General features: G+C 67.8%; 39 protein-coding genes and 1 pseudogene (1 of these 40 running past the window's edge). 24 read left to right on the top strand and 16 right to left on the bottom strand.

Annotated elements, in window-relative coordinates:
- Positions 1-78 precede the first annotated feature (78 nt).
- From BUF17_RS16390 to BUF17_RS16420, 6 genes are all read left to right on the top strand, one after another.
- Positions 79-3,516 carry an autotransporter domain-containing protein gene (locus BUF17_RS16390; protein ID WP_210215459.1) on the top strand — a complete coding sequence of 1,146 codons (3,438 nt, stop codon included), beginning with the start codon at positions 79-81 and terminating at the stop codon, positions 3,514-3,516.
- A 417-nt stretch (positions 3,517-3,933) separates the two neighbouring features.
- Positions 3,934-4,254 carry a hypothetical protein gene (locus BUF17_RS16400; RefSeq protein ID WP_073630700.1) on the top strand — a complete coding sequence of 107 codons (321 nt, stop codon included), beginning with the start codon at positions 3,934-3,936 and terminating at the stop codon, positions 4,252-4,254.
- Between the two features lie 223 nt (positions 4,255-4,477).
- Positions 4,478-6,214 (top strand): ubiquinone-dependent pyruvate dehydrogenase, encoded by a 1,737-nt coding sequence (gene poxB / locus BUF17_RS16405; RefSeq protein WP_073630702.1) that lies wholly within the window; start codon positions 4,478-4,480, stop codon positions 6,212-6,214.
- Positions 6,215-6,279: 65 nt separating this feature from the next.
- Entirely contained in the window at positions 6,280-7,692 is a 1,413-nt protein-coding gene (locus tag BUF17_RS16410) for a cytochrome ubiquinol oxidase subunit I (RefSeq protein WP_073630704.1), read from the top strand.
- Positions 7,693-7,694: 2 nt separating this feature from the next.
- Positions 7,695-8,678 carry a cytochrome d ubiquinol oxidase subunit II gene (gene cydB, locus BUF17_RS16415; protein ID WP_073630706.1) on the top strand — a complete coding sequence of 328 codons (984 nt, stop codon included), beginning with the start codon at positions 7,695-7,697 and terminating at the stop codon, positions 8,676-8,678.
- 556 nt (positions 8,679-9,234) lie between these two features.
- Complete coding sequence (locus tag BUF17_RS16420; RefSeq protein ID WP_139282565.1) at positions 9,235-10,077, top strand: alpha/beta fold hydrolase; 843 nt, start codon at positions 9,235-9,237, stop codon at positions 10,075-10,077.
- Between the two features lie 177 nt (positions 10,078-10,254).
- On the opposite strand, the gene BUF17_RS16425 is transcribed toward BUF17_RS16420, so the two are convergent.
- A complete protein-coding gene (locus BUF17_RS16425; RefSeq protein ID WP_073630710.1) occupies positions 10,255-11,145 on the bottom strand; it encodes an AraC family transcriptional regulator in 891 nt (296 codons plus the stop codon).
- Between the two features lie 305 nt (positions 11,146-11,450).
- On the opposite strand from BUF17_RS16425, the gene BUF17_RS16435 reads away from it, so the two are divergent.
- Positions 11,451-16,532: a trifunctional serine/threonine-protein kinase/ATP-binding protein/sensor histidine kinase gene (locus BUF17_RS16435; RefSeq protein WP_084564799.1), complete on the top strand. Its 5,082-nt coding sequence runs from the start codon at positions 11,451-11,453 to the stop codon at positions 16,530-16,532.
- 40 nt (positions 16,533-16,572) lie between these two features.
- Here BUF17_RS16435 and BUF17_RS16440 read toward each other — a convergent pair whose 3' ends face one another.
- The 5 genes from BUF17_RS16440 to BUF17_RS16460 all read right to left on the bottom strand — a co-directional run bounded on the left by BUF17_RS16440 (position 16,573) and on the right by BUF17_RS16460 (position 22,854).
- Entirely contained in the window at positions 16,573-17,349 is a 777-nt protein-coding gene (locus tag BUF17_RS16440; protein WP_073630712.1) for an SDR family NAD(P)-dependent oxidoreductase, read from the bottom strand.
- Between the two features lie 292 nt (positions 17,350-17,641).
- On the bottom strand, positions 17,642-19,747 hold the full coding sequence (locus BUF17_RS16445) for a putative bifunctional diguanylate cyclase/phosphodiesterase (protein WP_084564801.1): 2,106 nt from the start codon (positions 19,745-19,747) through the stop codon (positions 17,642-17,644).
- A gap of 223 nt (positions 19,748-19,970) precedes the next feature.
- Entirely contained in the window at positions 19,971-20,981 is a 1,011-nt protein-coding gene (locus BUF17_RS22205) for a helix-turn-helix domain-containing protein (RefSeq protein ID WP_244530924.1), read from the bottom strand.
- An 86-nt stretch (positions 20,982-21,067) separates the two neighbouring features.
- Complete coding sequence (locus tag BUF17_RS16455) at positions 21,068-22,033, bottom strand: aldose 1-epimerase (RefSeq protein WP_175563722.1); 966 nt, start codon at positions 22,031-22,033, stop codon at positions 21,068-21,070.
- Positions 22,030-22,854 carry an IclR family transcriptional regulator gene (locus tag BUF17_RS16460; protein ID WP_073630717.1) on the bottom strand — a complete coding sequence of 275 codons (825 nt, stop codon included), beginning with the start codon at positions 22,852-22,854 and terminating at the stop codon, positions 22,030-22,032. The genes BUF17_RS16455 and BUF17_RS16460 overlap by 4 nt, the downstream gene beginning before the upstream one ends.
- 304 nt (positions 22,855-23,158) lie before the next feature.
- Here BUF17_RS16460 and araD point away from each other — a divergent pair, with 304 nt between their 5' ends.
- From araD to BUF17_RS16500, 8 genes are all read left to right on the top strand, one after another.
- Positions 23,159-24,889 carry an L-arabinonate dehydratase gene (gene araD, locus BUF17_RS16465; protein ID WP_073630719.1) on the top strand — a complete coding sequence of 577 codons (1,731 nt, stop codon included), beginning with the start codon at positions 23,159-23,161 and terminating at the stop codon, positions 24,887-24,889.
- A gap of 31 nt (positions 24,890-24,920) precedes the next feature.
- Positions 24,921-25,697 carry an SDR family NAD(P)-dependent oxidoreductase gene (locus tag BUF17_RS16470; protein WP_073630721.1) on the top strand — a complete coding sequence of 259 codons (777 nt, stop codon included), beginning with the start codon at positions 24,921-24,923 and terminating at the stop codon, positions 25,695-25,697.
- 24 nt (positions 25,698-25,721) lie between these two features.
- Positions 25,722-26,720 carry an AraD1 family protein gene (gene araD1, locus BUF17_RS16475; protein WP_073630723.1) on the top strand — a complete coding sequence of 333 codons (999 nt, stop codon included), beginning with the start codon at positions 25,722-25,724 and terminating at the stop codon, positions 26,718-26,720.
- Between the two features lie 209 nt (positions 26,721-26,929).
- A complete protein-coding gene (locus BUF17_RS16480; protein WP_073630725.1) occupies positions 26,930-27,949 on the top strand; it encodes an ABC transporter substrate-binding protein in 1,020 nt (339 codons plus the stop codon).
- A gap of 250 nt (positions 27,950-28,199) precedes the next feature.
- Positions 28,200-29,312, top strand: coding sequence for an ABC transporter ATP-binding protein (locus BUF17_RS16485; protein WP_073630727.1), 1,113 nt, complete (start codon positions 28,200-28,202; stop codon positions 29,310-29,312).
- Entirely contained in the window at positions 29,309-30,178 is an 870-nt protein-coding gene (locus tag BUF17_RS16490; RefSeq protein ID WP_073630729.1) for an ABC transporter permease, read from the top strand. Before BUF17_RS16485 ends, BUF17_RS16490 begins: the two co-directional genes overlap by 4 nt.
- Before the next feature lie 92 nt (positions 30,179-30,270).
- Positions 30,271-31,068 carry an ABC transporter permease gene (locus tag BUF17_RS16495; RefSeq protein ID WP_073630731.1) on the top strand — a complete coding sequence of 266 codons (798 nt, stop codon included), beginning with the start codon at positions 30,271-30,273 and terminating at the stop codon, positions 31,066-31,068.
- Positions 31,069-31,136: 68 nt separating this feature from the next.
- Positions 31,137-31,802, top strand: coding sequence for an RraA family protein (locus BUF17_RS16500; RefSeq protein ID WP_073630732.1), 666 nt, complete (start codon positions 31,137-31,139; stop codon positions 31,800-31,802).
- A gap of 131 nt (positions 31,803-31,933) precedes the next feature.
- Here BUF17_RS16500 and BUF17_RS16505 read toward each other — a convergent pair whose 3' ends face one another.
- The 10 genes from BUF17_RS16505 to BUF17_RS16550 all read right to left on the bottom strand — a co-directional run bounded on the left by BUF17_RS16505 (position 31,934) and on the right by BUF17_RS16550 (position 41,993).
- Complete coding sequence (locus tag BUF17_RS16505; protein ID WP_073630734.1) at positions 31,934-32,791, bottom strand: 4'-phosphopantetheinyl transferase family protein; 858 nt, start codon at positions 32,789-32,791, stop codon at positions 31,934-31,936.
- A 62-nt stretch (positions 32,792-32,853) separates the two neighbouring features.
- A complete protein-coding gene (locus BUF17_RS16510) occupies positions 32,854-34,344 on the bottom strand; it encodes a sensor histidine kinase (protein ID WP_139282566.1) in 1,491 nt (496 codons plus the stop codon).
- Positions 34,341-34,631 carry a circadian clock KaiB family protein gene (locus BUF17_RS16515; protein WP_073630736.1) on the bottom strand — a complete coding sequence of 97 codons (291 nt, stop codon included), beginning with the start codon at positions 34,629-34,631 and terminating at the stop codon, positions 34,341-34,343. The genes BUF17_RS16510 and BUF17_RS16515 overlap by 4 nt, the downstream gene beginning before the upstream one ends.
- A 32-nt stretch (positions 34,632-34,663) precedes the next feature.
- The gene (gene kaiC / locus BUF17_RS16520; protein ID WP_073630738.1) at positions 34,664-36,340 is read right to left on the bottom strand and encodes a circadian clock protein KaiC; all 1,677 of its coding nucleotides are present in this window, start codon (positions 36,338-36,340) and stop codon (positions 34,664-34,666) included.
- 416 nt (positions 36,341-36,756) lie between these two features.
- Complete coding sequence (locus BUF17_RS16525; RefSeq protein ID WP_073630740.1) at positions 36,757-37,650, bottom strand: SIS domain-containing protein; 894 nt, start codon at positions 37,648-37,650, stop codon at positions 36,757-36,759.
- Between the two features lie 148 nt (positions 37,651-37,798).
- A complete protein-coding gene (locus BUF17_RS16530; protein WP_073630742.1) occupies positions 37,799-38,665 on the bottom strand; it encodes an MBL fold metallo-hydrolase in 867 nt (288 codons plus the stop codon).
- Positions 38,655-39,647 (bottom strand): phosphoglycerate dehydrogenase, encoded by a 993-nt coding sequence (locus BUF17_RS16535; RefSeq protein ID WP_073630744.1) that lies wholly within the window; start codon positions 39,645-39,647, stop codon positions 38,655-38,657. Before BUF17_RS16535 ends, BUF17_RS16530 begins: the two co-directional genes overlap by 11 nt.
- A gap of 10 nt (positions 39,648-39,657) precedes the next feature.
- Positions 39,658-40,614 (bottom strand): shikimate dehydrogenase family protein, encoded by a 957-nt coding sequence (locus tag BUF17_RS16540; protein ID WP_073630746.1) that lies wholly within the window; start codon positions 40,612-40,614, stop codon positions 39,658-39,660.
- The gene (gene eda, locus BUF17_RS16545) at positions 40,611-41,267 is read right to left on the bottom strand and encodes a bifunctional 4-hydroxy-2-oxoglutarate aldolase/2-dehydro-3-deoxy-phosphogluconate aldolase (protein WP_073630953.1); all 657 of its coding nucleotides are present in this window, start codon (positions 41,265-41,267) and stop codon (positions 40,611-40,613) included. The genes BUF17_RS16540 and eda overlap by 4 nt, the downstream gene beginning before the upstream one ends.
- 105 nt (positions 41,268-41,372) lie before the next feature.
- Positions 41,373-41,993: a glucose-6-phosphate isomerase gene (locus BUF17_RS16550; RefSeq protein WP_073630748.1), complete on the bottom strand. Its 621-nt coding sequence runs from the start codon at positions 41,991-41,993 to the stop codon at positions 41,373-41,375.
- A 216-nt stretch (positions 41,994-42,209) separates the two neighbouring features.
- On the opposite strand from BUF17_RS16550, the gene BUF17_RS16555 reads away from it, so the two are divergent.
- From BUF17_RS16555 to BUF17_RS23110, 9 genes and pseudogenes are all read left to right on the top strand, one after another.
- Positions 42,210-43,193 (top strand): sugar ABC transporter substrate-binding protein, encoded by a 984-nt coding sequence (locus BUF17_RS16555; protein WP_084564805.1) that lies wholly within the window; start codon positions 42,210-42,212, stop codon positions 43,191-43,193.
- A gap of 156 nt (positions 43,194-43,349) precedes the next feature.
- Positions 43,350-44,885, top strand: coding sequence for a sugar ABC transporter ATP-binding protein (locus tag BUF17_RS16560; RefSeq protein ID WP_073630750.1), 1,536 nt, complete (start codon positions 43,350-43,352; stop codon positions 44,883-44,885).
- The gene (locus BUF17_RS16565; protein ID WP_073630752.1) at positions 44,882-45,862 is read left to right on the top strand and encodes an ABC transporter permease; all 981 of its coding nucleotides are present in this window, start codon (positions 44,882-44,884) and stop codon (positions 45,860-45,862) included. Before BUF17_RS16560 ends, BUF17_RS16565 begins: the two co-directional genes overlap by 4 nt.
- 92 nt (positions 45,863-45,954) lie before the next feature.
- Positions 45,955-47,488: pseudogene (locus BUF17_RS16570) on the top strand (xylulokinase); the annotation flags it as partial.
- A 104-nt stretch (positions 47,489-47,592) separates the two neighbouring features.
- Positions 47,593-48,366: an SDR family NAD(P)-dependent oxidoreductase gene (locus BUF17_RS16575; protein ID WP_073630756.1), complete on the top strand. Its 774-nt coding sequence runs from the start codon at positions 47,593-47,595 to the stop codon at positions 48,364-48,366.
- Entirely contained in the window at positions 48,353-49,441 is a 1,089-nt protein-coding gene (locus tag BUF17_RS16580; RefSeq protein ID WP_073630758.1) for a glycerol dehydrogenase, read from the top strand. The genes BUF17_RS16575 and BUF17_RS16580 overlap by 14 nt, the downstream gene beginning before the upstream one ends.
- A gap of 61 nt (positions 49,442-49,502) precedes the next feature.
- On the top strand, positions 49,503-50,285 hold the full coding sequence (locus BUF17_RS16585; protein ID WP_073630760.1) for an SDR family NAD(P)-dependent oxidoreductase: 783 nt from the start codon (positions 49,503-49,505) through the stop codon (positions 50,283-50,285).
- 24 nt (positions 50,286-50,309) lie between these two features.
- Positions 50,310-51,746: an FAD-binding oxidoreductase gene (locus tag BUF17_RS16590; RefSeq protein ID WP_073630762.1), complete on the top strand. Its 1,437-nt coding sequence runs from the start codon at positions 50,310-50,312 to the stop codon at positions 51,744-51,746.
- A 451-nt stretch (positions 51,747-52,197) separates the two neighbouring features.
- On the top strand, positions 52,198-57,671 hold the 5' portion of the coding sequence (locus BUF17_RS23110) for an autotransporter-associated beta strand repeat-containing protein (RefSeq protein ID WP_210215460.1). The gene runs 7,504 nt beyond the window's last position; only the first 5,474 of its 12,978 coding nucleotides appear in the window; its start codon is at positions 52,198-52,200; the stop codon falls past the right edge of the window.

Here is a 57,671-nt window from a genome sequence, read left to right on the forward strand (position 1 = left end):
CTCCTCGACAACGGGACCTTCGATATCTCCGCCACCACCGCCGGAGCGTCCGTCACCACCCTCTCCGGAACCGGCGCCGTGGCCCTCGGCAGCAAGACCCTCACCCTGTCCTCTGCCTCCGGCCTCTTCTCCGGCGTCATCTCCGGATCTGGTGGCCTCACCGTCGCGGCCGGGACCGAGACGCTGTCCGGCGTCAACACCTATACCGGCGCCACCACCATCGCCGCCGGCGGGACCCTCGCCCTCTCCGGCCAGGGCTCGGTGGCAGCCTCGGCCTCGGTCGATGCGAACGGCATCTTCAACATCGCCGCGGCCGATGCCGGCGTCACCATCACCTCGCTCGCGGGCCAGGGTAGCGTGGTCCTCGGCAGCAACACCCTGACCTTCGCGGCTGCAAACGGAACCTTCTCCGGAACCATCTCGGGTTCCGGCGGCCTTGTCCTCAAGTCCGGTTCCGAGACGCTGACAGGCGCGAACACTTATACCGGCGGCACGTCTGTCCTCGGAGGCACGCTTGGCATCGGAAACAGCAGCGCCGTCGGCACGGGGTCTGTGTCCCTCGCCAACGGCGGTGGCCTCGCCTTCACGGCTGCCAGCGTTGATTTGAGCAACGCTATCTCCGTCGCGGGCACGAACACCTTGAATGTCTCGTCCGGCGCGACGGCCACACTCTCCGGAACGATCGGCGATGGCGCCACGAGCGGCGGCCTGGTCAAGACCGGGGCCGGCACCCTTACTCTCACGGGCGCCAACACCTACACAGGCGGCACCACCATCTCCGAGGGGACGCTCGTCGGCAACACGACGAGCCTACATGGCTCGATCGCCGACAACGCGGCTCTCGTCTTCAACCAGACGGAGGACGGAACCTATGCCGACGCCATCTCCGGAACGGGGTCGGTGACCAAGACCGGGGCCGGGACCCTCACTCTCACCGGTGCGAATACCTATACCGGTGGCACGACCATCTCTGCCGGTACCCTGGTTGGCGACACGATGAGCCTCAAGGGCGACATCGCCGACAACGCGGCTCTCGTCTTCAACCAGACGGAGGATGGAACCTATGCCGGAGCCCTCTCCGGGTCGGGGTCGGTGACCAAGACCGGTGCCGGAACACTGACCTTCACCGGTGCCAACACCTATACCGGCGGCACCACCATCTCTGCCGGAACCCTTGTCGGCAACACGGACAGCCTGCATGGCGACATCACCAACGATGCCGCGCTGAAGTTTGTGCAGTTGGCTGATGGCACATTTGCCGGTGCCGTGACCGGATCGGGTTCGGTGACCAAGAGCGGGGTCGGAACGCTGACCCTCACCGGCGCCAACACCTATACCGGCGGCACCACTATCTCTGCCGGAACCTTGGTCGGCGACACGACAAGCCTGCAAGGTAATATCACCAACGATGCGTCCCTCGTCTTCAATCAGACGAGCAACGGAATATTTGCTGGCATCGTGACCGGATCCGGGTCGGTGACCAAGGACGGTGCAGGCATACTCACCATGACCGGCGCCAACAGCTATACTGGTGGAACGATCATCTCTGCAGGAACTCTGGTCGGCGATACGACGAACCTGCAGGGTGAGATCTCCAACAATGCGTCCCTCGTCTTCAATCAGACAAGCGACGGCACGTTTGCTGGTGCCGTGACAGGGTCGGGATCAATGACCAAGACAGGGACCGGCACCCTCACTCTCACGGGAACCCTCTCCAACACCGGAACCACCACCGTCTCCGAGGGAACGCTGCAGATCGGCAACGGCGGCACCGCTGGGTGGGCATATGGCCCAATCGAGATCGACAGTGCCCTCGTTTACGACCTCTCCGGGTTCTACGACCTGCCGACGTCGCTGTCCGGCTCCGGCTCCCTCACCATCACCGGGGGTGGCACCGCAACCTATGGCGGATCCGCTGCCTATAACGGCCAAATCAATGTCGAGAACGCCAATCTCGTCCTGCAAAACGGGAGTTCCGCGAACTCCGCCTTCGTGGTCGGAAGCGGCGGTGTCCTCAGTGGGACCGCAACGATCGGCTCGCTCGTCATCGACAATGGCGGCACCGCCTCTCCCGGCTACTCACCCGGAACCCTCACCGTCGCCGGCAACGTCCGCTTCGCCTCCGGATCGGTCTATCTGGTTGACGTCTATGCGGATGGATCCCACGATCTGATTACCGCTGGCGGCACGGCAAATATCTCCGGTGGCACGGTCCAGGTCGTCGCTGAAGCCGGCTACGCTGCGTCGAAAGCCACCTACACCATCCTCACCGCCGACGGCGGCGTCAGCGGACGCTTCGACGCCATTACGGCCAACTACGCCTATCTCACCCCGACCTTGTCCTACGACTCCAACAACATCTACCTCACGTTGCAGCGCAATGAGGTGAACTTCGCCGACATGACGTCCACCCCCAACGCGCACGCCGTGGCCAACGCGGCTCAATCCCTCGGTGATGGCAATGCGATCTACGATGCCCTTGTCAATCTGACCCCGGAACAGGCTGATCCCGCATTCAACAGTCTCTCCGGCGAAGCCTACGCCTCGGCCAACACGGTCTTGCTGCAACAGTCGAGCTATCTGCGTGAAGCCGTCGGAAGTCGCGTGCGCCAAAGTCTGGATCCGTCAAAGGCGCCGTTCGGCCCATATGCCGCCACCCTCGCTCCCGGCTACGACGCAACCGTCTGGTCCCAGGCGTTCGGAGCCTGGGGCAGGAATGCGGGCGACGGTAATGCCGCCAGCGTTTCGAGTTCGATCGGAGGCTTCTTCAGCGGCATTGACGGCCTGCTCGCCGACAACACGCGGGTCGGCCTCATCGCCGGATACAGCCGCTCCAACTTCAAATCCGATGGGCGCTCTTCTTCCGGCAGCGTCGACAATTACGATCTCGGCATCTATGCCGGTACGCGTTTCGACGCCTTCTCCCTGTTCGGTGGTGCGTCCTACACATGGCACGACATCTCCGTCGATCGTTCCGTGTCCTTCCCCGGGTTCGCCGGGGCAGCGAGTGCCGACTACAAGGCGGCAACCACGCAGTTGTTCGCTGAAGCCAGCTATCGCTTCGATCTCGGCAAGACCTTCGCTGGACAGGTCGTTCTCGAGCCGTTCGCGAACCTCGCGTTCGTCAAACTGGACACGCAACATATGACCGAGACGGGCTCGGCCGCCGCCCTCACCGGCGCTGGTCAATCCCAGAGCACCCTCTACTCAACCTTCGGCGCGAGAGTCTCGTCGACCTACGAACTCGCCAGCGGAGCCGTCCTTGTGCCCTACGCCGCGCTCGGCTGGCAGCACGCCTTCGGCAACCATTCCACCGGCGCGAACCTCGCGTTCGCAAGCGGCGGGACACCCTTCACCGTCGAGGGCGTTCCCATCGCGAAGGACACCATCATCGTTTCCGCAGGGTTCGACTATCGCTTCAACGATGCAGTTTCCGCTACTCTCACCTACAATGGACAGTTTGCTTCTGGCGTAGTCGATAATTCCATCAAAGCTTCCATAAATGTTAGATTCTAAGGAGTATGTTATCGTAATGAAACTGAGACCCTTCTTGCACTGGTTTAGAGCGCTTTCTGCCTGATCAGATTCAAGTAGGGATCCCAAATCACGGAGTGTCGACGTCGACGACGTCGTCAGCCTTCAGCTCCTCGGCATGGAGACGGCGTCGGTGACCGTCACCGTACGCGATCCAGAGGCCGGGGAGCGCCGCCGGGAAGAGCGGGAAGGTTCTTCGCAGCACGTGGAAGGCGGACCTCGTCGATGCTCTGACAGAGAGCTCGGCATCCACCCTGCTCAGGCCAGGATGCGGCTTGAGCCCGGGTCGCAGCTTGCCCTCGATAGCGATGCGGATCGACCTGGATCGCGATCGAGGTCGCCCGATCCGGGCCGTCCCCGCCATCATTCTGCGGTGAGCGCATTGACGGGAGCCGCCTTATGAAGACCAGATTGCCGGCCCTCGCCCTCGCCCTTGTCGCCGTTCCGCGGTGCGCCATGCCGTATGCCATCGCCGGCGACGATGTTCGGCCTGTCCAGCGCCTGGATGTCTCCGACGAGCAGGCGGCCTCCAAGGTCAGGCTGCCGGGTGAGTTCTCGACCGTCGCCCTCGACGCCTCATTGAGCTTCGCCGCCGGAACGCGGGTCAGCTACGGCATCGACGCGGTGGCCGCCATGCTCGACAGTTCCCTGCCGAACACGCCCGGAGCAAAGCCTTCGATCTCGATCACCGGCGCCTACGCCCGCGTTGCCATCCGGTGACTGGGCGGCAACCCGCGCGCCCCGAGGTGCAGCGGATTTGGGCGGGAGCCGCGCCCCGCACAGCCCCGCCCACAGCATCCACCTGATCGCAGCTTTGATTTCCGGTTATGCCGTCATCCGAACGTATGACTGGCCGACCGTCAAGTCTGACTGCGCGCTCGCGTGTCTCCACCTAGGCTTTCGGGAGCTTCATCGCCTCGCAGAGCACTAGAAGGAGACAGCCATGTCCTCACGGAACGTCGCAGAACTCATCGTCGACACGCTCGATCAGGCCGGCGTCGAACGCATCTATGGCGTTGTCGGAGACAGTCTCAACGGCCTGACGGAAGCTCTGCGCAAGACCGGAAAGCTCCGGTGGGTTCATGTCAGGCATGAAGAAGTCGCCGCGTTCGCAGCCGCCGGCGAAGCGCAGATCACCGGCAATCTCGCGGTCTGCGCCGGCTCGTGCGGTCCGGGAAACCTGCACCTCATCAACGGCCTGTTCGACGCGCAGCGGAGCCGGACGCCGGTGCTCGCCATAGCGGCGCAGATCCCCTCCGCCGAGATCGGTGGCGGCTATTTCCAGGAAACCCACCCGCAGACCCTGTTCCAGGAATGCAGCGTCTATTGCGAGCTTGTCTCCGATCCCCACCAGATGCCGTTCGTGCTGGAGAACGCCATCCGGGCCGCCGTCGGCCAGCGTGGCGTGGCGGTGGTGGTCGTGCCGGGCGATGTTGCGCTCAAGGCGGCGCCGGACCGCGGAATTTCCCCGCCCCGCGGCCTGCTGCCGCCAGCGCCCGTCTCGGTTCCGGCGGAGGGCGATCTCGATGCGCTCGCCGCCATGCTCAACGACGCCGAGCGTGTCACGTTGTTCTGCGGCAGGGGGTGCGCCGGCGCCCATGCGCCGCTGATGGAACTCGCCGAAGCCCTCAAGAGCCCCATCGTCCATGCCCTCGGCGGCAAGGAGCATGTCGAGTACGACAATCCCTACGATGTCGGAATGACCGGCTTCATCGGCTTCTCGTCGGGCTACGAGGCCATGCACGCCTGCGACGTCCTGCTGATGCTGGGCACGGATTTTCCCTACAAGCAGTTCCTGCCCACCGGCGCCAAGATCGTGCAGGTCGATATCCGGCCGGCCAATCTCGGGCGGCGCTGCAAGCTCGATCTCGGTATCGTCGGGGACGTTGGAGCGACCATCCGCGCCCTGCTCCCGCGCCTCGCGGTCAAGTCCGACCGCCTTCATCTCGACGACAGCATCACCCGCTATCACCACGCCAGAAAGGGGCTCGATGCCCTTGCCCAGGGCACGCCCGGCGCCAAGCCGATCCACCCGCAATATCTCGCCCGGCTGATCAGCGAGCGCGCGGCCATCGATGCCGCGTTCACGTTCGATGTCGGCACGCCGACCATCTGGGCGGCGCGCTATCTGGAGATGAACGGCAGGCGCCGCCTCGTCGGGTCGCTGGTGCACGGGTCGATGGCGAACGCCCTGCCCCAGGCGATCGGCATTCAGGCGGCGCAGCCCGGGCGCCAGGTCGTCTCGCTGTCCGGCGACGGCGGCTTCTCCATGCTGATGGGTGATCTGATCACGCTGACGCAGGAAAAGCTCCCGGTGAAGACGGTCATCTTCAACAACGGCGTTCTCGGCTTCGTGGCGCTGGAGATGAAGGCCGCCGGCTTCGTGGAACTCGGAACCGACCTTCAGAACCCCGATTTCGCCGCGATGGCCCGGGCGATGGGAATCCTCGGCGTCAGGGTCGAGGACCCAGGCGACCTGCCGGCCGGCCTGGACCGGGTCCTCACCCACGATGGCCCGGCGGTCCTCGATGTCGTCACGGCAACCCAGGAACTCTCGATGCCGCCGACGATTGGTGCCGAACAGGCGAAGGGCTTCGGCCTGTGGATGCTGCGCGCCGTCCTGAGCGGGCATGGCACCGAGGTCATCGATCTGGCGAGCACCAACCTCGGGCGCCGCTGAGGCGCTCCGGTCCTCCCACCCGCTCTCGGTTCGTCCGACGGTTCCCCAGAAAGCGGAGCGCTTCCATGGACATCACGCCGCTGTTGCTGTCGCGGATACAGTTCGCCTTCACCATTTCCTTCCACATCATCTTTCCGGCTTTCACCATCGGCCTCGCCGCGTGGCTGACCTTCCTTGAAGCGTGCAGCCTGATCACCGGCGAGCGCATCTATCGGCGGCTGTCGGAGTTCTGGCTGAAGATCTTCGCCGTCGCCTTCGGGCTCGGCGTGGTGTCCGGCATCGTCATGGCGTTCCAGTTCGGAACCAACTGGAGCGAGCTTGCGCGCCGGACCGGCCCGATCCAGGGACCGCTGCTCGGATATGAGAGCTTCACGGCCTTTGCCCTCGAGGCCGCCTTCTTCGGCGTGCTGATGTTCGGCCGCGAACGCCTCCCCTCCTGGGCCTACATGCTGGCGTGTCTGATGGTCTCGCTCGGCACGAGCCTCTCGGCCTTCTGGATCATGGTCAACAACAGCTGGATGCAATACCCGACCGGCTTCAGCCTGCGGCCGGACGGTGTCTTCGCTCCGACCGACTGGACGGCGATCATCTTCAACGAGGCCGTGTGGACCCGCTTCCCGCACATGATCCTGGCGGCCTATGTCACCTCCGCGTTCTGCGTCGCGGCAACCGGCGCCTGGTACGTGCTGCGCGGCAAGGCCGTGCAGGAGGGGCGCACGATGGTGGCGATGGGCCTGCGGCTCGCCGCCATTCTGGTCCCCGTCCAGCTCGTGTTCGGGCACCTCGTCGGCGACTTCGTTCATGATCGCCAGCCGGCCAAGTTCGCCGCCATCGAGGGCCGGTGGAACGACCAGCAGCCCGCGAGCGAAATCCTCGTCGCATGGCCCGATCCGAAGAACGAACGCAACCGCTTCGAAGTGGCGGTGCCCTATCTCGGCAGCGTCATCGGCTCGATGGATCTGACGTCGAAGGAACTCGGCATCAAGAGTTTCCCCGTTGAGGATCGTCCGCCGGTCGTCATTCCCTTCTTCTCGTTCCGCATCATGGTGGGTTGCGGACTGCTGATGCTGGCGATTGCCTGGTTCGGATCGTGGCTCAGCTTCAGCGACCGTCTCCTGCGCGCCCGCCTCTTTCTGACCGCGACGTCCCTGTCGTTTCCGCTCGGCTTCGTCGCGACGCTGATGGGCTGGTTTACGGCCGAGGTCGGGCGGCAGCCGTGGGTCGTCTACGGCCAGCTCCGAACCGCGGATGCGGTGACGCCTTTCCTGACCTCCCAGGAGGTCGCGACCACCTTCGTGCTGATCGCGTCGGTCTATGCGCTGATCTTCGGGTTCGGCGTGCTCTACATCTACCGGTTGCTGCGTGCCGGCCCGATCCCCGCAGCGGAGATTTCCCTCTACGGCACCAATCCCAAGCGTCCCATGTCCCTGCCGGGCGGCAGCCCGGGCGTGGCAGGCGCCATCAGCACCGGAGATTGATCATGGTCGAGTTCTGGACGTTCGTTCTCGGGCTTTCCGTCCTGCTCTATATCCTGCTCGACGGCTTCGATCTCGGCGTCGGCATGCTGTTTCCCTTCGCCCCGGGCGAAAGCGAGCGGCGCCGCATGCTCGCCTCCATCTCTCCCGTGTGGGATGGCAACGAGACCTGGCTCGTGGTCTCGGCCGCGACCCTGTTCGGCGCCTTTCCCACCGTTTTCTCGATCGTGCTGTCGGCGTTCTACCTGCCGCTTTTCCTGATGCTTGCCGGCCTGATCCTGAGGGGCGTTGCGTTCGAGTTCCGCTACAAGGCGACCTACAGCCGCCCGATCTGGGACGCCGGCTTTGTGGCGGGATCCTATATCGCGGCTTTCGTGCAGGGCGCGGCGGTGGGTGCCATCGTGCAGGGCCTGCCGGTCGAGAACGGCATCTTCACCGGCGGTCCGATGGGCTGGGCCAGCCCGTTCTCGCTGCTCTGCGGGTTGGGCCTTTGCATCGGATACGCGATGATCGGCGCCTGCTGGATCGCCGGCAAGACCGAAGGCTCGCCCCGGGCATTCGCGTTCCGGGTGCTGCCGGGATTGATGGGGGCCCTTCTGGCCTTCCTCGTCATCGTGTTCGTCTGGTCGGCGGTGATCCAGCTTCCCGTCCTCCACCGCTGGCTCGAACGCCCCCTGCTGCTGCTCTGCCCCCTGATCGGCTTCCTTGCGTTCGCAGGCCTGGTGCAGGCGGTCCGCCGCCGAAGCGACCGGTTCCTGTTCCTCGGGGCGATGACGATCTTCGCCTCTGCATTCGCGGCACTTGCCGGGTCTTTCCTGCCCTACATGCTGCCGTTCTCGCTGACGATCTGGGACGCCGCGTCGCCGCAAGCCTCGCTGGAATTCCTGTTCTGGGGCGCGGGGCTGTTCGTCCTGCCCCTGACGGTCGGCTACACGCTGGTCGTCTACTTCGTGTTTCGCGGAAAGACGCTCGACGAAGGCTATCACTGAGCTCCAAGGACGGGTCCGCCCGCGACCTTCCTGACGGCGCGAGAGGCCCCCCGCGCCGGCGCGTTCTCGCCCCGGGCGGGACGAGCGGACACGGCACCGACGGGTCGAGCCGCAGGCGGATATCAGTCGCGCCTGCGGTTCTGGCTGTTCCCGTGGGGCGCCCGGTTCCCGGACCGGCCCGGCCGCGGACGCCCGGCCGGGAGGCGTGCCGCCGGGGACTGCCTTCACAAAGACAGTCTAAACTCACGTATAGCCCGGCGATCCCTCCATACAATTCTTTCGCACCAGATCAGCGTCTAGATTCGGCCTCGTAAGAAATGGCGGCAAGGAGTTCACAGCCATGAGCATGTTCCCCAGCGTCTTCGGACGAGAAAACGGCGTCCTGAATTCTGGCGTTCGGCAAGCTGAAAGCCACCCTGCACGGTTTCAGATGTCGCGTCGCGGAATCTTCGGCGTCGTTGCCGGCGTCGCCGCGACGGCAATTCTGCCGGCGACCGCCAGTGCCGCCAGCTCGCAGATCAAGTCGGTTGCAACGGGCATGAGCGGAAAGCCCCGCATGAGCAGCGGCTTCGTGAAGACGGCCGACGGGACGGAAATCTACTTCAAGGACTGGGGGCCGAAGGATGCCCAGCCGATCCATTTCCATCACGGCTGGCCGCTTTCGGCCGACGACTGGGATACCCAGCTTCTGTTCTTCCTGGCCAATGGCTACCGTGTCGTCGCTCATGACCGCCGCGGCCACGGACGTTCGACGCAGGTCGATACCGGCAACACGATGGACCGCTACGCAGCCGACGCCTCCGCGGTCGTCGAGCATCTCGATCTGCGCAATGTCGTCCACATCGGCCATTCCACGGGCGGCGGCGAAGTCGCGCGCTATGTGGCGCGCTACGGCCAGCCCCAGGGTCGCGTCGCGAAAGCCGTTCTCGTCTCGTCGGTTCCGCCGCTGATGCTCAAGACCGCGAGCAATCCGGAGGGAACGCCGCTCTCCGTGTTCGACGGCTTCCGCGAGGCGCTCGCCGCCAACCGCTCCCAGTTCTACCTGGACGTCGCCTCCGGTCCCTTCTACGGCTTCAACCGGCCGGGCGCCAAGGTCTCGCAGGGCGTCATCCTGAACTGGTGGCGGCAGGGCATGATGGGCGGCGCCATTGCCCAGTATCAGGGCATCAAGGCCTTTTCCGAGACCGATCAGACGGATGATCTCAAGGCGATCACGGTGCCCACGCTCGTGCTGCAGGGCGACGACGACCAGGTCGTCCCCTACAAGGACGCGGCCCTTCTCCAGGCCAAGCTGATCCGCAACAGCACCCTGAAGATCTATCCGGGCTTCCCGCACGGCATGTTGACCACCCACGCCGAAGTCATCAATCCGGACCTTCTCGCCTTCGTGAAGGCCTGAGCCGGCTGCGCGACGGCGGATCACGGAGGTCTCGTGATCCGCCTCGTCCGATGGGAAAGCGTTCCAGAGCGCTTTCCGATCTGATAGAATCATCAGATCGACAAGAAATCGCTCCAAATTCAAAATCTTGAGCATATCCTTGTCGTTCAGATCGGTTCGATCTGAACGGGATATGCTCTAGCCGCCCGATCGCCGTCTGTATTCACCCGGCGATAGTCCGACTTGTCTCTGGAAGGCTCTCGTGAAGGTCGACTGCGACGAGAACCGACAGGAATAAGCGATGTCGGCGAGACTCAGCTTCGTATGCGTCAACAGTTCCTGAGCGCGCTGCAATCGAAGCGTGCTGATGAACCGGTGCGGAGGCACGCCAAGCGCGGTTCGGAAGGCGCGGGAAAAATGGTGACGGCTGAGGCAGGCGATATCGGACAGCTCGGAGAGCGATATATCGGATTCTATGTTGTCGTTGATATAGTCTATTACGCGCCTCAGCTTCGCGTGCTCGATTAAGGCGCCGGGACGTTCTTCCGTCGCATCGGTCGCATACTTTGCAACCAGGTGGGCCGCCATCGTCTGCGCCAGGCTGTCGACCAGGAAGTGGCCGACCGACGTCTCCTCCTGCAGTTCAGCTACGATCCTGTACCCGACCTGTCTTATGAAATCGTCGTCTATACCAGCTTTGTAGGCAATGTTCTGTGAGGAAACCGGTCTCGATAAAGAAGCGGAAATATCGTCAAAGACATCCTGTCCGATGTAGATATGCAGGATGTTCTCCAGATCATCGGTTATCCGGATCGATTCCTCGACGACGCCGATCGGACAAAACCAGAGCGTGCCCGGTCGCGCGGCGGTATTCTGAAGTTCGCCATTGCCGCGCCGTTCCACGCGGCCGCTCTCCGATCCGAGCAAGGCAAGCGTAACCTCCATCTGCCGGGGGACCGGCGGAGGTATCTCGCCGGCCGGATGGTTTCGGATCTCGGCGGCGATGCCCGTCCAGTTCCGTCGTGCGGAACTCAGGAGCACATCGCCTCTCGGAAACTTCCTGCGGCCGAACTCGTGCACGCCTGCCATGTCCGGCTCCTCGCTGTTCAGCGCACCCTATCGTCTGGGTGCACACAATTCTGAGCCGCGGGAGATCCCCGATCAAGTCCCGCTCCCGGCAATCAAGATGCTAATCCCGGCAAACACAATGCCAATCCCGGCAAAGACGGGGCGGTCAGGCACGACTACGTTGCCTCCCGCCTGACAGACCGCCCCCGCTCTCCCGGCATCGGGCGTCTCTCGGGTCGGAATGGGAGGCGACCTTGAACTCCAGAAGTCAGGTGCATGACGTCTCGGATCAGGGCGCCGCTTCCGCCCGGAAATCATCTTACATCATGACGAATGACCTCGCCGCCCGCCTCGGGAGGAAAGAGTCGTCGTGGTGGTCGACATTGAGGGTCCTGCATCAGACGACAGCCTCGAACGTCGATAACCGCCTCGTCGTCGACGCGCAGGATCGGCAGTGGCAGCTCAGGCTCGCCGACTGGAACACGCCCGCCGCAAGCCGGCTGCAGTTCGAGGCGAGCCTCGCCCTGGCGCTCGGCGACGAGCTTGCCGAGGTGCCGGCCTTCATTGCAGAGAACGATCGCCTCGCCCTCGTCTATCCCGTTCGATCGGCGCAGACCCTCGCCGATCTCCCGCAGCCGGCGATGGAGATCCGTGCCTTTCTCGACCTTGCGACCGCGGCCGCGGATGCGTTGATGCAGATGCACGCGGCCGGGATCGTTCACGGCCGCCTTGCCCCTACCCGGCTGCTGCTGGGCGAAGACGGACGCATCCGCTTCACGGGGTTTGCCTGCACCACGCCGACCGATGCCGGCGTGTTCGCCGACCGCCGCATTCCCGAGGCCGACCTCGCCTATGCCGCCCCGGAGCTCGTCCGTGCGGAACCTTCCCCGGCCGATGCCCGGACGGATCTCTATGCGCTGGGCGTGCTGCTCTATGAATGTCTGGTCGGGGTGCCGCCGCTGACGGCCGATACGCTTCCAGGCTGGCTTCATGCTCATGTGGCCGTGGAGGCTCCGTCCGCCCTGCTGGCGCGGCCGGATGTTCCCGCCGTGCTCGACCGCATCCTGCTCAAGCTGATCAGCAAGGACCCCGGCCAGCGCTACCAGACCGCCAGGGCCCTTCATGCGGATTTTCGCCGGGTGACCAGATCCCTCGACGCCACGGGAAAGGCGGAGCCGTTCGAACTGGCCTGCGGAGAGTTCGCCGAGCCCGCGCGCCTCTCCCGCGATCTCTTCGGCCGCCACCGCGAGCTGACGCTGCTGGCCGATCTCCACGCCGGATTCCGCCGGTCGTCGGTTCGGCGGATCGTGCTCGTCACCGGTGAGCCGGGTACCGGAAAATCCACGCTCGTCGATGCGTTCCTTGCGGACCTGGACAGCACAAGCGCCGTCTGCGCCTCCGGCAAGGGCGTGCAGATCCGCCAGGGCACGCCGTTCGCTCCGATAGCGCAGGCGCTGCGCGTGGCGCTTTCCCGGTTGCTCGGCGGGGAGGAGCGGCTGCTGGCGGCCGCCCGGGCACGGCTGGGCGCCGTGGTCGGCTGCGGACGCGTGCTGGCGGACCTCGTCCCGGACATCGCGATGCTGCCGGCGGAAACCCACTTGCTCGCCGATGTGCCGGCACACCTCGCCCAGACTCGGGTGGCGCGGATCATTGCCGAGACGTTCGGCGCACTCGCCTCGGCCGAAGCCCCGCTCGTCCTGTTCCTCGACGACCTCCAGTGGTTCGATCAGGGCAGCCTCAACGTCGTCCGGCAGCTGTGCAGTGAAACGCCGCCGAACGTCTTCCTCATCGCGAGCCACAGGGCCGACAGCCACAACCGAAAGGCGGTCAGGGACGTTCTCGATATCGCGCGGGGCGCGGACGCCTTCGCGCGTGAGCTGGTCCTTCAGCCGTTCGTCGAGCGCGAGACGAATGCGCTCGTGGCATTCATGCTGAAGAGCATGCCCGATGATGTGCGTGCCGTTTCGGCGGTGGTGCACCGTCAAACGGGCGGAAATCCGTTCTATATCGGTCAACTGCTGCAGCGATTCCTCGAAGAGGAATCGCTGCAATTCGACGCCGAGAGGCAGCGCTGGGTCTGGGCCGACGACAAGCATCGGCGGCCGCATGAGACCGCGGATCTGATGCTCGACCGCATCGCCGCATTGCCGCCGCTGCAGCGCAGCTTCCTGCAGCGGTGCGCGAGCATGGGAGGCCGCTGCCCCGCCGCCTTTGCTGCGGAACTCTCCTTCGTCACCGTCGAAGAGACGGTCCGGGCCGCGAATTCGCTCCTCGCCACCGGTCTCCTCCGGCAATCCGGACCGGATTTCCAGATCGCCCACGACCGGGTGCTGGAAGCGGCCTATGCGACGATGTCTCCGGCACAGCGTATGCGCGAGCATCTGGGCAATGCCCGGCGGCTCGCAGCATCGCACCCCTCGCCCCACCCCGACCTCGCCTTCGAGATCGCCTCCCAGATCGAACGTGCCGATCTCGACGCGCTGTCGGCCGAAGAGCGGCCGCGCTTCGCCCGGATCCTGCTCGTGGCCGCGCGGAAGAACCGGGCTGCAGGCGAGGCCCTGCGGGCGCTGCATGTCATCGAACTCATCCGCCGCATCGCGGCCGGTGCTATTCCCGGCGATCTCGCCTCTCTGGAATTCGAGGCCGAGTGGCTGTTCTGCGACTGCCTGCTCGCACTTGCCCGTGTGGACGAGGCCCTCGCGGCGGTGGAGGAACTGTCGCAGCTTGGCCGCGATGCGGTGGATATCGCCGATATCTGCCGTCTCAAGGCGATCGCGCTGACGCTGAAGGGGGCCTATGCTGCCGCTATCGACGCGGCGCGCACGGGGCTGCGGGCGCTCGATCTCGAACTTGACGACACGGGCGACCCGGATGCGCTCGAGGTGATCTACCGACGCTGCCAGCAGAAGCTCGACGCATTCAGCATCGCCGACCTGTTCTCGCTTCCCGACATGACCGACCGGCGGGCCCGCTCCGCCCTGGCGCTTCTGTCCACGCTGATCTCGTCCTTCTTCGTCAGGAGCGATCTGCGGTTCCTCCATGTGATCAAGATCATCGAGCTGACGCTGACTTACGGCTCGGCCCCGGAATCGGCCTATGGGCTGGCCTGGTTCGGGGTCCTCAGCGCCCATCATTTCGGGGCGTACGAGACGGGGGCGGCCTATGCGACGGCGGCGTGCGAACTGGCGACGCGCGACGGCTACGAAGCGCAGCGGACGGCCGCACTGATCGCGCTCGATCAGGTGAGCGCATGGACCCGCCCGATGCGAACGGCGCTCGGCTACGCCCGCGACGGTGCTCTGGTCGGCCAGACGGCGGGCGATCTCGGCATGGCCTGCTATGCCCGCAACCACATCGCATCGGACATGCTGCTGATCGGCGATCGGCTCGACCTGATCCGGGCGGAGCTGACCGACAGCATCGCCATGACCCGCGATGTCGGATACGGCGATATAGGGCTCATCCTCGATGCCCAGACCGGATTCGTCGATGCGCTCGTCTCCGGCAAGAATGCGATCCGGATCGATGTCGGAGAGCTGAATTCATCGTCGGTCGCCACCCGCTTCTGGGTCCACCACTATGCAGGTCTGCAATCCTTCCTGTTGGGCGACATCCCGGTCGGGCTGCATCATCTGGAGGAAGCGCAGGCCATGGCGTGGGCCGCGCCGGCGCACGTCGACACGGCAAACAACACCTTCTTCCTTGCCCTCGCCCATGCGCGCCTGCCCGGATCCGAACGCCAGCCGGCGGCGCGCATCGACCTGATGGCGCTGGCGCGCGAGCGCTTCAGGGCATGGGCCGCGCTCAATCCCGGGACGTTCTCCCCGAAGCATCTTCTGCTGGAGGCGGAAGCGGCCCGTCTCGCGGGGCAGCGCGTCGATGCCATGGCGCTTTACGAGCGCGCCGCCGATGCGGCCGTGACGGCCGGCTTCATCCACGATCAGGCGCTCGCCCAGGAACTGGCGGCCGACGTCTATCTCGAGGCGAACCTCGGCGCTGCCGCCCAGGGCTGCCTGCGGAGCGCGGTCCTCTGCTACCGGCAATGGGGCGCCGAGGGCAAGGCGGTCCGCCTCGGTGAGCGCTTGACGGCGTCCGCCCGCCTGGACGTTTCGGCGACGGCGTCCGGCGGATTGCAGAGCGAGCTCGACCTGACGGCCATGGCGGCGGCCTCCCAGACCCTGTCCGAAGAGGTCGGGCTGGAGCAGGTCGTTCGCACCCTGATGAAGACCATGCTCGTTCACGCCGGAGCGCAGTTCGGCCTGCTTCTTCTCCAGCGCGAAGGCCGTCCGGTCATCGAGGCGACGGCGCGCGTCAGGTCCAGGGCAATCGACATCGAGCTTCAGCCCGCGGCCGCGCCCGAGGATCTCATGCCCGCCTCGGTGCTCAAGACGGTCCTGCGGACCGCCCGGTCCGTCACGCTGGCAGATGCCGCCGTCGAGGCCGCGCAGCGGGGGCTGTCCATGGGCGGGCGCCATGTCCGCTCGCTTGCCTGTATCCCGCTGATCAAGCGGGGCGAGCTGATCGGCATTCTCTATCTGGAGAATGATCTGAGTGCGGATGTCTTTACATCCCGCCGGATGGCGATGATCGAGGTGATTGCTCCCCAGGCAGCGATATCTCTGGATGCCGCCCGCCTCTACGGCGATCTGATGGACGAGCACATGCGCCGCGCACAGGCGGAATTCCAGCTGCGCGAAGCGCGGAGCGAGCTGGCGCGCGCAAACCAGATGACGGCGATGGGCGGTTTCGCGACATCGATCGCCCACGAGATCAATCAGCCGCTCGCGACCCTCGTCGCCCATGCGGATGCCGGCCTGCGCTGGCTCAACAGGGCCGAGCCCGACCTCGCTGAAGTGGCCAGCAGCCTTCAGAACATACGCCAGGCCGGACGGCGGGCGGCCGACATCATCACGGCCTTGCGTTCGCTCGTGAAGCTGAGCCCGTCGACGCTGAGCCCGGTGCTGATCGAAGATATCGTGGACGACGTGCTGAAGATCGCCGCCCCGGATTTGAGCGCCGGCCACGTCGACCTCACGGTCGAGTTCGGCGCCGGCCGCAACAGGATCATGGCGGACAACATCCAGATTCAGCAAGTCTTCTTCAATATAATCAGAAACGCGATACAATCCATGAGCAACGTGGAGCCGTCGCTGCGTCGTCTCCGCATCACGTCGTCCGTTCTTCGCGACGAAGTCGAAGTCGCCATCGAAGATGCCGGCTGCGGCATGTCGCAACAGGTCGTGTCACGCATCTTCCAGCCGTTCTTCACCACCAAGAAGAGCGGCATGGGCGTCGGCCTTGCGATCTGCCGCTCGATCATCGAGCTTCACGGTGGCACGCTGGAAGCCCGCTCCGTCGAAGGAGAGGGCAGCATGTTCGTCGTTCGGCTTCCGATCGCCCGGGCATGAGATCGGCGCGCGAAGTCGGGGCACGCCGGTTCGCCAGCTCTCAGGTGATGAAGTCGATGGTGCCGCCGTCGACCCTCAGCGCCGCCCCCGTCGTCGCGGACGCCAGCGGCGACGCGAGATAGACCGCCATGTTCGCGACCTCGTCGACCGTCGCCGGGCGTCTGAGCAGCGACGACGGCCTGTGCTCTCTGACGAACGCGGCCCCGGCTTCCTCCAGCGACTTGCCCGCCGCCGTCTCGGACTTCAGCATCTCCGCCACACCCTCCGAAAGCGTGGGGCCGGGAAGGATCGAGTTCACGGTCACGCCGGTGCCGGCCATGCGCTTGGCAAGCCCGCGCGCCAGCGACACGTCCGCCGTCTTGCTGACGCCGTAGTGGATCATCTCGACAGGGATGTTGAAGGCGGATTCGGAGGCCAGGAACAGCATCCGCCCCCAGCCCCGCGTCGCCATGTCCGGCAGATAGGCGCGTGCGAGCCGCACGCCCGTCATCACGTTCACCTGCCAGTGGCTTTCCCACACTGCATCGTCGGCATCGAAAAAGTCCAGCGGCTGAAAGATCCCGAGATTGTTCACGACGATATCGAACGACGGCTCCCGCGCCACCAGTTCCTTCGCCCCCTCGGGTGTGCCGAGATCGATCGCGTGACCGCGTGCCGGCCCGCCGAGTTGCGCCAGCGCCGCATCGACCTTGGCCTCGGTCCGGCCATTGATGACGACGACGGCACCTGCCTCCTGAAGGCCTCGTGCGATGGCGAAGCCAATGCCCCCGGTCGAGCCGGTGACGAGCGCGCTCTTGCCGGACAGATCGATCTTCATGGCGAACTCCTAACGTCGTTGCGTGAACGGAGGGATGCAGTGACGGCACGCGCGGTGGAGGTCCGACCTAGGAGCGCCATGCCGCAGGCCTGACATTCAGCGGCGGCATGACAAGCTTCTCGCCCGGTCGAAGCCACCGCATCGGACCCGTGCTTGAAACGCGCCTTGCCTCGTTCCGAACCATAGATACGCCGGAGCGATCGGCAGCATTTCCGAGAATGCACGCCGAAACGGCCCGACCCGCTCGACTGCGCCACCGCTGGAGCCCTGCTGCGAGCAGCGCCGGCCTTGCTCAGGCGATGACGGGAGGCGAGATGAACCTTTCTTCGAAGTCGCGGGCGGGCATGGGCTTTCCGAAGAAATAGCCCTGCGCTTCCGGGCACTCGTTCGCCTTGAGAAAGGCGAGCTGGGCGGCGGTCTCGACGCCCTCCGCGATGACATCCATCCCGAAATGCCGCCCGAGATAGATGACCGCCTTCACCACGGCCGCGTCTTCCGGATTGGTATCCACGTCGCGTACGAAGGAGCGGTCGATCTTCAGGCGCGAAATCGGATACTTCTTGAGAAGGCTGAGAGAGGCGAAGCCGGTGCCGTAATCGTCGAACGCCAGACCCACCCCGAGGCCCCTGAGATCGTGCAGAAGCGCCAGCGTGGCGGCATCGTTGTGGAGCAGGATATTCTCCACGATCTCGAGTTCGACCGCATCGGCCGGCAAGGCGTTGCGTTCGAACTCCTCTGCGATGCAGGTCAGGAGCCGTCTTGATCGAAACTGCGCGTCGAACAGGTTGATGCCCATCCGGAAGCCGGGAATCCTCGCGCGCCATTCCGCCGCCTGCCGGCAGGCGGTGCGCAACGTCCACTCCCCGACCGCGGCGGCGGATGGCTTGCGGCTGAGCACCTCGATGAAGGCCGCCGGAGACAGCAGACCCCGCTCCGGGTGATTCCAGCGCATCAGCGCTTCGGCACCGGTGACACTGCCGTCGACGGTCGAAACCTGCGGCTGGTAGAACAGCTCGAACTCGCCGTTCTCGAACGCCTTGCGGAGTTCCTTCTGCAAGGCCCGGCGCGCGAACATCGCGTCGCGGAGGGCGGGGGCGAAAATCTCGTGCCGACCTTTTCCGGCGGCCTTCGCGCGGTAGAGGGCGAGATCAGCGGCGCCGAGCAGATCCTCCGACAGGGATCCGTGCTGCGGAGCAAATGCGATGCCGATGCTCGCGCCGATCTCGATGGGCTGGCCGGCGATCTCATGGTGGCCCGCTATCGCTGCGAGCAGCTTCGCGGCGGCGGCATTCGCTTCCGCCTCCCCGTTCCCCGACATCAGCGCGACGAACTCGTCGCCGCCGAGCCGGGCCACCATCGCCAACGGTCCGCACGAAGCCTGCAGCCGTGCGGCGACATCCCTCAGCACAGCGTCACCCATGGAATGGCCGTAGGTGTCGTTGACCTCCTTGAAGCCGTCGAGGTCGATCAGCAGCACCGTTCCCGCGGCGCCCGCACCCAACGTCCGCTCGACACAGTCGTGCCAGGCATTGCGGTTGGGCAATTCGGTCAGCGGGTCCAGAGAGGCGATGTGGAAAAGCCGCTCCTGACTCTGGCGGCGCTCCGTGATGTCGCGCACGATCACACCGAAGCTGATGGCGGCTCCATCCCGCCACGCCGAAAACGAGAACTCGGCCGGGAATTCGCTGCCGTCCTTGCGCAGCCCCTGCAATTCGAACGCGTGGCCGGCGGCCTTGCTGTCCTCGTCGCCGAGAAGCCGGGCTACTTCCGCTTCGAAGATGCGCCTCCAACTGTGCGGCGCGATCCGTTCGCCTGGTTGGCCGACGACTTCATTCGCGGCATAGCCGAACAGCTTTTCCGCAGCCGCATTCCAGAATGTTATCTCGCCCGTGCCGGTCAGGCAGATGATGGCGTCGGGCGAGGTTGAAGCGATGCACTCGAACCGGGCCTGGTTGGCCGCACTGACATGATGGAGCCGGAAAATCTCCATCTGGTCGAGGACAAGGGCCGCCAGATCGGACAAGTGCGCGCGATCCTGATCCGTGAACGCATCCCGTGGCTTGCTGTCGATCAGGCAGATGGTGCCGATGTTTTCGCCGTTGGGTGCGATCAGCGGCTTGCCGGCATAAAAGCGGATCGAGGGCGGCCCGAGAACCAGTGGATTGGCCGAAAACCGGTCGTCCTTCGTCGCATCGTGGACGACCATGATGTCGGCCTGCATGATCGCATGGGCGCAGAACGAGACCTCGCGGCTCGTCCCGCTCTCGTCGAAACCGGTGCGAGACTTGAAAAACTGCCGATCACTTCCGACGAGAGAGACGAGAACCGTTGGAACACCGAACATCCGCGCAGCGAGCCGTGTAAGACGATCGAAGTTCTCGTCCGGCGGCGTATCCATGAGACGATATTCTGCGAGGGCCCGAAGCCGGGCTTCTTCGCTCGCCGGCACGGGATATGTCGGATGCAATTTCGGTGGGCTCCCCAGAACAGATTTCTGATGGCTCAACTCGAGCCATAACGACTTTCAACGTCGTTGGGCCTGGAACGTTCCCTTCGATTCTTCACTTTTTCGCGCATGGGCGGGCTGCCTCGCCGTCCAGCGGAGGAAATGCCGGGTCGCCTTACCGCCTCCGCGACCGGCGCGCCGCCAGCGTTTGCGACGGATACTCGCCATAGCGCTCGAAATAATATTTCGAGAAGTGACCGGGGTTGGAGAATGAGAAGGCGACAGCGACGCCAGTGATGCTCTCCTGATCCGAAGCTTCCATCAGGCGCTTCCGGATCGCATCCAGGCGCGCATTGCGGATCCAGGTCACGGGAGAGCAGTCGAAGCGCCGCCGGAACGCATATTGCAGGCTTCGTGCCGAGAGGCCGCTGATGCTTTCCAGATCCGTCATGGTGATGCGTCCGGTCAGGTTCGCCTGGATATATTGGCAGACCTCTTCCAGTTGCCTGTCATTGCCTGCACCGTTCGATCTGCCACGGTCATTCGGGGCAGAAAGACTGTCCGGGATGAGCAAGACGCAGATCGCGCGATAGAACACGTCGTCGATGGCCAGAGCCTCGGCCGCGCCCGGATTTTCCCCGCAGGCATCCAGCGTCCGGCAGGCGGCGCGTATGATCTGGTCGACATCGATTCCGCCGACCTTCAGCGACAGCACTGCCGGTACGTCGAGGTCGAGCTGCGCGTCGCTGCGGCCGGTCATGGAACGGGCGACGTGGCGAAGGCGCTCGGCCTCAAGGCTCACCATGAGCGTCGATCGATATTGACCGACGCCAATGCGGTCACCTTCCGGCGCGAACAGTCCGTGCTTGCCGACTTCGCAAAGAACATCCTTTCCATTCACGTTGGACTGGATGGGTCCGCCGCCGAACGGCATGTAGAACGAAAGACCGGAAGCCGAGACGCGCGTCCGCACGGGCGTGTGCGAAATCGTCGTCAGCCTCATTCCACGCACCAGCGCCGAAGATTGCTGTGTCGAGAACGCCGACTTGTCGCCAACGGCATCGTATTCGGCATTCCAGCCCATCGAGCGCGCGACCTGTTCCTGCATGCTCGTGAGCGAATTCGTGACGATCTTTGATTTCTCGCCGAATGCCAGCGCAGGTAACGAGAAGCCAGGCTCGGACACGTCGAGACCCCAAGATTGTGTATCCGAAACCTATAATGGCGCGATATCTGCCGGGAATCCATCCTGAGATACGTTTCCGGTCCCCGCTATGGACTTGAAAGCACAAAGGGAAAGAACGAGACGGTAGCGGAGCACTGCGCCGAGGGCGCGAGCACGATGAGGCCGGTCTTCTCGGGGCCGAGATCCAGGTTGAAGGCGTCCGTGCAGTTGCTGACCGGCTCGGCGCAGAAATGGTCGGCGCCCGGCGGGGTGTAGACCACGAGGTGGCGGAGCGGAGCGTCCGCGGTCATGCGCAGCCCGGCGGCGCGTTCCGGCCAGCGGATCTCGGCGGTTCCGTTCCAGCCGCCGAAGGCGTTGTCGAGCACGCGGGAGGCGACGGCCATGCGCGACGACGGCCCCCAGAGATCGCCGGCGGCGACGCGGCGGACGGGCATTACCTCCGCGTCCACCTCCCAGCCCCACGAGGGTGCGGCCTCCAGTGTCGCGAGGGGTGTCGCGGGGAAGTAGGGATGCAGGCCGAAGCCGACGGGCATCGGCTCGGTGCCGCGGTTCGCGATCGTCAGGGAGATGTCGAGCCGGTCGGGGTGGAGCGAGAATTCCTGTTGTGCGACATAGGGATAGGGCCATGCGTCCGGTGCGTGCTCGTAGACGAGCGTGACGGATTCCGGCCCGGTTGCGGCGACGCGCCAAGGGCGTTGCCAGCCGTGGCCGTGCTCGACGTGGGGGCCGGGCGTGTTGAGCGGCATGGAGACGGAGCGGCCGGCGAAGGTGAAGCGGCCATGGCGCAGCCGGTTGGAGAACGGCGTCAGCGGGAAGCAGCCGGCGTCCTCGCCGTGATCGTCGCGGCTTTTCATCGGCGCCAGCAGGTCGATCCAGCCGCTGTCCGGATGACGCCAGCGCAGCGATGCGATGCGGCCGCCGAGGCCGGGCAGGAGGTCGAGGCGCCACGGACCGGCCGCGAGGGCGACCGCTTCGCCGTCGCGTTCCGGCCGCTCGCTTGTCGCATCGGTGGCGTGCCGATGATCGCTTTGCCGGGCCTCATGAGCGCTCATTCGCCGCTTCCTGCACGCTTGAGGGCGGCCCATGCCCGCGCAGCGGGCGGGCCGCCGAGGGCCTCCGAGATCCGGTCGGCATGGCGCAGCAGCGGCTCAACCACAGATGGTACCGATTCGGTCGGAAGGAACTGCTTGAGGGTGGTGACGCTGATCGCCCCGACCGCCTTCCCGCCGTGGCCGAACACCCCGGCCGCCACGCAGATGATGCCCTCGACGTCTTCCTCGTCGTCGAGCGCATAGTGCCGTTCGGCGATGCGGTCGAAATCGGTGGCGAGCGCTTCGAGGGTGTCGAGGGTGCTGGGGGTGCGGCGCTCGTGGCCGACCCGGTCGAGGATCGCGAGGGCCTCGGGCCGGGGCATCGCGGCGAGCAGCAGCTTGCCGACGCCCGAGCAGTGCGGCGCCTCGCGGCGGCCGAGGGCGGCGGCGAAGCGGATGGCGCCCGGACCGTCGACGCGGCCGATCACCACGGCAAAACCGTCGTCCAGCATGGCAACGCGGGAAGTAAGACCGACCTCCTGGGTGAGTTCGCGCAGGACCGGCATCGCGACGTCGCCGAGCCCGGTATTGGCGACCGCGCGGTCGCCGAGGCGGACGAACGACAGCCCGAGCCGGTAGCGCCGCGTCATGCCCTCGCCGAAATCCACCACGAGCCCGCGTGCCCGCAGCGTCGCGAGGATGGCGTAGGCGGCGGGCTTGGACAGGCCGATGTCGCGGGCGAGATCGGTGAGCCGGGCCCCCTCCGGACCGGCCTCCGCGATCCGGTCGATCAGGTCGAACGCGCGGCCGAGGCTCTGCACCCTGTAGCGTTCGTCCGTCATCCGTTCCCGTCCCTCCACGCGGCAGGCCCCACCCCTCCCGGTGTCACCGGTCGGGGCGATTTTCGTGAAGCATTACAGAATAGCATTTCTTAATACAGAACTTTTTCCGATGCCGACTATCGGTCCGCTCCCGCCTTGCCTGTCGCCCGAGCCCAGGCGCGGCGGGGATTTTCCCACATTTTCAGGCGCCGGAGCCAGCGGCGCGGGGCCCGGCGGGCATGTTGACTTCCGCAGCGGATCGTCGCTACTCTCTCAGCATAACAGAACACAGTTTTGTATAGCAAAACACTGACCTGAGGCGACCATGTCAGACGAACCCCGGAAACTGCGGTCCAGCGCCTGGTTCGGCGGAGCGGGCAAGAATGCCTTCATGCACCGCAGCTGGATGAAGAACGAGGGTCTGCCGCCCGACGTGTTCGACGGCCGCCCGGTGATCGGCATCTGCAACACCTGGTCGGAGCTGACGCCCTGCAACGCGCACCTGCGCGAACTGGCGGAGCGGGTGAAGCGCGGCGTCTACGAGGCCGGCGGCCTGCCGCTCGAATTCCCGGTGATGTCGCTCGGCGAATCCAACATGCGCCCGACCGCCATGCTGTTCCGCAACCTCGCCGCCATGGACGTCGAGGAATCGATCCGGTCCAACCCGGTCGACGGCGTGATCCTGATGGTCGGCTGTGACAAGACCACCCCCGCCCTGATGATGGGCGCGGCGAGCTGCGACCTGCCGGCGATCGTCGTTTCCGGCGGACCGATGCTGAACGGCAATTTCCGCGGCAAGCCGATCGGCTCCGGCACCCACGTCTGGAAGTTCTACGAGGACGTGAAGGCCGGCCGCATGTCGGTCGACGACTTCCTCGCCGCCGAACAGGGCCAGAGCCGTTCGGCCGGCAGCTGCATGACCATGGGCACGGCGTCCACGATGGCGAGCATGGCCGAGGCGCTCGGCATCGCCATGCCGGACAATGCCGCCATTCCCGCCGTCGATTCCCGCCGGCAGATCCTCGCCCAGGAGGCCGGACGCCGGATCGTCGGCATGGTGCGGGACGATATCCGCATGTCGAAGATCCTGACGCGCGAGGCGTTCGAGAACGCCATCCGCGTCAACGGCGCCATCGGCGGCTCCACCAACGCGGTGATCCACCTGATCGCGGTCGCGCGCCGGCTCGGCATCGACCTTTCCCTCGACGACTGGGACCGCCTCGGCCGCAGCGTGCCGACCATCGTCGACCTGATGCCCTCCGGCCGCTTCCTGATGGAAGACTTCTATTATGCCGGCGGCCTCAGGGCGGTAATGCGGGTGCTCGCCGAAGCCGGCCTGCTCCATACCGATGCCGCGAGCGTGGCCGGGCCGACCATCGGCGAGATCGTGGCGGATGCGCCGAACTACAACGGCGAGGTGATCCGCGGCTTCGAGGATGCGCTGACGCCGGAAGGCGGCATCGCGGTGCTGCGCGGCAACCTCGCGCCCGGCGGCGCGGTGATCAAGCCGTCGGCCGCGACCCCGGCGCTGATGCAGCACCGCGGCCCCGCCGTCGTGTTCGAGACCATCGAGCACTATTACGCCCGCATCGACGATCCCGACCTGGAGATCGACGAGAACAGCGTGATGGTGCTGAAGAACTGCGGCCCGAAGGGTTATCCCGGCATGGCCGAAGTCGGCAACATGCCGCTGCCCGCCAAGCTCCTGAAGCGCGGCGTCACCGACATGGTGCGCATTTCCGACGCGCGGATGAGCGGCACGGCCTACGGCACCGTGGTGCTGCACACCGCGCCGGAGGCCGCCGCCGGCGGCCCGCTGGCGCTGGTGCGCGACGGCGACATGATCGAGCTCGACGTCGCCGGCCGTAGGCTGCATCTCGAGGTCGACGAGGCCGAACTCGCCGCCCGCCGCGCGGCCTGGAAGCCGCCCGAGCACGCCGACATCAACGGCTACCAGAAGCTCTATGTCGAGCATGTGCTGCAGGCCGACGAAGGCTGCGACTTCGACTTCCTCACCGGCAAGCGCGAAGCCGGCATTCCCCGTCACTCACACTGAACCGGCGGCAGCGCGGACGAGGCCCGATCCCATGGACACCGATTTTCCGAACGCCATCTATCCGACGCTGAAGGATCGCGTCGTGTTCATCACCGGCGGCGGCAGCGGCATCGGTGCCGGGCTCGTCGGGCATTTCAGCGCGCAGGGCGCGGCGGTCACCTTCGTCGACGTGGCGGAGGAGCCCTCCCTCGCGCTCGTCGACGCGGTCGCCGCCGCGGGATATCGCCGACCGGACTTCATCCGCTGCGACCTGCGCGACATCGAGGCGCTGCGGGCCGCGATCGCCACGACGGCGGAGCGCCACGGCCCCATCCGCGTGCTTCTCAACAATGCCGGCAACGACGACCGCCACCGCACCGAGGACGTCACGCCCGCGTACTGGGACGACCGCATGGCGGTCAACGTGCGTCACCAGTTCTTCGCCGCCCAGGCCGTGCGGCCGTACATGCGCGATGCCGGCGGCGGCTCGATCGTCAATTTCGGCTCGATCACCTGGATGGTCGGCGACCCGGACTGCCCGGCCTATGTCACCGCCAAGGCCGCCATCACCGGCATGACCCGCGCGCTCGCCCGCGAGCTGGGGCCGGAGCGCATCCGCGTCAACTGCATGATCCCCGGCTGGGTCATGACCGAGCGGCAGGTGCGGCTGTGGCTGACGCCGGACGGGGAGCGCCAGATCGCGGAGCGGCAGTGCCTGCCGGACCGACTCTATCCCTCGGACATTGCCCGCATGGCGCTGTTCCTCGCATCCGAAGACAGCCGGATGTGCACCTCGCAGCATTTCATCGTCGACGGCGGTTGGGTCTGAGACCGCCCGAAGGAGCCTTCCCCAATGCGTCTCGTGCAATTCAAGACGGAAGACGGCCGGCGCAAGGTCGCACTCGTCGCCCCCGATGGCGAGGCGCTGCTGCCGCTCGCCGGCGCCACGTCGGTCTACGACCTCGCGATGCGCAGCATCGAGGAGGCGACGCCGCTCGCGGACCTGGTCGCCGCCCTGCCGCGGGAAGACGCGGTCGACTATGCCGCCGCCCTTACCGAGGGCCGCGTGCTGCCGCCCCTCGACCATCCGGAGCCGGCGCGTTTCCTGATTACCGGCACCGGCCTGACCCACACCGGCAGCGCCACGGCGCGCAACCGGATGCACGAGGTGGTGCACGGGCCGGACGCCCATGAATCCGACTCGATGAAGATCTTCCGCATGGGCCTGTCCGGCGGCAAGCCGGGCGAGGGCCGCATCGGCGTGCAGCCGGAGTGGTTCTTCAAGGGCGTCGGCACCTGCGTGGTGCCCCCCGGCGCGCCGTTGGAGCTGCCGGGCTATGCGCTCGCCGGTGCCGAGGAAGCCGAGATCGTCGGCCTCTATATCGTCGACCCGGCCGGCGAGCCGCGCCGGATCGGCTTCGCGCTCGGCAACGACTTCTCCGACCATGTCACCGAGGGCAAGAACTACCTCTATCTCGCCCATTCCAAGCTTCGGGACTGCTCGATCGGACCGGAGCTGCTCGTCGGCGACCTGCCGGAGGAAGTGCGCGGCCACACCCGCATCCACCGCGACGGCGCGGTGGTGTGGGACGAGGAGTTCCTGTCCGGCGAAAGCCACATGTCGCACTCAATCGCCAATCTCGAGCACTACCACTTCCGCTACCCGATGTTCCGGCGGCCCGGCGACCTGCACGCCTATTTCTTCGGTGCCGACGCCATGAGCTACGCCTCCAACGTGCCGACGCAGGCCGGCGACGTGTTCGAAATCGAATCCCCCACCTTCGGCAAGCCGCTGCGCAACCGGATGGTGGCCGGCCCGGCGGAGACCTTCGTCTCCGTGCGGCCTCTCTGACGCCAGCCCGGGCGGGACGGGCCCGGGCTTCGATATTGCCGGCATGCCGGTTCCCCGGCCGGGCCTTCCGCCCGGCGGGGAGGCGGACCGGAGCAAACATCACCGAGAGCGCCACCCGCCGCGGCGGACAAGACGCTCCTCCATGAAAGACGAGGCCAGCACCGGCCGGCCAGCGCCGACCGGGCGGGACCAACCAGAGGAGAAGTGTCGTGAAGGGATTGAGAGAACTTCTGTGCGGCGCTGCGCTCGCCGCCGGTCTTTGGACCTCCGCCGCCGCCGCGGAGACGCTGCGCGTGCTGGCCTGGGAAGGCTATGCCGACGCGGACTGGGTGAAGGAGTTCACCCAGGAGACCGGCATCGATGTCGACGTGGTCTTCATCGGCTCGGACGACGAGATCTGGGCCAAGATCAAGGGCAGCGAAGGCAAGGACTTCGACGTGATGGCCGTCAACACGGCCCAGCTGCAGCGCTATATCGACGCCAGCCTGGTGACGCCCTGGGACCTGAAGGACATTCCGAACCAGCAGCAGGTGCTGCCGCGCTTCCGCGATCTCAGCAAGATCAAGGGCGAGACCCGCGACGGCAAGGTCTACGGCATCCCGTTCGCGTTCGATTCCATCGGCCTGATCTACGACGTCGACAAGGTGAAGCCGGCCCCGACCTCGATGGCCGTGCTGTGGGACCCGCAATACAAGGGCAAGGTGCTGGCCTATGACAACGGCGAGCACAACGTTTCCTTCACCGCGCTCGTGCTCGGCATCAAGGATCCGTTCCACCTGACGCCGGAGCAGCTCGACCAGGTGAAGGCCAAGCTGATCGAGCTGAAGGGCAACGTGCTGTCGTTCTACACGACCGCCGACGAGGCCCAGCAGATCTTCCAGAACAACGACGTCGCGCTGGTGTGGGCCAATTACGGCCAGCAGCAGCTCAAGGCGCTGCAGAAGGCCGGCGCCCACGTCGCCTACATCAACCCCTCCGAGGGCGCGCTCTCCTGGCTCGACAACTGGGCGATGACCAGCGGCGTGCAGGACAAGGCAGCCGCCGAGAAGTGGGTGAACTTCCTGCTGCAGAAGAAGATCGGCCAGCAGCTCACCGAGCGCACCGGCTTCGGCAACACCGTGGTGCCGAGCGGCAGCGCCCGGGAAAGCGACACGCTGGTGTGGCTCGACGCCGTCGAGGACCCGCTGAAGCGCTCCGACATCTGGAACGAGGTGAAGGCGGCCCCCTGACCGCCAGAAGACGGCAACCGGCGGGCCGACCCGGCCCGCCCGGACAGCCAAGCGGCGGGCCGATCCGGCCTGCCCGGACAGCCAAGCGGCGGGCCGATCCGGCCTGCCCGGACAGCCAAGCGGCGGGCCGATCCGGCCCGCGACCCGGCCGCGTGTCGACCGGGATCGAGGAGCGGCGCATGATGGTTCCCGCCCGGACGGTTGGTCCGGGCGGCCCGCCGCTCTCGCCCCACGTCGTTCGAGGGACCCCATGGCCGATCCCGGCGTTCTCCTGACTCTGCGCTCCGTGACCAAGTCCTACGGCACGGTTCCGATCCTGCACGGCGTCGATCTCGACGTGCGCGACGGCGAGTTCATCACCATTCTCGGGCCGTCCGGCTCGGGCAAGACCACGATCCTGCGCCTGATCGGCGGCTTCACCTCGCCCTCCGGCGGCGAGATCAGGCTGGAGGGACAGGACATCACGGCGATGCCGATCAACCGGCGGCCGTTCAACACCGTGTTCCAGGACTACGCGCTGTTTCCGCATCTGAGCGTGGAGGCGAACGTCGCCTACGGGCTCGCCGTGCGCGGCACGCCGCGTGCCGAGGTGGCGCGGCGCGTGGCCGACGCGCTGGAACTCGTCAGCCTCGGGCCGTTCGGCAAGCGCTACCCGGCGCAGCTTTCCGGCGGCCAGCGCCAGCGGGTGGCGCTCGCCCGCGCCATCGTCTGCCGGCCGCGTCTGATCCTGCTCGACGAGCCGCTCGCCGCGCTCGACGTGGCGCTGCGCCACCAGATGCAGGCGTTCCTGAAATCCGTGCAGGCGGAGATCCGCACCACCTTCCTGTTCGTGACCCACGACCAGGAGGAGGCCATCGCCATGGCCGACCGCATCTGCGTGATGAATGCCGGCCGCATCCAGCAGATCGGCTCGCCCCACGAGGTTTATTACCGGCCGAGCTGCGAGTTCGTCGCCACCTTCTTCGGCGACAACAACCTCATCGCCGGCACGCTCGGCCCAGCGAGCGGCAGCCGGCGCGCCATCGAGACGAGCCTCGGCACGATCCTGTGTTCCATCGAGGGCCAGCCGGAACTCGCCGCCGCGCCGGCCGGGGCCCGCGCCTTCGCCACCTGCCGGCCGGAGGCGATGGCGATCGGCCCCGCCGCCGTGCGCGATCCGGCGCATGAGAACGCCATCGCCGCCACCATCGACCAGGTGGCGTTCGGCGGCGCCTCCACCATGGCGTTCGCCACGGCGGCCGGCGACCGGGCGATCTCGCTGCGCGCCCGGCTGCAGAGCCGTCCGGAAGGCACCCCGCTCGGGGCGGGCGACGCGGTGACGCTGTCGTTCCGCGCCGACGACTGCCGGCTGGTTCCGGCATGAGCGCGCGGGACGCCCTCGCCGGCCGGCCCCGCGCCGCCGCCTGGCTCGCGACCGCCGCGGCCTATGTGGTGCCGCTCGGCTTCATCCTCGCGCCGATGGCGCTGTTCCTGACCTACAGCTTCTTCAGCGTCGACCACGGCGACATCGTGTTTTCGCCGACGCTCGCGAACTATGTGCGCTTCTTCACCGACCCGGTGTTCCAGCCGATCTTCTGGCGCACCTGCCTTCTGTGCCTGTCGGTGGCGGTGCTGTGCGTGGCGTTCGCCTATCCGGTGGCGCTGTTCCTGACCGGGCTCAAGGGCCGCAACCGCCATGTGGTTCTGGTGCTGCTGCTGGTGCCGCTGCTGATGAGCTACGTCATCAAGATCTACGCGGTGCGCAGCATCCTCGGCGGCAACGGCCTGCTGAACCGCACGCTGATGGCGCTCGGCATCATCAGCGAGCCGTCGATGCTGTTCGTGTTCAACCTCAACGCCGTGCTGTTGACGCTGACGGTGCTTCTGATCCCGTTCGCGATCCTGCCGATCTTCCTGTCCCTGGAAAATATTCCCAAGGCGCTCCGGCACGCCTCCGCCGATCTCGGCGCCAGCGACCTGCAGACCTTTCTGCGGGTGACGCTGCCGCTCAGCCTGCCCGGGGTGGCGAGCGCCATGAGCTTCGTGTTCGTGCTGGCGATCGGCGACTTCCTCACCCCGCAGATGGTGGGCGGCCAGTCGGGCTTCACCTTCGGGCGGATCATCTACAGCCAGTTCGGAACCGCCTTCAACTGGCCGTTCGGCGCCGCGCTCTCCGTCATCCTGGCGGCGGCGGTGATCTGCGCCATCGCGCTCGGCGGCTGGGCGGGAACCCGGAGGCAGACGCAATGACGGCCCCGACGACGGCGCCTGCGCCCTCCCCTATCCCTTCCCCAGCTCCCGCCCCTGCCGTCGCCCGCGCCCGGCGCGTGAAGGAAAGCCCGATGAAGCGGGCGGGCACGATCCTGCTCGTCGCGGTCACGGCGCTGGTGTTCGCCCTGCTCTACGGCCCGCTGCTGGTGCCGATCGTGTCGTCGTTCTTCACCGTCAGCCACGGCGCGGTGGACTGGGCGCAGCCGACGGCGAGCGCCTATGCCGCGCTGACCCGCAACGAAAGCGTGCTTTCCGCGCTGAGGACGACGCTGATCGTCGGCGCCTCGGCGGTGGTGCTGTCGGTCGCGATCGCGACCGGGCTCGCGCTTTATGTCGCCTCGCCCGAGGCGAAGGGCCGGCGGTTCCTGCAGTTCGTGATCTTCCTGCCGTTCCTGATGCCGCCGATCATCACCGGCCTCGCGCTGCTGATCTTCTTCCGGGAGATCGATTTCGAGCGCTCGATCCTGACCGTCATCATCGGCCACACCGTGTTCGTGCTGGCGCTGGTCTACCGCACCATCCTGGTGCGGCTGCAATCGCTGAGCGGCAGTCTGGTGGAGGCCTCCTACGATCTCGGCGCCAGCCGGTGGCAGACCTTCCGCCTCGTGCTTCTGCCGAACCTGACCGGGGCGATGGCCGGCGGAGCGATCCTGGCGTTCGCGCTGTCGTTCGACGAGACCATGATCACGCTGCTCGTCACCGGCACCCAGAGCACGCTGCCGGTGCGGCTGTGGGCGATGATGCGCCTCGGCTTCACGCCGGACATCAACGCGCTGGTGACGCTGGTGCTGCTGTTCACCACCGCGCTCTGCCTGGTGGCGGTGCGCTTCGTCGCGCCGGCCCATGCCGCCTCAGGCGGCGACGAGTGAGGTCACCGCATCGGGCGGCGACGAGTGAGGAAACCGCGCCAAGACGGCGCTCAAGGGGAGGAACGGTCATGACGGCCGATATCGACTTCAAGGCCCTCAAGGCCGTGCTCTATTCGGCGGTGCTGTCGGACGTGCTCGACAGCTTCGGCCGGGCGGATCAGGCGATGCGCCCGTTCGTGCGTCCGCTCGACGAGGACAAGGTGCTGTTCGGCCGCGCCCGCACCGGGCTCTATGCCAACGTCTACGGCATCACCGAGGGCCGCAACCCCTACGAGGTCGAGATCGCGCTGGTCGACGATCTCGTCGAGGACGACATCGTGGTGCTCGCCTGCGACGGCCCGACCACGCGCATCGCGCCGTGGGGCGAATTGCTCACCACCGCCGCGCGCTGCCGCGGGGCTGGCGGCTGCGTCACCGACGGGCTGGTGCGCGACGTGCGCCACATCCGCCGGCTGGGCTTTCCGGTGTTCCACGGCGGCATCGGCCCGCTCGACACCAAGGGCCGCGCCGAGATGACGGCGCGCGACGTGCCGGTGGAATGCGGCGGCGTCCGCGTCGAGCCGGGCGACCTCGTGTTCGGCGACGTCGACGGCGTCGTCGTCATCCCGCACGCCCTCGCCGGCGAGGTGATCGCGGCGGCGCTGGACAAGATCAACGGCGAGAACAGGAGCCGCGAGCACCTCGAACAGGGCATGCTGCTCGGCGAGGTCTATGCGCGCTACGGCATCCTGTAGAGCGGTCTCCGATCTGATGGAAACATCAAGTCTACAAGGAATCGCTCCAGATTCAAAGCCTTGAGCATATCCCTGTCGTTCAGATCTGAACGGGGTATGCTCTGGGGCGGGCTGTCGGATCGCCCCGGCTGTCAGTTCGTGCCGCCGGCCGGGACGACCGCGAGGCTGTCGAGGGCAAGCGGCAGCGGAACGGGCTCGGCGGCGGACCGCACCATCGGGCCGGCATCGAGCACCGCGAGACGCGGCGGCGCCGGCATCGCCGCGACGCAGACCGCGATGTGGTGGCCGTTGCCGAACGCGCCGTGCCACGCCAGCCACGGGGTCTCGCCGCCGATCCAGCGCGCGGCGGGCGGCGAAAAACCGATCTCCACGTCCTGCGGCGGAATAAGAAATCCCCGGCCGGCGGCCTTGAGGATGCTTTCCTTGAGCGTCCACAGCGTGAAGAACCGTGCGAGGCGATCCGCTTCAGCGAGCGCGTCGAACGCCGCCAGTTCAACCGGGGTGCAGAACGTCGCCGCGACGGCAGAGGTCGCGGCATCGGCCACGACCGCTTCGGCATCGACGCCGACATCCCGGCCCGTGGCGACCGCGACGGCGACGAGGCCGGCCGTGTGTGTCAGGCTGAAGGAAGGCGTGCCTTCCGCAGCGATGCCTTCCGCAGCGATGCCTGCCGCTCCGGCGTCGGAGCCCGGCGCGTACAAGGGCGGGACAGGCCGGTCCGGCGGGGAATCCGCGACGATCCCGGGCTTGCCGAAGGGACCGGCCGCGAAGCGCCAGGATGCCGGAGCGACGGATGGGCGGTGCCGGCTCAGCGCCAGGCGCAGAAGCCCGTGGGCCGCGACGAAGCCCGCCCGCGCATCCGTATCGCGCAGGCGCGCCGCCCGGTCCGTCTCGGTGCTGTCGAGAAGCGCCGCCAGCCGCGCCATGTCGCCCGGCGTGAGCCCGGCCGTCGGCAGGAGATAGAGATCGATGCAGTCGCTCGGCATCATCGGCGACGCTCCCGGCGCGGCGGTCGGCAGGCGCTATCGAGGGCCGGCATTGGCGGCCGCCGTCAGGCCGTTCCGCTCCGCACCACATCCTCGGGCGGCAGCGAGATGCGGCAGATCACGCCCGCGGGGTCGAACGTGAGGTCGGCCTTGCCGTGGGGGGAATATTGCAGGCTGCGGCTGATCACGGTGCGGCCGAAGCCGCGCCGGGTGGGCGGGGAGACGGCAGGTCCGCCGGTCTCGCGCCATTCCATCACGAACGGAGCGCCGTCGCCCTCGCGCGGCAGCGCGTTCAGCGACACGACGCCGGTGCCGTTCGACAGCGCGCCGTATTTCACCGCGTTGGTGGTCAGCTCGTGCAGGATGAGCCCGAGCGCCACGGCCGCGCGCGGCACGATGGCGACGTCGAGCCCCTCGGACACGACGCGGCCGGCGCCCTTCTCGATATAGGGCGCGAGTTCGGCCGCGAGCAGGTCCTCGAGCTGGAGGTCGTTCCACGAGCGCGTCGCAAGCAGGTTGTGGGTCGCGGACAGGGCCTGAAGCCGGCCGGAGAACGCCACCTGATAGCCTTCGAGGGTGTCCTCGGAGGACAGCGTGCGACTGCTGATCGACTGCACCAACGCAAGCGTGTTCTTCACGCGGTGGTCGAGCTCGGCCATCAGCAGCAATTGCTGGCGCTCGGCCGCCTTGCGCTGGGACAGGTCGACCATGGTGATGACGCAGCCGCTGATCATGTCGCCGGCAACGCGCAGCGGCGCGATGCTGACGAGATAGTCCTTCACCGCCGGGGCCTCGGGCGCGACCGCCTCGATGCCCTGGAGCGGGGTGCCCGCGAGCGCCATGGCGATGAAATCGTCGCTCTGCATCAGCCCGGTGGCGCCGGGAAACACCAGCGGCACGACCTCGGCGAACGGGCGGCCGATCAGCGGGCCGTCGTGCACCACGCGGGCCGCCGCGTTGGCGTGGGTGATGACGCCGTCGCGGTCGCAGACGAGCACCGCCTCGTTGGCGGAGGCGATGACCGCGCGGGCGGCGCGCTCGCTCTGTTCCGCCGCTTCGACCAGCACCCGCTCGGTGATGTCGGTGAAGGTGACGGCATAGCCGGAAACGGCACCGATGCGCATCGGCGCGACGGTGATGTCGAAATGGCTGTCCGATGTCTCGCCGGTGAAGCGGACATTGATTTCCTGCCGCTCCATCACCGGCGAACCGAGCAGCGCGTCGAAGCGCGCGGCGTTCACCGGGTCGAGCACGTCGCTGAACCGCGCACCCTGCAAGGCCTCGAACGGGACCCGCAGGAGTTTCGCGATCTTGTGGGTCGCGTAGAGCACGTGTCCGGTGCGGTCGAGCGCGACGGCGCCGGGGTCCATCGCTTCCATGAAGTCGCGATAGCCGGCCTCACCCTCGATCGTGAAGATCTCGTCGGCGTCCTGGCCGCGCACCACGAGCGCGTCGACCTCGCCCAGACGGATGGCCGTCAGGGTTTCCTCCGCCTCGGCGAGACGGCGCTGGAGTTCCGCAATCAGCTCGTCGCGAGGATCGGCCACGGTCGTCATTCGTCACCGATCTTGAGGTGGACCAGCACCTTCTGCTCGTCCGACAGGTCGCCGATGATCTTGCGGATGGGGACCGGGAGTTCGCGCACCAGCGTGGGGATCGCGACGATGCTGTGCTCCTTGGCCAGATGCGGGCTCTTCTTGAGATCCACCACCTCGATTTCGTACTGCCCCGGCGCCTTCTCGGCACAGATCCGCTCAAGGTTCGCGATCGCCGTCAGAGACTTGGGCGTCTGGCCGGCCACATAAAGGATGAGTTTCCGGCGCTTGCCCGGTTCCTCGGTCATCGTCTCACCAACCATTCTCGTCCCGGGAAACGTCACGCGCGGCGACTTTTCTTCATTTCGGCGATATCGGCACGCGCCTGGAGAAGGAAGTCCTCCTCGGCTTTCAGAAACGCCTGCATTTCCAGTTCATCTGCTTCGAGTTCGGCCTTCAGCGCTTCCATCTGAGCGGCGGCCCGCCGGCGGCGCTGGTCGATCTGACGTTGCAGTCGCGACACCTCCGCCTTTCTACGCACTTCTTCACGGCGACTCCGAGCTTCTTCCTGTTTGCGTACGGAACCGGTCAATGCGCCGCTCTCGCCGAGATAGGGCGGGATGAGCTTGATGCCGTGCTCGGTCATGACGAATTCGCGCACCTGATTGGAATGCGGCATGCCGCGCGCCTTCAGGAGATAGAGTTCGCGGTTGAATTCGCCGCCGACCTCCCGGTTGAGCAGCAGGATCCACGCATCCATCAGCGACGACAGGCCGGCGTCCGTCGCCACCGCGCCTTCCTGCTGATGGGAAAGATGGGTGAAGACGCCGGTCACGCCGCGGCTCTTGAGGAAATCGACCACCCGCAGCAGCATCGACTGCACCTCGAAGCGGTCGCCGCTTTCGATGAAGGCCGAAATCGGGTCGAGCACGACGGTGGTCGGCTCGAACCGCTGGATCTCGCGCAGCATGACCGCGAGGTGCATTTCGAGGCTGTAGAAGGTGGGGCGGACCGCGACGAACCGCAGGCGGTCCTCCTCCAGCCAGCGGCCGAGATCGATCCCGAGCGAGCGCATGTTGCGGACGGCCTGGTTCGCGGATTCCTCGAACGAGAAATAGATCGCCTTCTCGCCGCGCGCGCAGGCCGCATCGACGAAGCTCGCCCCCACGGAGGATTTGCCCGTGCCGGCGACGCCCGACAGGAGAATGGACGTTCCGCGGTGGAAACCGCCCCCGCTCAGCATCGCATCGAGATCGGGGATCCCGGTCGAGACGCGCTCCTCGGAAGCCTTGTGATTGAGGCCGAGGGACGAGACGGGAAGCACGCTGAACCCTTCCTCGTCGATGAGGAACGGGTATTCGTTGGTGCCGTGCGCCGTGCCGCGATATTTCACGATGCGCATGCGCCGCGTGGAGATCTGGTTCTGGACGCGATGGTCGAGCAGGATCACGCAGTCGGAGACATATTCCTCCAGCCCCTGGCGGGTCAGGGCGCCGTCGCCCCGCTCGCCCGTGATCACCGTCGTCAGCCCCTTTTCCTTCAGCCAGTCGAACAGGCGGCGGATTTCCGCGCGCAGGATGGCGAGGTTGGAGAAGGCCGAGAACAGGCTCTCGATGGTGTCCAGCACCACGCGCTTCGCCCCGACGGTTTCGATGGCGAGTTCAAGCCGCAGGAACAATCCCTCGAGGTCGTAGTCGCCCGCTTCGGCGAGTTCGGCCGGGTCGACCGCGATGTGCTCGAACGCGATCCGCCCCTCCTCCACCAGCTTGTCGAGGCCGAAGCCGAGGGAGGCGACATTGTCGACGATGTCGGCCGGCCGCTCCTCGAATGTCACGAACACGCCGGGCTCGTCGTAGAGCCGCGCCCCGTTGATCAGGAACGTGGAGGCGAACAGCGTCTTGCCGCAACCGGCCGAACCACAGACGAGGGTCGGCCGGCCATCGGGCAGGCCGCCGAGCGTCAGGTCATCGAAGCCGGAAATACCGGTGAGCGATTTGGAGATGCCAGTTGGCGCCATGGATCACGCAAGAGAGGGCTGGATTTACGAGCGGCGGTTGATATGGATCAAATGCAGCAACAACTGGGCGTACTCGCGCAAAACACACGAAATACTCCAGAAGCAACCGGATTGAAGGCTATGCTGCGGGTACCCGACGCGCCGGCCGCCGTGCTTTCGACACGAAAGGCCCAATTGGCGGACTGGTTCGGAAGAACAAGGGGCGCGTGGAGATTCCATCGTCGCCCTCGATACATTAGGGTGCGACTCGTTGCTGTTCAAGCGGCTGCCACCGCACGAAATGAACGGCCGATTTCAGACCGTTTCAGTCCGGGGGCTCGACGGCCGCCGCCGGGTCGGCCGCGCCGTGCAAGATCCGGCGAAGGTCACCGGAAGTTCTGATGCCGCTTCCGCAGGTGTGTCGACAGCATTCGTCGTCAGGGCGCATCGTTGTTGAAGCGCAGCTCATTGAGGCGCTGCTTCATGCGGGCGAAGCGCTTGCGATGGGCATCGTCGCGCCGCAGCGCCACCGCGGTCGACAGCACGTCCACGACCGCGAGCGCCGCGATGCGGGAGATGGTCGGGGTGTAGATGTTGGTGTTGTCGAGGGTCTCGACCTTCAGGACGATGTCGCAATAGAGCGCGAGCGGGGCGTCCGCCCCCGTCATGCCGATCACCGTGGCGCCGGTCTCGCGCGCCGTGCGCGCCACCTCGATGATGGAGCGGGTGCGGCCGGTGTTGGAGATCACCACCGCGACCTGGCCGGGCTTCATCATCGAGGCTGCCATGATCTGCTGGTGGGAATCGATCTGCGCCCCGCAGGAGATGCCGAACAGCGGGAATTTCTGCTGGGCGTCGGCCGCCACGATGCCGGAAGCGCCGTGGCCGAAGAACTCGATGTGGCCGGCCTTGAGGATCGCCTCCACCGCGGCCTCCAGCGGGCCGGGTTCGAGGTGGTGGCGCGCCCAATCCAGGCTGGTGATGGTGTAGTCGAAGATCTTCTCCACCACTTCCGACAGGGTATCGGAGCCCGACAGCACCGAATGGGTGGCGGGCGTGCCGAGCGCGAGGCTCTGGGCGAGGCGCAGCTTGAAATCCTGGAAGCCCTGACAGCCGATGGCGGCGCAGAACCGGATCACCGTCGGCTGGCTGACCTCGGCGATCTCGGCGGTCTCGGCGACCGTGGCGTTGAGGATGCGGCGGGGGTCGGCCAGCACCACATCGGCGACCTTGCGGTCGGACCGGCGCAGACTGTCCCGCAGCGTGCGCACCACTTCCAGCACGTTTTCCGACGGTCCGCGCGCCGGGGTCGTGACGTCACGGCTGCTCATCCTGCCTTCGCTCCGGGTGCGACGGGGCGGCATCGGTTCGCCGTCGTCGCGAACGGGGCCGGCCGGGGCCACGTCGAGTGTCCCGCCCGATGCTGTAACGCGCTTCGTGGAAAAGGCAAATCGTCCGCTGCCAGCGGTTCGCGGCATTTCAGGGCCGGGCCGTGAGGACGAGGTCGCGATCGGTGCGCGCACGGAGGAGCCGCAGCGGGCCGGCCGTGGCGGCGAGGGCGTCGATGTCGGCGGGATCGGCGGTGTTGAAATCGAACAGGCCGTAATGATGGGCGACGACCGCCGGGACGCCCGCCGCGGCGCCGAGAGCGACAGATTCCGCCAGCGTGAGATTGCCGGGCACGCCGGCTGCGAGGAGGCCCGCCGAGCGGCCGTTGACCGGCAGGAGCGCGATATCCGGCGCGAGCGCCCTCACCTCCTCCGCCTGTCCCTCGAACGGCACGGTGTCGCCGGAATGGAACACGCGGACCCCCTCCATCTCGATCAGGTAGCCGAGGAAGCGGTGACAGCCGTCGGCGTCGCGCTCCAGGGCCTCGTGGGCCGCGCGGGCGGCGGTGATCCGGACGCCCGCGACCGGCTCGGCCGTCTCGCCGGCATCGAGGAGGACGAGGCGGTCCTCAAGGGTGCCGGTGCGCGTCATGGCTTCGGCGCGCGCGGCGCGGGGTACCACGAAGCGCAGATCCGGATGGCGCGCCGCGAGCGGGCGGAGCGTGCCGGGGTCCATGTGGTCGGTGTGCTGGTGGGTGGAGAGCACGAGGTCGACCGCGCCGAGCCCGGCGATGTCGACCGGCGGCGGCATCATGCGGATGTGGGGCCGCGCCGAGCCGCGATATTTCTCTGCGAGCGAGTCCGACAGGTAGGGGTCGATCACCACCGTGCGACGGGCGCTGCGGAGCACGAAGCCCGCCTGCCCCAGCCAGTGCAGCGCGATCCCGGCGGCGGGCGGCCGGGCGAGGCGGGCGGCGAGCGGCCCGGCGGCCGCGACGACGGCGAGATCAGCGGGCATGGGGTGCGGGCTGGACGTCGGGCTGGGCTGCGGGATGGGCGCCGGCCGCGGAGAGGCTTTCGAGGAGGTTGGTGACGGCGAGATCCGTCGCCCGCTCCACGCTCTCGTCGGTGAAGGCGCCGATGTGGCTGGTGGCGATCACGCGGGGGTGACCTGCGAGGGACAGCGCCCGGGGCGGCTCTTCGGGGAACACGTCGGTGGCGTAGGCGGCGACCTTGCCGCGATCGAGGGCGGCCAGCATCGCCGGTTCGTCGATGAGCCCGGCGCGGGCGGTGTTGATGAGGAAGACGCCGGGCCGCATCCGGGCGATCTCCGCCTCGCCGATCAGGGCGCGGCCGTCGCGCGGCGGCGGGCAGTGCAGCGTGACGACCTGCGCGCGGTCGAGCACCCCGTGGAGACCGGCATAGGAGAAGCGATCGGGCGGCAGGCCGAGATCGGGCTCCATCGGATCGAACGCGATCACCCGCGCGCCGAGCGCGGTGACGAGGCGGGCGACCTCGCGCCCGATGGCGCCGCAGCCGACGATGCCGATCTCGCGGCCGCGGATCTCGCCGCCGCGAAAGCGGGGCCAGCCGCCGGCCTTGATGCCCGCATTGGCGAGCGGGATGTGGCGCAGGCAGGCGAACATCAGCCCGAGCGCCAGTTCCGCCACCCCGGCGGCGTTGGCGCCATCGGCGGTGCGCACCACGATGCCGCGCTCGGCGATGACGTCCATCGGCAGATTGTCGACGCCGACGCCGTTGCGGCTGATGGCGCGCAACTGCGTCGAAGCGCGGATCACCGCAGGGGACACCGGCTCGACGCCGGCGAGCCAGCCGACGCAGGTCGGCACCAGACGGGCGAGCTCGTGTTCGTCGGGCTGCCGGCCGGGAGTGGAGCAGACCACCTCGAAACCCGCCTCGCCGAGCCTTTCGAGCGCGGGATGGCCGGACGCGGTGAGCGAGCGGGGCGTGACGAGGACGCGGGGAGCGGAACCGGGCATCGGGGCCTCCTCAGCGCCTGGAGACGTCGGCGGCGATGCGGCAGATCTCGTCGAACCGCGGGCCGCTCGTGGGAATCGCCACGTCGAACACCTCGGCGATCACCTGGGTCCAGCCGTGGATGAAGTAGGTCCAGCCGTCCTCGATCTGCAGGCGGCGCGAGGCCTGCTGCGCCCGCGCCTGGTCGAGGAAGACGAGGTCGCCGCGATAGTTCAGGTCCCAGACGATGCCGTCCTCGGGGAAGATCGCCGCATCAGTGAGCGGAGACCCCGGCGCGTCCTTGCCGAGGCCGGTGGCGTTGATGACGAGCGAGCCGGGCTTCAAGCCGGCCGTGACGGCGTCGTTCGCCGCGGGCGTCGGCGCCAGCACATAGTCCACCGGGATCGGCGAGCCGAGTTCGCGGTGGATGCGGGCGATCTCCTCGAGGCGCTCGGGGCTGCGGTTGGAGACGACGATGCGGGAGGGCGCGTCGGCGGCGCGCTCGGGGCGCATCATGTGCCAGGTGAGCGCGATGGTGGAGCCGCCGGCCCCCATCGAGAACAGTTCGCCGCCGGTGCGGGCGAAATGGCCGGCGGGGATGAACCCGTCGAGCGCGAGCCCCGAGGAGATCGGGTCCTTGGCATGGCAGACGAGCCGGCCGTCGCGCTTCGACAGGCAACTGGTCTCGCCCATGAAGGCGGCGTGGGGATCGACCACGTCGAACAGGTCGCGGCAGGCCTTGTAGAGGTCGATCTTGTGGGTGGTCACCAGCGCGCCGAGGGACAGCGGATCGGCCTTGATGAATTCCACGGCGGCGCGATAGGCGGCCGGATCGGCGTGGAGCGGGAAGTCCATGCCGGCGATCACCGCGTCGCCGAGGCCGAGAGTGTCGGCCCAGGCGGGGAACACCTTCATGATCGAGCTTTTGCCCGTGGTCACGCCGATGAAATAGAAGGTCGGCCGGGTGGCGGGGGTGAAGGTCGCGATCATCGGCCACGGGCCTCGATCAGGGCGCACGCCTTGTCGACGGCGGCGCGGGCGTTGCGGGTGATGTCGGCGAAGCGGCCCTCGCGGATGTCCGATGTGCGGGCGATCCAGGTGCCGCCGACGGCGACGACGGCCTTGAGCGCCAGCCACTCGCCCATGTTGTCGAGCGTGACGCCGCCGGTCGGAACGAAGCGCACGCCGAGATGGGCGAAGGGCGCGGCGATGGAGTCGAGCGCCTTCGGCCCGCCGATGGTGCCGGCCGGGAAGAACTTGACGACGCGCACGCCCTTGCCCGTCGCGAGCGACAGGTCGCTCGGCGTCATCACGCCGGGCGCGAAGGGAAGGCCGGCTTCGATGGCGGCGTCGACCACGGCCGGATCGTAGCCCGGGGCGAGGCCGAAGCGGGCGCCGCTGGCGCGGGCGGCGGCGAGGGACGCGGTGTCGAGCACGGTGCCCGCGCCGACGACGAGGTCCGGCCGCGCCTCGGCGAGGCGGGCGATGACGTCGGCAGCGGCGGCGGTGCGGAACGTGATCTCGGCGATCGGCAGGCCGCCTTCGAGCAGCGCGTCGGCGAGCGGCACGGCATCGGCGGCCGATTCGATGGCGATGACCGGCACGACACCGATTGCGGCGATGGTTTCGAACGGATGGGTCATGGGGACATCCTTGGTGGCCATCCCTTTTGGGATGCTTGGTAGCATTCTTGGCCTTGAAGCCCGGGAAGGGGCATGTGCGGCCGCGGCGTTGCGGCCGGCGCGGTCTCAGGCCGCCATCAGCGCGGCGATCTCGACGGCGCTGCGCGGGCGGTAATCGGCATTGTCGCGGGCGACCCAGCCGCCGGCGCCATCGTCGAAGATGCGGGTCTTCATGCCGCCGGAACGGGCGATGATGTCGTAGTCCTGACCGGAATCGGCCGGGTAGGCGAACATCATCACGAAGTCCTCGGTGCCGGTGTTGACCGAGCGGTGGATCCAGCGCGGCGGCACGTAGCAGATGGTCTGCGGGCCGACCTCGACGATGCGGGTGTCGCCCGCGGGCGATTCCATCAGCATCAGGCCGTGGCCCGCCTGGCCGTAATAGACCTCCGGCCGGTCGGCGCGGGCGTGGATGTGGCCGCGCGTGAGAAAATATTCCTCCCCGACCTTGCCCGGGCTCATGCGGGTGAGCCCGAAGATCATGTCGCCGGGGTTCTCGCTCGGGCGGAAGTCGCCGACTTCGTAGACCACCTCGTCGCCGCGCAGGGCGGCGAGGGCGGCAAAGGCGGTCTCGTCCAGATAGAGCCCGGCGAGGTCGGCAAGGCGCTTCCGATAGGCGCCGGTGCCGCCAGCCATGCGGCCGGCCGCGACATCGACCTGGCAGCGCGCGGGTTCGATCAGGGGCATGTCACTCTCCTTGGCAGTCTGTAATTTCACTACTGAATGGGAAACCAAAGAACAAGTGGTAAGCGGTCAATTCAGCGAATGAGGGCGTTAATGCGGGGATTTTGTGCATTGCAGCGTCGAATCCCGTTGACGAGTGTCGCGTATCGGTAATATCGCTACATAAATCCGAGGGCGAAAGACCCTCGTCACGCTGCAACCCCCGGGAGGAATCCGACCATGCCGACCACGCGTTCCCGCAGCCTCGTGAAGGGCTGCCTGCTCGCCGCCACCCTGCTCGGCGCCTCTGCCGGCGTCGCCCGCGCCGCCGACTGCGTCGTCGGCATCTCGATGTTCACGCTGGCCGCGCCCTATTATGCCGCCCAGCTTCAGGCCGCGTCCGAGGAAGCCAAGAAGCTCGGCTGCGAGGTCACGACCGCCGACGGCCAGAACGACATGGCCAAGCAGATCGGCGACGTGGAGGACATGGTCTCGCGCGGCGTCAACGTGCTCGTCATCGACCCGCGCGATCCGGAAGGCCTGGTGCCCGCCGTCAACGCGGCCGCCGCGGACGGCGTCAAGGTCGTGGTGATCGACAGCGCGCTCAGCCAGAAGGCCAACTACGTCACGCTGGTGCAGTCCTCCAACGACGCCAACGGCAAGCTCGTCGGCGAGTGGCTGGCGAACGAAATGAAGGGCAAGCCGATGAAGATCGCCCTGATCTCGGGCGACAAGGGCAACGTGGTCGGCGAGGAGCGCCGCCTCGGCGTCATCCGCGGCCTCGTCGAGGGCCAGCTTCGCCAGGACGGCTCGGCGGACGTCGAGATCGTCGGCCAGGGCTGGGGCGGCTGGACCCACGAAGGCGGCCTGAAGGCGATGGAAGACCTGCTGACCGCCCATCCGGACGTGAACGTGGTGCTGGGCGAGAACGATTCCATGGTGCTCGGCGCCGCCAAGGCGCTGGAGCAGGCCGGCAAGACCGACGTTCTGCTGGTCGCCGCCGCCGACGGCCAGAAGGAAGCCTATGCCATGATCAAGGAAGGCAAGTACGGCGCCACCGGCCTCAACAACCCGACCGAGATCGGCCGCCTCGGCGTCGAGTACGGCGTGAAGGCGCTGCGCGGCGAGCTGCCGGCCGGCTTCCCGAAGATCTCCTATACCGATCCGGCGGTGATCACGAAGGCGAACGTCGACACGTTCTACAAGCCCGACTCGCTGTTCTGACCGTCCCTCAAGGTCATGCCGCGGCGGTGGCTCCGGCCCGCCGCCGCGGCTTCATCCGGCCATTCCGCGCCGACCGGCGCGCGGGGTGACCGGCTCTATTCCTGAGGTCCGATTCCTGTGGCCGATTTCTCAGGGTCCCGGGCGGAGGCGACAGACATGACGGCACTGGTTGAACTGCGCGCCATCGCCAAGTCCTTCGGCGGCGTGCACGCGCTGCGCGGCGCCGACCTCACGGTCATGCCCGGAGAGGTCCATGCGCTGCTCGGCGAGAACGGCGCCGGCAAGTCGACGCTGATGCGCGTGCTCGGCGGCGAGTTCCAGCCGACGAGCGGCGAGGTGCTGGTCGGCGGCGAGCCGGTGGTGTTCCGCCGGCCGCGCGAGGCCATTGCCCGCGGCATCACCGTCATCCACCAGGAGATGGCGCTGGCGCCCGACCTGTCCGTCGCCGAGAACATCTTCCTCAAGGACCTTCCCGCCGGCATTTCGTGGCGGGCGCTCAAGGCGCGCGCCCGGGCGCTGATCGAGCGCCTCGGGTTCGACATCGATCCCGGTGCCATCGTCGGCGACCTTGCGGTGGCCCACCAGCAGGTGGTGGAGATCGCCAAGGCGCTGTCGCGCGATGCGAAGGTGATCGTGTTCGACGAGCCGACCGCCGTGCTCGCCGCCCGCGACGCCGACCGGCTGCTGGAGATCATCGCCGATCTGCGCCGCGACGGCGTCGGCGTGGTCTACATCTCCCACCGCCTGGAGGAGGTGTTCCGCATCGCCGACCGCATGACGGTGATGAAGGACGGCCAGGTGGTCGGCGTGGTGACGCCGGCCGAATGCAGCCTCGACGAGGTCATCCGCCTGATGGTCGGCCGGCCGCTCAACGCGCTGTTCGCCGCGCGCGGCGGCCGCCGGACCGGGGACGAGGTGCTGCGGGTCGAGAAGCTCAATGCCGGACGGCGCGTCCGCGATGTCAGCTTCTCGGTGCGCGCCGGCGAGGTGGTCGGTCTCGGCGGCCTCGTCGGGTCCGGCCGCACCGAGGTCGCCCGGCTGATCTTCGGCGCCGACCGCCGCGACGGCGGGCAGATCTTCCTCGACGGCAAGCCGGTCTCGATCCACAAGCCCGGCGACGCGGTCGCGGCCGGGATCGGCCTGGTGCCCGAGGACCGCAAGGGCCAGGGCATCATCCTCGACCTGCCGATCCGCGTGAACGCCACCATGGCCAAGATGGCGCCGGTGACGAACCCGTTCGGCTTCATCCGCCAGGCCGCGGAGCGCAGCGTCGTCGACCGGCTGGCGAAGGCGCTGCGCCTCAAGGCGTCCAGCATCGATGCGCCGGTCTCCAGCCTCTCCGGCGGCAACCAGCAGAAGGTGGTGCTGGCGAAGTGGTTCCACGTCGGCGGACGCGTCGTGATCCTCGACGAGCCGACACGCGGCGTCGATGTCGGCGCCAAGGCGGAGATCTACGCCCTGATCAATCAACTCGCCGAAGGCGGCTGCGCGGTGATCGTCATCTCATCGGAACACCAGGAACTGTTCGGCCTGTGCGACCGGGTGCTGGTGATGGGCGAAGGCGAGATCCGCGGCGAACTGATGCCGGACGCCTTCAGCGAAGAAAATCTCCTGTCCGTCGCGATCTCGGGCGCCCGGACGGCGGCGGACCGGAGCCCGACAGCCGCAAGACCCAAGGTGATCGCCCCATGAGCGCTGTTTCAGCGGATGCCCGCAGCCCGAAAGCCCGGATCAACCTCACCGAGGCGTTCCGCCGCTACGGCACCTTCCTCATCTTCGTGCTGCTCGTGGTGGTGGCGAGCTACCAGTCGCCGGCATTCCTGACCGAACGCAACATCATGAACGTGCTGCGGCAGGTTTCCGGCACCGGGATCATGGCGGTGGGTATGCTGTTCGTGATCCTGACGCGCGGCATCGACCTTTCGGTCGGCTCGGTCGCGGCGCTGGGCAGCGTGCTGTCGGCGATCTTCATCGCCCAGTGGGCGCCGGGCGCGGCGTTGCCGCTGGTGGTGCTGGCGGGCGCGGCCTGCGGTGCGGTCGCGGGCTTCCTCGTCGCCTATGTGCGGCTGCAGGCCTTCGTGATGACGCTGGCGATGATGACGGTCGCCCGCGGCCTCGCGCTCATCATCTCCAAGGGCCAGCCGGTGATGGTGGGCGACGCGGGGTCGGTGCTGACGCGGTTCGGCTCCGGCTTCGTGCTGGGCGTGCCGATGCCGGTGATCCTGATGCTCGCGGTGTTCGCGGTGGCGGGGATCGTGCTCGGCTTCACCCGGTTCGGCCGGCTGGTGAAGGCGATCGGCTCCAACGAGGAGGCGGTGCGGCTTTCGGGTATCGCGGTGCCGCGCTATGTGATGGCGGTCTATGTCATCTCCGGTGCGCTCGCCGCCGTCGCGGGCATCATCTCCACCTCGCGCTCGGGGGTCGGCTCGGCGACGGTCGGCGTCGGCGCGGAACTCGACGTGATCGCCGCCGTCGTCATCGGCGGGGCGAGCCTGATGGGCGGACGTGGCGGGGTGGTCAACACCTTCCTCGGCGTGCTCGTGCTCGGCGTGATCGGCAACATCATGAACCTCGCCAACGTGCCGGGTTATCATCAGCAGGTGTTCATGGGCGTGATCATCGTCGTCGCCATGCTGCTGCAGAACGGCACCGCCTGGCTGCGCCGCTGACGACGAGACGTCGCTGACAACGAGACGCCGCTGACAAAGAGACTGGGAACCGGGCGCCCGCCGAACGAGGCGCCCCTGCCGCGGAGCCTGAAATGACCCATCCCGCGTCTTGCGACCTCACGCTGGCGATCGATGTCGGCACCGGCTCGGCGCGCGCCGCCCTCGTCGACGCGGCGGGGCGGATCGTCTCCATCGCCGGGCGGGAATACGAGCAGATCGTGCCGCGCTTCGGCTGGTCGCAGCAGCGCCCGGCGGACTGGTGGGACGGCGTCGCGGGGGCGATCCGGGAGGTGCTGGACGGCAATCCGGGCGCGCGGGAGCGCATCGCCGCCATCTGCGCCTGCGGCCAGATGCACGGCACCGTGCTCATCGACGATGCCGGCAACCTGACGCGCGAGACCGTTCCGCTCTGGAACGACAAGCGCACCGTCGATCTCGTCGCCGCCTTCGAGGCGGCGAACGCGCCTGACAGCTACCTCACTGAGAGCGGCAACCCGCCGACGCCCGCCTGGGCGGCCTTCAAGCTGCAGTGGATCCGCGACACGGAACCGGAGGCGTTCGCCCGCTCGGCCACCGTGCTGGCACCCAAGGACTACATCAATTTTCGCCTGACCGGCGAGATAGCGACCGACGTCACCGAAGCCTCGTGCAATTTCCTGATGAACCCGGCGACGCGTGACTGGTCGGCGGCGATGATCGCGCGCCTCGGCCTCGATGCGCGGATGATGCCGCCGATCCGCCAGCCCGAGGCGATCCTCGGCGGCATCACGGAGGCGGCGGCGCGCGCGACCGGGCTCGCGGCGGGAACGCCGGTGCTCGTCGGCGGCGCGGACTATCCGATGGCGCTGCTGGGCTCCGGCGTGTGCCGGCCGGGGCTCGCCTCGGAGGTGCTCGGCACCTCCTGCATCATCACGCTCATCACCGGAGAGGCGGTGCTCGACCCGGAGATCTCCAACGTCGCCACCATGGAGGGCAACTGGGGTCCGTTCATGCTGCTCGAAAGCGGCGGCGACGCCATGCGCTGGGCCCGCCGCGCGCTGCACGACGGCGAGGCGGGCTACGGCGAGATCGTGGAGAAGGCGGCGCAGGCGCCGGCGGGATCCGCCGGGCTGATCTTCCTGCCCTATCTCACCGGCGAGCGCTTCGGCGCCCACCGCAATGCCCGCGCGCAGTTCTTCGGCCTCGGCGCGAGCCACGGCCTCGCCCACCTCGACCGCGCGGTGATGGAGGGTGTGGCGCTCGGCGTCGCCCGCCACATCCGCGTGCTGGAGGAGAATTCCGGCCTCAAGGTCTCGCGGGTCATCGCCTCCGGCGGCGGCGCGCGCACGCCGCTCTGGCTGAAGATCAAGGCGAGCGCCTACGGCATTCCCGTGGTCGTGCCGCAGGAGCCGGAATGCGGCGTGATCGGCTGCGCGGCGCTTGCCGCCACCGCCACCGGCCGCTTCTCCCGCGTCGAGGACGCGGCGGATGCGTTCGTGCGCTTTGCCGACGAGATCGCGCCCGATCCGCGCTGGTCCGACATCTATGCCGCGACCCAGCCGGTGTTCGACCGGCTCTACCGCCATTCGCAGGCGCTCTACGACGACCTCGACCAACTGGCCTCCCGGACGGCCGCCATCGACGCGCGCTTCGGGGAAGACGCCGCGACACCGATGGGCTGACCGCCTGCCCGGCCGGGCGGACAGCCGCGGCCGAACGACGCCTTCTTTCTCGTCAAGGATATTCATCCCATGTATATGGAAAAATTCTCGCTGGCGGGAAAGATCGCCGCCGTCACCGGCGCGGGCCGCGGCATCGGCCTCGCCATCGCCGAGGCGCTCGCGGAAGCCGGCGCGCTGGTGGTGGTGACCGACCGCGATGGGTCGCTTGCCCAAAGCGCCGCCGCCGGCCTTGTCGCGCGCGGCCACAAGGCCGAGGCCGAGGCGCTCGACGTCACCGACCGCGACGCCGTGGAGCGGCTGGCGGAGACGCTCACCGGCCGTCACGGCCGGATCGACATCCTCGTCAACAATGCCGGCATCGCCATCTCCAACCATCCGGCGGAGGCGATGTCGGACGAGGTGTGGCTGAAGGTGATCGACGTCAACCTCAACGGCGTGTTCTGGTGCTGCCGGGCGTTCGGCAGGCGCATGCTGGAGGCCGGCGGCGGCAACATCGTCAATGTCGGCTCGATGTCGGGCTTCATCGTCAACCGCCCGCAGGAGCAGGCGAACTACAACGCCTCCAAGGCCGGCGTGCACCACCTGACGCGCTCGCTCGCCGCCGAATGGGGCGCGCGGGGCGTGCGGGTCAACTCGGTCGCGCCGACCTATATCGACACCGAGATGAACGCCTACGTCTACCAGGACGCCGAGATGTACCGCCACTGGGTCGGCGGCACACCGATGAACCGGCTCGGCCGCACCGACGAGGTCGCCTCCGTGGTGCTGTTCCTCGCGAGCGAGGCGTCGAGCCTGATGACGGGTTCCATCGTGCTGGCGGATGGCGGCTATGTCTGCTGGTGAGGGCGTGATGCAGGGCATGCGCTTTCCCGGCCGCTATGTGCAGGGACCGGGGGCGCTGGCGCGGCTCGGGCGCGAGGTGGCGCCGTTCGGGCGCCGCGCGGCGTGCGTCGTCGACCGCGGGGTGTTCGACCGGCTGGCGCCGACGCTTTCTGCCGCGGCCGACGGCGCGTTCGAGCGCTTCGACCTGGTCCGCCACGGCGGCGAATGCACCCTCGACGAGATCGGCGCGCTGGCCGAGGCCGCGCGGGCGGCCGGCGCGGAGGTGATGGTCGGCGTCGGCGGCGGCAAGGCGCTCGACACCGCCAAGGCGGCGGCGCGCCGGCTCGGCATCGCCTGCGTGGTCGCGCCCACGATCGCCGCCTCGGATGCGCCATGCTCGGCGCTGTCGGTGATCTACCGTGCCGACGGCACGGTGGAGCGCGACGAGTTCCTGCCGCGCAATCCCGACCTCGTGCTGGTCGACACGGCGGTTATCGCGGCGGCGCCGTCGCGCTTCCTCGCGGCCGGCATCGGCGACGCGCTCGCCACCTGGTACGAGGCGGAGGCGTGCCGCAGGAGCGGGGCGCTCAACATGTTCCAGGTGCGCGGCCTGCCGCTCGCCTACCAGATCGCGCGGAGCTGCCGCGACGCGATCTTTGCGTTCGGCGAGGAGGCGCTGGCGGAGAACGACCGCCACGAGGCCGGGCCGGCGCTGGAGCGGGTGGTGGAGGCCAACATCCTGCTTTCCGGAATCGGGTTCGAATCCGGTGGTGTCGCCGCAGCCCACGCCATCCACCACGGCCTGAGCGAACTCGACGACGTGCACCATTGCCTCCACGGCGAGAAGGTCGCGATCGGCGTGCTCGCGCAGCTCAGGCTCGAGGGTGCGCCCGAAGCCGAGTTCGAGGAGGTGCGCGACTTCTGCCGGCGGGTACGGCTGCCGACGCGGCTTGCGGACCTCGGCATCGCCGACGCGGGCGGGGAGGTGCTGACCATCATCGCCCGGCGCGCCTGCCGCCCGGGGGAGATCGTGCACAACGAGCCGTTCCCGGTGACCGAGGCGATGGTGGTCGAGGCGCTGTCGGCCCTCATCTGATCCCATAAAACGAGCCGGACGGCCGCGTGAGCCGGCACCGGCCATCAAGGAGGAACCTGCCATGCCGGACACCCGCCTCGCCGATGCGGTCTCAAGCTTCCGCCCCGATCTCTTCGCCGGCCGCCGCGTGCTGGTCTCCGGCGCCACCAGCGGCATCGGTCTTGCCGTCGCCCGCGGGTTCGCCGCACTCGGCGGCGAGGTGATCGCCACGGGTTCGTCCGCCGCCAAGCTCGCGGCGCGCAAGGCCGATCCGGCCAATGCCGGCGTGCGGTTCGAGGCGCTCGACGTGCGCGATCCGGCGGCGATCACCGCCTTCGTCGCGGGGCTCGACCGGCTCGACGTGCTGGTGAATGCCGCCGGCATCGCCCGCCCCGACGCGGAATATGACGACGCGACCTTTCAGGAGGTGATCGACGTCAACCTGACGAGCGCGATGCGGCTCGCCATGGCGGCGCGTCCGCTGCTCGCCGCCTCGCGCGGCTCGGTCACCAGCTTCGCCTCGATGCTGAGCTACCTCGCGGACGCCTCCGTGCCGGCCTATTGCGCGAGCAAGACCGGCCTGCTCGGCCTGACGCGCGGTCTCGCCCATGCCTTCGGTGCCGAGGGCATCCGCGTCAATGCCGTGGCGCCCGGCTATCACGAGACCGACATGACCGCGCCCTTGTGGCAGACGCCGGCGAGCAATGCCGCCATCGCCAGCCGCTCGGCGCTGAAGCGGTGGGGACAGGCGGAGGATCTGGTCGGCGCGGTGCTTTTCCTCTCCTCGCCCGCCGCCGCCTTCATCACGGGTGTTTGCCTGCCGGTCGATGGCGGCTATGTCAGTGGCAACCCCACCGAAGGCTGAATCGGATCAAGAAAGGGAGCCGCCATGACGGGAGAGAACGAGGCCGGCGGCGACGCCCTCATCGCCGCGCTGGAACAGGCGCTCGGCGCGGCCGCGCTGGTGCGCGACCCCGCCGACATCGAGCGCTATTCGACCGACTGGCACCACGACTATCACGGCACGCCGCGGGCCGTGGTCCGGCCGCGCGACGCGGCGGGCGTGGCGGCGGCGGTGCGGCTGTGCTTCGAGGCCGGCGTGCCGGTGGTGCCGTTCGGCGGCAATACCGGCCTCGTCGGCGCGACGGTTCCCCAGGGCGACCGGCGCGAGGTGGTGATCGATCTCTCCCGCCTCAACGCGGTGCGCCGCGTCGACCCGGTCGGCTTCACCATGGAGGTTGAGGCGGGCTGCATCCTCGAACAGGCCAAGGCCGCCGCGGAGGCCGAGGACTGCTTCTTCCCCCTGAGCCTCGGCGCCCAGGGCAGCTGCCAGATCGGCGGCACCATCGCCACCAATGCCGGCGGCATCAATGTGCTGCGCTGGGGCATGATGCGCGACCTCGTGCTCGGCCTCGAAGTGGTGCTGCCTGACGGGCGGCTGTGGCGCGACATGAAGCAGCTGCGCAAGGACAATACCGGCTACGACCTCAAGCAGCTCTTCATCGGCGCCGAGGGCACGCTCGGCATCGTCACCGCCGCCGTGGTGAAGCTGTTTCCCCGGCCGGAGCAGGTCGAAACGGCGTTGCTGACGGTCGCCTCCCCGGCCGATGCCATGGCGCTCTACGGCATGGCCCGGCGGCGCTGCAGCGACCTGCTGTCGGCATTCGAGCTGATGACGCGGGTGTGCATCGACCTCGCCCGGGAGGCGAGCCCGTCGCTCGGCGAGCCGCTGGAGGCGCCGGCGAGCCACTATGTGCTGATGGAGCTGAGCGCCGGCGGCCCGGTCGACCTTCCCGCACTGCTGGAAGGCTTCCTCGGCGAGGCCATGGAGGCCGGGCTCGTCTCGGACGGCACCATCGCCCAGAGCCGCCAGCAGGCGCAGACGCTGTGGGCCTATCGCGAGCAGCTCGTGGAAGGCCAGGCACGGCGCGGCCACCACATGCGCTCCGACGTTTCCGTGCCGCTCGCCGATCTCGCCCGTATCTTCGAAGAGGGTCAGGCGGCCATCGCGGCGATTTCACCCGCGCTGGAGCCGGTGGCCTATGGCCATGTCGGCGACGGCAACATCCACCTAAACGCTCTTGTCCGGCAGGATCTCGACCGGGCGGAACAGGATCGGCTGCTGGCGGAAGCGGAGAAGGTGCTGTTCGATCTCGTGGATGCGGCGGACGGCAGCATCAGTGCCGAGCACGGCATCGGCATCTCCAAGCGCGCCGCCTTCGGCCAGCGCCTGCCCGCGCTCGACGGGGAGATGATGCGCGCCATCAAGGCGCTGTTCGACCCGAAGGGCATTCTCAGCCCCGGCCGCATGGTGCCGCCCGCTTAAGACCACGTCCGGGTCCGATCGAACGGTGTGAACAGGATCTGCGCCCTTTTTGCGGGGGGGGTGTCCCGTCGATGGGATGAAACCCGTTCGATCGGAACGCGCTCGGAGCGCCGGCGCGGCAGCCGATTTGAGACGCTCCACACAAGTTGTGCGATATGCGACGTGAGGTTGAAGCTCTGGCGTGACCGAGGCTTGGCCATGCGCGATTCGCGCAGCTCCGCCGCGCCGTGACGATACAGGGGGGCGGGCTTTCGGCACCCAAAGCGCCATAAAATTACGCGGCGCGTGACTGGCTGGTCATTTTCATAGATGCGCGAAAGTCGTTGCAGGGCAGCCACATGAAGCTTGCACGAAGCTTGGCCGAGGCTATGATCACGAAAACGTGATCGAAAAGTGCAAGCGTTGCGTGCATCCTCCTCCCCGCTTCCGATCAGGGTGGGGTGGGTCGACGATGGCTTCGGGCTCAAGCGATTTCGCACGCCGTTTGCTGCTGGGTGTTGCCGCGCTCAGCCTGATGGGCCCCCGCCCCGGCCTTGCCGACAGCGTGACGGTCACCACGCAGCCGGACTTCACCTCCGCGGTGAACAGCGCCATCGCCAGCGGACAGCCGAACCAGATCACCGCGAGCGGCGGCGGTGTGTTCGTGGCCGCTCCCGCCTGGACCTTGCCCGGCGCGGCCTCGCCGCTGGCGCTGACCTTCGACGTCTCTCCCTTCGATATCGGAACGTCCGATGGCGCGGCCACGCTGACGCTCGGCGCCGGCTCGTCCATCACGGTGAACACCGCTGTGGGCTCGGCCAGCGGCCGTATCGAGATCGGCAATGGCGGTACCGGCACCCTGAACATCACGGGCGGCACGGTCGAGTTCGTGATCGCCAACGGCGCCAGCCCTCCCCCCACCTCGATCGGCCGGCTGTGGGTCGGTGGCGGCTCTTCGAATCCCGGCAGTGGCAACGGCACGCTGAACATGAGCGGCGGCCTGCTGCTCTATGACTATGTCGACGGTGCCACGGACCTCGCCAACTATGGTGGCCTCGCCATCGGGCGCGGTACCGGCGTGACCGGGCTGTTCAACCAGACGGGCGGCACCGTCCGGTTCCTAAGCGGCGGTGCGGTCGATCTCGGCACCCAGGGCGGCACCGGCACCTACAGCCTGAGCGGCGATGCGGTGTTCGATGCCGGCCACGGCGGCATGACGATGTATGTCGGCTCGCGCACCAGCGGCGCGGGCGGAACGGGCACCGCCTCGACCGCCAACCTGAACATTTCCGATTCCGCCCGGTTCACGATAACGACGGGCAGCAACACCGGCGGCCAGCTCTTCATCGGCGATGCCAAGGCGACCGGCACCGTGACCCAGAGCGGTGCCGATTCCGTCGTGACCCTCAGCCTGCTCAACCCGATCCAGCTCGGCAGCGACGTCAGCTCGGTCGGCACCGGCGGAACCGGCACCTACAATCTCTCCGCCGGTACGCTGACGGTGCAGAATCCGGGCGGTTCTGCGAACTTCATCGTCGGGTCGGCGGCGGGCGGCACCGGCGCGTTCAACATCAGCGGCGGCACCGCGACGCTGGCGACGAACCTGACGCTGGCCAACAACGCGACCGCGACCGGCACGGTGACCCAGACCGGCGGAACGCTCACGCTGTCGGGCTCGCACCTCAGCTTCGGCGCCGGCACCGGGACGCTCAACCTGAACGGCGGCACCTTCGCCGTCGGCGGTACCAACGGCATCCAGGGCACGGGAACGTTCAATTTCGGCGGCGGCACGCTGCAGGTCGTCGGCAGCAGCCTGACCACATCGACGGCGGCGGCGATCCTCACCGGCAAGACGGCGACGATCGACACCAACGGCCTGAATGCGACCTTTTCCGGGGTTCTTTCCGGTTCCGGCGCGGTCGCGAAGACTGGGTCCGGCAGCCTGACCCTTTCCGGCGCCAACACCTATGGCGGCGGCACCACGCTTTCCGCGGGCACGATCGTCGTCGGGTCGAACGGCGCGCTCGGTTCGGGCATGCTCACCTTCGCCGCCAACGGCACGCTTTCCTTCACCGGGGCCACGGCGGTTTCGAATTCGATCGCGGTCGGCAATGGCCTGATCGCCACGCTCGACCGCGCCGCGGGGACCACGACGCTCTCGGGCGGCATTTTCGGCGGCAACGGCCTCGTCAAGACCGGCGTCGGCACCGTGGCGCTGTCGGCGGCGAGCAACTATGCCGGCGCGACGACGATTTCCGGCGGCACGCTGACCGCTGGTGTGGCCGGTGCCCTGCCCACGGGCACCGCGGTCGACATCGCCGCGGGCGCGACGCTGAACATCACCGCGAACCAGACCATTTCCGCGCTGACCGGCGCCGGCGCGGTGACCACCAACACCTCCAACCTGACCCTCAACAACACCGCCGACAGCACGTTTTCCGGCACCATCACCAATGGCAGCGTCAGCTGGATCAACCCCTACGGCGTCTTTACCAAGACCGGCACCGGCACCCTGACGCTCGACAGCGCCACCATCGCCGGCGGTGAGACGCACCTCGAGGGCGGCACCATCGCGATGACCGGTGGCACCTCGTCGGTCGACTATTTCGCGGTCGGAACCGGGACGGGCAACACCGCGACCTTCACCATCTCCGGCGGCACGCTCAACACCGGCGTTGCCATGCAGGTGGGCGACTGGGGCGGTACCGGAACGGTGAACCAGACCGGCGGCGTGGTGAACATCTCGCCGACCTGCGGCGACACCGCGCGCTGCGCCACCCTCAATGTTGGCAACCAGGGCGGCAACGGCACCTACAACATCAGCGGCGGCATGCTGAACCTCGTCGGCGGGCTGAACGATATCGGCCGCAACACCGGATCGCGCGCCGCGAGCACCGGCCTGCTGCACATCTCCGGCGCTGCGGTCGTCGCGCTGCAGACGGACAGCAACGGGCCGGCGAGCCTCGTGATCGGCAACCGCGACAACACCGCCACGGTCGCCCAGTCCTCCGGCCGCATCATCCAGGACGGCGGCACGCTGACCATCGGCGCGAGTTCGCACCTCTATCTTTCGGCCTACGGCAACGGCCAGTACGACCTCAACGGCGGCACGCTGCAGGTCGGCGGCGCCGACGGGCTCGTCGGTCACTATGCCGGCAGCGGCAGCTATGTGTTCAATCTCGGCGGCGGCACCATCCAGGTGATCGGCAGCACGCTCACCACGAACGTCGCCGCGACGCTCGTCTCGGGCACCACCTCGACCATCGACACCAACGGCTTCGCGGCCAATCTCTCCGGCGTGTTCTCGGGCACCGGCGCGCTCGTCAAGACGGGCCCCGGAACGCTGACGCTCTCCGGCGCCAACACCTACACGGGCGGCACCACGATCTCAGGGGGCACGCTGACGGCGAGCACGGCCGGCGCCCTGCCCACGGGCACCGCAATCGACATCGCCGCGGGCGCGACGCTGAACATCACCGCGAGCCAGACCATCTCGGCGCTGACCGGCGCCGGCGCGGTGACGACCAACACCTCCAACCTGACCCTCAACAACACCGCCGACAACACCTTCTCCGGCACCATCACCAATGGCGGCGTGAGCTGGATCAACCCCTACGGCGTGTTCACCAAGACCGGCACCGGCACCCTGACGCTCGACAGCGTCACCATCGCCGGCGGCGAGACGCATCTCGAAGGCGGTGCGATCGCGGTCACCGGCGGCACCTCGTCGATCGACTATTTCTCCGTCGGCGGCGGCATCGGCAATACGGCGGCGCTCAACATCTCCGGCGGCACGCTCAACACCGGCATCGCCATGCAGGTGGGCGACTGGGGCGGCACCGGCACCGTGAACCAGACCGGCGGCGTGGTGAACATCTCGCCGACCTGCGGCGACGTCGCGCGATGCGTCACCCTCAATATCGGCAACCAGGGCGGCAACGGCACCTACAACATCAGCGCCGGCACGCTGAACCTGCTCGGCGGGCTGAACGACATCGGCCGCAACAGCGGCTCGCAGCCGGTGAGCACCGGCCTTCTGCACCTCTCCGGCACCGGCACGGTCTCGGTGCAGACGGGCGTCAACGGGCCGGCAAGCCTCGTGATCGGCAACCGCGAGAGCGGGGCGACCCAGGGCCAGTCCTCCGGCCGCATTCTGCAGGACGGCGGCACGCTGACGGTCAATGCCGGTTCGCACCTCTATCTCTCGGCCTACGGCAACGGCCAGTACGACCTCAACGGCGGCACGCTGCAGGTCGGCGGCGCCGACGGGCTCGTCGGCCGCTATGCCGGCAGCGGCAGCTACGTGTTCAATCTCGGCGGCGGCACCATCCAGGTCATCGGCAGCGCGCTCTCGACCAACGTCGCGGCGACGCTCGTCTCGGCCACGACCTCGGCCGTCGACACCAACGGTCTCGGCGCCACCCTTTCCGGCGTGTTCTCCGGGGCCGGCGCGCTTCAGAAGATCGGCGCGGGCACGCTGACGCTCTCCGGCGCCAACACCTACAGCGGCGGCACGACGATTTCCGGTGGGACGGTGCAGATCGCCACCGACGGCAATCTCGGCAACGCCGCGGGCGGGCTTGCGCTCGACGACGGCACGCTGGCGACCACGGGGACATTCTCCACGACGCGGGCGATCACGCTCGACACCGGTGGCGGCACCCTTGACATCGGTTCGGGCACGACGCTGACGGCGACGGGCGCCGTTACCGGGGACGGCGGGCTTACCAAGACCGGCGCCGGAACCCTGGTGCTCTCCGGCGCGAACGGCTATCTCGGCGGCACCACCATCTCGGGCGGGACCGTTCAGGTCGCTTCGGACGGAAATCTCGGCGGCGCTGCGGGCGGGCTTGCGTTCGGCGGCGGCACGCTCGCGACCACGGGCACCTTCGCCTCCGCCCGCGCGGTCACCCTGAACGGCGGCGGCGGCAGCGTCTCCGTCGCTGATGGGACAGCGCTGACGCTCTCCGGCAATATCGGCGGCACCGGCGGGCTGACGAAGACCGGCACGGGCACGCTGACGCTGACGGGGACCAGCAGCTACAGCGGCGGCACGACGGTTTCGGCCGGTGTGCTGAGCGGCACGACGGCAAGCCTTCAGGGCGATATCGTCAACGATGCCGCCGTCGTGTTCGACCAGTCGGCCACCGGAACCTATGCCGGCGACATGAGCGGCAGCGGCTCGCTGACGGTTTCCGGGACCGGCACGCTGATCCTGACCGGCGCCAACACCTACAGCGGCGGCACGACGATTTCCGCCGGCACGCTGCAGGTGAGCGCGGCCTCGCTGCCCGGCGACGTGGTCGACAATGCCAGCCTGGTGTTCGACCAGGCGACCGACGCGACCTTCTCCGGCGACATCTCCGGCACGGGCGCCGTGACGAAGATGGGGGCGGGCACGCTGACGCTGACGGGGGCGAACAGCTATGCCGGCGGCACGACAATCTCGGCCGGCGTGCTGCAGGTGACGCCTGCCAGCCTGCCCGGCGACGCGACGGTTTCGACCGGCGCGACGCTCGCCTTCGATATGGTCACGGACGCCAGCTATGGCGGCGCGGTGAGCGGCGCCGGCGGGCTGCGGAAGACCGGCGCGAGCACCCTGACCCTGACCGGGGCGAACAGCCAGACCGGCGGCACGGCCGTCGATGGCGGCACTCTTCAGGTCGGCAATGGCGGCACCAGCGGCAGCCTCACCGGACCCGTTACGCTCGCGAGCGGCACGGCGCTGGTGTTCGACCGCTCGGATACGGTGGCCTTCGCCGGCGCGATTTCCGGCGCCGGCGCGCTGGAGCAGGCCGGCAGCGGCACGCTGACGCTGACGGGGACGAACAGCTATACCGGCGGCACCACGGTTTCGGCCGGCGTGCTGAGCGGCACGACGGCGAGCGTTCAGGGCGACATCGTCAACAATGCCGCCGTCGTGTTCGAGCAGTCGACCACCGGAAC

It is taken from the genome of Pseudoxanthobacter soli DSM 19599 (genome assembly GCF_900148505.1).
Classification (GTDB): Bacteria; Pseudomonadota; Alphaproteobacteria; order Rhizobiales; family Segnochrobactraceae; genus Pseudoxanthobacter; species Pseudoxanthobacter soli.

What these genes read in the sequence shown, in the direction of transcription:
- BUF17_RS16485 (WP_073630727.1), top strand. Translation starts at nt 28,200, where the DNA reads ATGGCCGATCCCGGCGTTCTCCTGACTCTGCGCTCCGTGACCAAGTCC.
- BUF17_RS16495 (WP_073630731.1), top strand. Translation starts at nt 30,271, where the DNA reads ATGAAGCGGGCGGGCACGATCCTGCTCGTCGCGGTCACGGCGCTGGTG.
- BUF17_RS16580 (WP_073630758.1), top strand. Translation starts at nt 48,353, where the DNA reads ATGTCTGCTGGTGAGGGCGTGATGCAGGGCATGCGCTTTCCCGGCCGC.
- BUF17_RS16505 (WP_073630734.1), bottom strand. Translation starts at nt 32,791, where the DNA reads ATGATGCCGAGCGACTGCATCGATCTCTATCTCCTGCCGACGGCCGGG.
- poxB (WP_073630702.1), top strand. Translation starts at nt 4,478, where the DNA reads ATGTCCTCACGGAACGTCGCAGAACTCATCGTCGACACGCTCGATCAG.
- BUF17_RS16525 (WP_073630740.1), bottom strand. Translation starts at nt 37,650, where the DNA reads ATGAGCAGCCGTGACGTCACGACCCCGGCGCGCGGACCGTCGGAAAAC.
- BUF17_RS16540 (WP_073630746.1), bottom strand. Translation starts at nt 40,614, where the DNA reads ATGATCGCGACCTTCACCCCCGCCACCCGGCCGACCTTCTATTTCATC.
- BUF17_RS16470 (WP_073630721.1), top strand. Translation starts at nt 24,921, where the DNA reads ATGGACACCGATTTTCCGAACGCCATCTATCCGACGCTGAAGGATCGC.
- BUF17_RS16555 (WP_084564805.1), top strand. Translation starts at nt 42,210, where the DNA reads ATGCCGACCACGCGTTCCCGCAGCCTCGTGAAGGGCTGCCTGCTCGCC.
- BUF17_RS16455 (WP_175563722.1), bottom strand. Translation starts at nt 22,033, where the DNA reads ATGAGCGCTCATGAGGCCCGGCAAAGCGATCATCGGCACGCCACCGAT.
- BUF17_RS16400 (WP_073630700.1), top strand. Translation starts at nt 3,934, where the DNA reads ATGAAGACCAGATTGCCGGCCCTCGCCCTCGCCCTTGTCGCCGTTCCG.
- BUF17_RS16590 (WP_073630762.1), top strand. Translation starts at nt 50,310, where the DNA reads ATGACGGGAGAGAACGAGGCCGGCGGCGACGCCCTCATCGCCGCGCTG.
- kaiC (WP_073630738.1), bottom strand. Translation starts at nt 36,340, where the DNA reads ATGGCGCCAACTGGCATCTCCAAATCGCTCACCGGTATTTCCGGCTTC.
- BUF17_RS16440 (WP_073630712.1), bottom strand. Translation starts at nt 17,349, where the DNA reads ATGAAGATCGATCTGTCCGGCAAGAGCGCGCTCGTCACCGGCTCGACC.
- araD1 (WP_073630723.1), top strand. Translation starts at nt 25,722, where the DNA reads ATGCGTCTCGTGCAATTCAAGACGGAAGACGGCCGGCGCAAGGTCGCA.
- BUF17_RS16425 (WP_073630710.1), bottom strand. Translation starts at nt 11,145, where the DNA reads ATGGCAGGCGTGCACGAGTTCGGCCGCAGGAAGTTTCCGAGAGGCGAT.
- BUF17_RS16560 (WP_073630750.1), top strand. Translation starts at nt 43,350, where the DNA reads ATGACGGCACTGGTTGAACTGCGCGCCATCGCCAAGTCCTTCGGCGGC.
- BUF17_RS16515 (WP_073630736.1), bottom strand. Translation starts at nt 34,631, where the DNA reads ATGACCGAGGAACCGGGCAAGCGCCGGAAACTCATCCTTTATGTGGCC.
- cydB (WP_073630706.1), top strand. Translation starts at nt 7,695, where the DNA reads ATGGTCGAGTTCTGGACGTTCGTTCTCGGGCTTTCCGTCCTGCTCTAT.
- BUF17_RS16500 (WP_073630732.1), top strand. Translation starts at nt 31,137, where the DNA reads ATGACGGCCGATATCGACTTCAAGGCCCTCAAGGCCGTGCTCTATTCG.
- BUF17_RS16445 (WP_084564801.1), bottom strand. Translation starts at nt 19,747, where the DNA reads ATGGATACGCCGCCGGACGAGAACTTCGATCGTCTTACACGGCTCGCT.
- BUF17_RS16435 (WP_084564799.1), top strand. Translation starts at nt 11,451, where the DNA reads ATGACGAATGACCTCGCCGCCCGCCTCGGGAGGAAAGAGTCGTCGTGG.
- BUF17_RS16535 (WP_073630744.1), bottom strand. Translation starts at nt 39,647, where the DNA reads ATGCCCGGTTCCGCTCCCCGCGTCCTCGTCACGCCCCGCTCGCTCACC.
- BUF17_RS16550 (WP_073630748.1), bottom strand. Translation starts at nt 41,993, where the DNA reads ATGCCCCTGATCGAACCCGCGCGCTGCCAGGTCGATGTCGCGGCCGGC.
- BUF17_RS16410 (WP_073630704.1), top strand. Translation starts at nt 6,280, where the DNA reads ATGGACATCACGCCGCTGTTGCTGTCGCGGATACAGTTCGCCTTCACC.
- eda (WP_073630953.1), bottom strand. Translation starts at nt 41,267, where the DNA reads ATGACCCATCCGTTCGAAACCATCGCCGCAATCGGTGTCGTGCCGGTC.
- BUF17_RS16585 (WP_073630760.1), top strand. Translation starts at nt 49,503, where the DNA reads ATGCCGGACACCCGCCTCGCCGATGCGGTCTCAAGCTTCCGCCCCGAT.
- araD (WP_073630719.1), top strand. Translation starts at nt 23,159, where the DNA reads ATGTCAGACGAACCCCGGAAACTGCGGTCCAGCGCCTGGTTCGGCGGA.
- BUF17_RS16575 (WP_073630756.1), top strand. Translation starts at nt 47,593, where the DNA reads ATGTATATGGAAAAATTCTCGCTGGCGGGAAAGATCGCCGCCGTCACC.
- BUF17_RS16460 (WP_073630717.1), bottom strand. Translation starts at nt 22,854, where the DNA reads ATGACGGACGAACGCTACAGGGTGCAGAGCCTCGGCCGCGCGTTCGAC.
- BUF17_RS16530 (WP_073630742.1), bottom strand. Translation starts at nt 38,665, where the DNA reads ATGCCCGCTGATCTCGCCGTCGTCGCGGCCGCCGGGCCGCTCGCCGCC.
- BUF17_RS16420 (WP_139282565.1), top strand. Translation starts at nt 9,235, where the DNA reads ATGAGCAGCGGCTTCGTGAAGACGGCCGACGGGACGGAAATCTACTTC.
- BUF17_RS16510 (WP_139282566.1), bottom strand. Translation starts at nt 34,344, where the DNA reads ATGACGACCGTGGCCGATCCTCGCGACGAGCTGATTGCGGAACTCCAG.
- BUF17_RS16565 (WP_073630752.1), top strand. Translation starts at nt 44,882, where the DNA reads ATGAGCGCTGTTTCAGCGGATGCCCGCAGCCCGAAAGCCCGGATCAAC.
- BUF17_RS16490 (WP_073630729.1), top strand. Translation starts at nt 29,309, where the DNA reads ATGAGCGCGCGGGACGCCCTCGCCGGCCGGCCCCGCGCCGCCGCCTGG.